The organism is Caloramator australicus RC3 (assembly GCF_000297115.1).
Classification (GTDB): Bacteria; Bacillota; Clostridia; order Clostridiales; family Caloramatoraceae; genus Caloramator; species Caloramator australicus.
In genome coordinates, this window is sequence record NZ_CAKP01000065.1 from 1 (window position 1) to 57671 (window position 57671).

Here is a 57671-nt window from a genome sequence, read left to right on the forward strand (position 1 = left end):
ATTTAAGGCAATGAAGGCATGACCTTTAAGGGTATAACGAATGAAATCATGATTTTGCTTTGAATCATAACCTTTATCAGCAATGATGTAACTGCCTTCAAGAGGAAACCATTCATTAGTAGAAGCAAGGATTTCAGTAAGATTAGAAACCTCATTAACATCAGCGGTGGTAGTAAACTCAGCAATAGGAAGACCAGAAATAGCATCGCAAATGACATGATTTTTGTAACCCCAATAGAACTCATAGTTTTTCTTAGAGTTTACGGTTTTATCTTCAGAAAGATGAAGATTCATGGAGTTATTAGCGGTATGAACACCTAATTTACAATCTTTATCAGAAGAAGGGGGATTATTTTTAGAAAATTTGTTATTTGAAAAGGATTTAGGGTTGTTAAATTTAGTATTAGCTTTAACAGGGGTAGCATCGACGGAAATAAATTTATTATCGATAAAGCCTAAATCTTTAAGGATATTAACTTGATTTTTCATGATTTCTTTAAGAAAAGAGTTAGAAAGATTTTTAATAAATCTTCGAAAAACAGAGTAAGAAGGTAAAGGTTTAAGAATATCAAAGCCACAAAGTTTAGCAATGATTAAATTGTTTTCTAGAAAATCTTTGAGATCAGTAATTTGAGCAAATTTCTCACATTTCATAACGATGAAGGCTCTAAAGAGAGCATGGCGAGAATAACCGGTAGGACCGTATTTAGAGGGGAGCCTATCAGGTAAAGGAGATAAATCAAGATTTTCAAATAGTTTTGTATAGAAATTAATAAGTTTTTGAGAAGTAAAGAGTTCAATAATGTTAAAAATTTCTTGACGTTGATACATAGAGATTTCCTCCTTTTTGTTGCTAAGTTTATGTTGATATATAAATATAATTCGGCAAAAATGGAGGAAATCCTATGAAATATATTTGAGTGATAAAAAAAATTTAGTCCTAACGGGCTAGTAGTTTCAAGGTCTTTAAATTATGCTCAAGGCTATACCTTATCTATTTCATCATCCTTTAAGAAATAGGAACCTCTCTCCATGAATTCCTTTTTAACTTCATCGTAAACTTCATCTAAAACTATAACAGCCTGTTCTGATGCACATATAACTCCGTTGTCAAAGCTTTTTGAAAGAATAATTGAGTTTACTGCCATCTTTATATGAGCTGTTTCATCTATAATGGCTGGTGTATTTCCTGAACCAACACCTATAGCTGGTTTTCCAGATGAGTAGGCTGCCTTTACCATTCCAGGACCGCCGGTAGCAAGGATAAAGTCGCATTGGCTCATAAGAAGCTGTGAAAGTTCAACAGAAGGCTCGTCTATCCAAGCGATGATGTTTTCAGGAGCTCCTGCCTTAACAGCGGCCTTTAAAATTATTCTTGCGGCCTCTATTGTTGAATTTTTAGCCCTTGGGTGTGGGGAGAATATTATACCGTTTCTTGTTTTTAGCGCAAGGAGGGCTTTAAATATAGCTGTTGATGTTGGGTTTGTTGTAGGAACAATTGCTGCTATAACGCCAATTGGTTCTGCGATTTTAACAATACCTGAAGATTCATCCTTTTCAATAACTCCACAGGTCTTATCATCCTTGTATTTGTTGTATATATATTCTGAAGCAAAGTGGTTTTTAATAACCTTATCTTCGACGATCCCCATTCCTGTCTCTTCAACGGCCATTTTTGCAAGATAAATTCTTGCCTCATTTGCAGCCATTGCAGCTGCTCTGAAAATCTCGTCAACCTTTTCCTGTGGGAAAGTTGCATATATTTCTTGAGCTTTTCTCACCTCGCTGATTTTTTGCATTAATTCGTCGTTGTTCGTAATTAACATACAAAACACCTCTCTTTGATATAAAATTAACAAACAACATTATAAAAAATAGTATTTTCTTTATAGATAAAGGTTTTATTGATATAATAAATGATTAAAATGCTTGATAATATTTAGCTGTCAATGTTCTTTTTAATTGTTATTTATTTCACAATTTAATTATAATATTTTGTGAGCAAAAAATCAATAGTTTTTGATAAAATTTTAACAAGTTATATTTTTATACTGTATTTTCTTTTCACTTGTAAAAATTATCAATTAAACTATAATAAAAGTATGAATATGTTTTAGGGGTTGGTTATATGCTACCGGAGGCAAGAAAATACTCTTATCAAGAATTTTTAGAGTTAACTAAGGATAAAAGAGCCGAATTTATAGATGGACAAATTTATCTTTGGGCATCACCATCTACAGAACATCAAAGAACAGTAGGAAGGCTTTTTGCAAAGTTTTTAGAGTATTTTGAAGATAAAGGGTGTGAACCTTTTGTTGCTCCCTATGACGTTATATTTGAAAATGAAAATACAGGAGAAAAACACGTTGTTCAACCTGATATTACAGTGATTTGCGACAAGAGCAAAATAACAGCAGAAAATTATAGAGGGATTCCTAAACTTATTGTTGAAGTTTTATCACCTTCGAATGCATCCCATGATTATATAAAAAAGATGGATTTATATTCGAGGTTTGGTGTAGATGAATATTGGATTGCAAGTCCTAAAGGAAAGATTGTCCAGGTTTTTGTTCTAAAGGAAGGGATGTATATAGAATATGGCACATTTTCAAAAGATGATTTTGTAGAATCGGCTTTCTTTAATGATTTAAAGATAAATCTAACAGAAATATTTGTCTAAGCCCAAAAGGGCTTTTTAATTTAAAAGGAGGTTACTTATGGATAGCTTTACAAAACTTAATGAACTTAAAAACATATTAGAGGATATGGGAAGCGTTTTAGTTGCTTTGTCTGGGGGAATAGATAGCTCCTTTTTATTGAAGGTATCTAAGGATGTATTAGGAAATAGAGCAGTAGCAGCCACAGCTATATCCTACATATACCCTTCGTGGGAAATTAATGAGGCAAGGGAATTTGCAAAGGAATTAGGTGTTGAGCATGTGGAGATTGAGTTTGATCCCTTAACGGATGTTTTAGGTTTTAAAAATAACCCAATAGATAGATGCTACATCTGTAAAAGGACTGTTTTTTCAAAGCTAATTTCCTTTGCCAACGAAGTTGGAATAGACTATGTTGTGGATGGAACTAATGCCGATGATTTAAAGGATTATAGACCAGGGCTTAGAGCAATAGAAGAGCTTAAAGTTAAAAGCCCCTTACTTATGGCAGGTCTTACAAAGGAGGATATAAGATTTTTAGCAAAGGAAATGGGACTTAAATTTTATGATAAACCCTCCTTTGCTTGCCTTGCAACAAGGATTCCCTATGGGGATGAGATAAACAAAATAAAACTAAAGATGATTGATGATGCTGAAGTTTTTCTAATAAACAAGGGTTTTAAAAATGTAAGGGTAAGATGTCATGGGAATATTGCAAGGATAGAAGTTTCAAAGGATGATTTTAAAAAGTTTTTTAGTATGGAACTTATAGATGAAGTTGAAAAAAAGCTAAAGGAAATAGGCTTTAAATATGTATCATTAGATCTTACGGGTTATAAAACAGGAAGTTTAAATGTGGGGGTAAAGTAATGGACAGGAATACGCTAAAGGAGATACTAACTAAAGTTAAAGAAGGGGAGCTGGATGTAGAGAAGGCTCTTGATGCATTAAAGGATGTTCCCTTTAAGGATTTAGACTTTGCAAAGCTTGATTACCATAGGGGCATAAGGGTTGGTTATCCAGAGGTTATTTTTACTGAAGGTAAAGATATTAATCATTTGAGGGGAATTCTTTTAGATATGATAAACAGAGATGCCAATGTCCTTGCAACAAGGATGTCAAAGGAGGTTTATGAAAGAGTAAAGGATATTTCCAAAAACATGGTATATCATGAGATTGCAAGGATACTCATAGTAAATCCAAAGGATGTTGAAAAGGTAGGTAAGGTTGCTGTTGTCACAGGGGGAACGGCAGATATCCCTGTGGCAGAAGAGGCAGCAGTAACCCTTGAGGCCTTTGGAAATAATGTTGTAAGGATTTTTGATGTTGGGGTTGCAGGAATACATAGATTGTTTTCTAATATGGATAAAATTAAGGGATCGAGCTGCATTGTTGCAGTTGCTGGAATGGAGGGTGCCCTTCCTTCCGTCCTTGCTGGACTTGTGGATGTTCCTGTTATTGCTGTCCCAACAAGCGTAGGATATGGGGCAAATTTTAAGGGGCTTTCTGCTCTTTTAACTATGCTAAACTCTTGTGCTGCTGGTATTTCCGTTGTTAATATCGACAACGGATTTGGTGCAGGATATATCGCTTCTATGATAAACAAAGGATTTTTTAGAAACGGAGTGGTAAAATGATACTTTATTTTGACTGCTTTTCAGGAATTAGCGGTGATATGGCTGTAGGTGCTCTTTTAGATCTTGGCGTTCCTAAGGATTATTTAATTGAGAATTTAAAAAGTTTAAATATAGATGAAGAATATGAAATAGAAATCAGAAAGAGCAATAAAAACGGCATAGAAGGAACGGACTTTTATGTTTTTTTAAAAGAGGAAAATATCCATCATCATGAAAGAAATTTAAAGGATATAATAAGCATTATAGATAAAAGCAGGATTACAGATGGTGCCAAAGAGATTGCAAAAAGGATTTTCAATATAATAGCAGAGGCGGAGGCAAAGGTCCACGGAAAAAGCATAGATGAGGTTCATTTCCATGAGGTTGGAGCGGTGGATTCGATAATTGACATTGTTGGAGTTGCTGTTTGTATAGATTATTTAAAACCTGATAAAATAATTTCCTCATATGTAAATACAGGAAGCGGATTCGTAAAATGCCAGCACGGGATTTTGCCTGTTCCGGCACCGGCAACCATGAATATATTAAAAGATGTTCCTATTTATTTTGATGAAAGAAAATTTGAGCTTACAACTCCAACGGGAGCAGCTATTTTAAAGGGGCTTTGTACAGAGTTTGTTGAGGGAATTAACATGAAGATAAGGGCAGTGGGATATGGTTGTGGTAAAAAGAATACAGAAAAGCCTAATGTTTTAAGGATTGTCCTTGGTGATGAAGATAAGGAGGAAGTTGTTTTACTTGAAACTACAATAGATGATATGAATCCTCAGTTTTACGGATATGTTATGGATAAACTATTTGAAAAGGGTGCCCTCGATGTTTATCTTACTCCGGTTTATATGAAAAAAAATAGGCCTGGAATTGTAATATCAGTTCTTGTTCATGAAAACAAGGAAAAATCCATAATTGAGGTTCTATTTAAAGAAACGACGACAATAGGAATAAGAAAATTTAAAATAAAAAGATATGAACTTCAAAGGGAAATCAAAAGGGTGGAGACGGAATTTGGTAAAGTCGATTTTAAAATTTCAAAATACGAAGGTGAAATTGTAAACATATCCCCTGAATTCGAGGATTTAAAAAGGATTTCAATGGATATGGGACTTCCTTTGAAGGATGTTTATAATTTTGTAAGGAGAACTAAGCTTTAGGGGTTGATTTAATGATATCTATAGAGGATAAAATTCCTGCTTTAGTTAATTATTTTAATGAAGATAAGAGAGTAATTGCCGTTTATATAATAGGTTCATATGGAACGGAATATCAAAGGGAAGATAGCGATATAGACTTTGCGGTTTTATTTGAAGATGATATTGATTTTATTGAAGAAACAAAGATAGCTTGTAAAATTACAGAAATATTAAAATTTGATAATGTAGATATTGTAAACCTAAATAAGGCTCCCTTGACACTTCAAGTTAAAGCAATTAATGAGGGAAGAGAAATTTATGTTGCTGATTCTATAAAGCTTAGCGATTTTATTGAATTAGTTTATAAAAAATACAGAGATGCAAAATATTTTATTGATTCCTTTAACAGAGATTTCTTTTCAAATTTTAAAAATAGAGGTGTTAACGGATGATTTTAAATATAGATTACGACAAAGTTAGGAATAAGCTTTTGTTTATCCAGGAAAACCTTAAAAAACTTGAAGAGCTAAGGAATTTTACAAAGGAAGAATTTTTAAATGATTTTAGGAATGTTGATAGTGCAAAGTATCTTTTACAAACATCTATTGAGGCAATGCTTGATATTGCAAACCATATTATTGCAAGAAATAGATGGGGGAAGGTTGAAAGTAATAGAGATTCTTTTGAAATATTGCATCAAAATAGAATTATTGACAAAAACGACATTGAAACTTATTTCTTAATGGCAAAGTTTAGAAATAGGATAGTTCATATGTATATAGAAGTGGATAACGAAACAATTTATAATGTTCTGCAAAACAATCTTAAGGATATAAAAAGATTTGTAGATACAATATCAATGAATATATAATTTTTGTATATGATCCTTGACGCAACGTTTTTTTAATAATATAATACTAAAAAACGATATATTTTGACATTACCTGCTCATATAATCCAAGGAATATGGCCTTGGAGTCTCTACCGGGTGGCCGTAAACTACCCGACTATGAGTAAGGCTTAATATGCTTTTTTTGGCATACTACGCTTTACTCGTAGTATGCCTTTTTGTTTTATGTAAATAATAATTAAAAACCATTTGAAAAGGGGGATAATATGGCAAGAATAATAAAAGAAGCCTATACATTTGATGATGTTTTATTAGTTCCACAAAAGTCAGAGGTTCTACCAAAGGATGTTGATACATCAACTTATCTTACTAAAAAAATTAAATTAAATATTCCAATAATGAGTGCAGGTATGGATACGGTTACTGAAGCTAAAATGGCCATTGCTATGGCAAGGGAAGGCGGTATTGGAATTATTCATAAAAATATGTCCGTTGAAGAACAAGCTCTTGAGGTGGACAAAGTAAAAAGATCAGAACACGGCGTAATAACAGATCCCTTCTTCTTATCTCCTGAGGATACGATTCAAGATGCTGATAATCTAATGGCAAGATATAGAATATCAGGTGTTCCGATAGTTGTTGGCAGAAGGCTTGTTGGAATAATTACAAACAGGGATATTAGGTTTGAAAAGGATTATTCAAAAAAGATAAAGGAAGTTATGACAAAGGATAACCTTATAACTGCTCCTGTTGGAACAAGCCTTAAGGAGGCAGAGGAAATTTTGAGAAAACACAAGATAGAAAAGCTTCCTTTGGTAGATGAAGAGTTTAATCTTAAAGGCCTAATTACAATAAAGGATATCGAAAAGGCAGAGAAGTTTCCCAATGCTGCAAAGGATGAAAAAAGAAGGCTACTTTCCGGGGCAGCCGTTGGAGTTTCAAAGGATATGATGGATAGAGTAAAGGCCCTATATGAGGCTGGGGTTGATGTAATTGTGATAGACACAGCCCATGGACATTCAAAGGGGGTCTTGGATGCAGTTTACAATATTAAAAATCAATACCCAGAGCTACAAATAATAGCAGGAAATGTTGCTACAGCCGAGGCAACAAGGGACCTTATCCTGGCAGGGGCTGATTGCGTAAAGGTTGGAATAGGTCCCGGTTCAATATGCACAACAAGGGTTGTAGCAGGAGTTGGAGTTCCGCAGCTTACTGCTGTTATGGACTGTGCAGAAGAAGCGAAAAAATATGAGGTTCCAATAATAGCAGATGGAGGAATCAAATACTCTGGAGACATAGTAAAGGCCCTTGCTGCAGGTGCTGATGTTGTAATGCTAGGGTCTTTGCTTGCAGGATGTGCTGAAAGCCCGGGTGAAGAGGAAATATATCAAGGAAGAAGATACAAGGTTTATCGTGGAATGGGATCTTTAGGTGCAATGCAAAAAGGAAGCAAAGATAGATATTTCCAAGAGGATAGCAAGAAATTAGTTCCTGAAGGAGTTGAAGGAAGGGTTGCCTATAAAGGGCCTGTAGGTGATACAATATATCAGCTTGTTGGAGGCCTTAGGGCAGGAATGGGCTACTGCGGTGCAAAAAATATAAGGGAACTTCATGAAAAGGCAGTATTTGTTGTTCAAACATCAGCGGGACTTAGGGAGAGCCATCCCCATGATGTTCAAATAACAAAGGAGTCACCTAATTATACAACACTTTAGTGCCTGCCACTTGACATTTTGACTTTTTGACATTTCTATAAATTACCAAATTATTAGGAGGAGATTATGGAAAAGGAACTTGTAATTATAGTTGATTTTGGAGGGCAATATGCCCAGCTTATAGCAAGAAGAGTTAGGGAAAGCAGGGTTTACTGCGAAATAGTTCCCTATGATGAAGCTCTTGAAAGGATAAAAAAGGCAAATCCAAAGGGGATAATTTTTTCAGGAGGGCCAAATAGCGTTTATGATGAAAGGGCACCTAAAATAGATAAAGAAATATTTGAATTAAATATCCCCATTTTAGGTATATGTTATGGGGATCAGCTTATAGCAGAGAGCCTTGGAGGTAAGGTTGATAGGGCAGAGGTTAGGGAATATGGGAATACATTAATAAACTTTGATTTATCTTCTATGCTGTTTAAAGGCTTACAGGAAAAGGCTATATGCTGGATGAGCCATACAGATCAAATAGTAAAACTTCCTGAAGGTTTTAGAGTAACAGCATCAAGTGAAAACTGTCCTATCGCTGCGATGGAGGATGAAAAGAGAAAAATATTTGGCCTTCAATTCCACCCTGAGGTTCATCATACCCAATTTGGAAGGGAAATAATTAATAATTTCCTTTTTAATATCTGTAACTTAAGTGGAAGCTGGACAATATCCTCCTTTGTAGATGACAAGATAAAGGAGATTAAAGAAAGAATAGGTGACAAAAGGGCAATTTGTGCTCTATCGGGAGGAGTAGACTCATCAGTTGCAGCTGTTTTGGTCCACAGGGCAATAGGAGATAACTTAACCTGTATTTTTGTAGATCACGGTCTTTTAAGGCTCAATGAAGCCGAGGAGGTCTATAGAACATTTAAGGAAAAGTTTAACATGAACCTTATAATGGTAAATGCAAAGGATAGATTTTTAGAAAGATTGAAGGGAGTTTCAGATCCGGAAAGAAAAAGAAAGATTATAGGCGAAGAATTTATAAGGGTATTTGAGGAGGAGGCAAATAAAATAAAGGGAGCTGAATTTTTAGTTCAAGGGACGATATATCCCGATGTTGTTGAAAGCGGAACAAAAACTTCAGCTACAATAAAGAGCCACCACAACGTTGGAGGCCTTCCGGAGGATCTTAAGTTTGAGCTTGTTGAACCCCTAAGGGAGCTTTTTAAGGATGAAGTTAGGGAAGTTGGAAGGCAGCTTGGAATTCCAGAGGATTTAATATCAAGGCAGCCCTTCCCAGGTCCAGGCCTTGCAATTAGAGTTTTAGGTGAAGTTACTGAGGATAAATTAAACATTTTAAGGCAGGCGGATTTTATATTTAGAGAAGAAATAAAAAAGGCAGGACTTCATAGAGATATATGGCAGTATTTTGCCGTTTTACCAGATATAAAAAGCGTTGGAGTTATGGGGGATGAAAGAACTTATGCCTATACGATAGCCCTAAGGGCTGTTGAGAGCGTAGACGGCATGACCTCCGACTGGTTTAGAATCCCCTATGAGGTGCTTGCAAGGGTCTCCTCAAGGATAGTAAACGAAGTTAAGGGAGTAAATAGAGTTGTATATGACATAACTTCAAAGCCACCTGCAACAATTGAATGGGAATAAAGTGCAGCGCTGCTGCACTTTATTTTATTATTGCTTTATCTTTTTCTAATATATGATTTACAAGCCAATCGGCGATGAAGTTGAAAATATCAAGAAGGTATTTATCTTGCTCCCCATCTATATTTTCAAGGTCTATACTTTGAATTTTTTCAATGAATTTTTGATGTTCTATTTTGTGCATAAAATATCCTTCATATCCTATTTCCTTCATAAATTTTTCTTCTTTTCCAAAATGATAGATAGTATAATCCTCAAGTTCCTTTAAAATTTCTACTATTTTGTCATACTTGTCCATATAAAATTGATTTTTAAGAGTATCATAGACTCTGCCGGCGATTTCAATCAAATGCTTATGCTGCTGGTCAATACTTTCTACTCCTATTGAATAATCTTCCCTCCATTTAATCATACGAGGCACCCCCATGAAATTAATAAACTAATTTAATGATAATTGATAAAATTACTTAAGTAAAGTTAATTTAGAAGTTTATTTTCATGAAGCATATATTCATTATAGATGTAATTTAAAGCTAGATTTTTAGCTCTATCGTATTCATTGAAAATCTTCTTTGCCCTTTCAACATCACCGAAAACCTTCCAATAACCACAAAGCTTAAAATCCTTTTCATCATTTATAAAGGCCATTACATCTTCCAGTGGAATACCTAAAAAAATTCCTATTTCATGGGGGCAGGAGAGGGTATATTTTTCTTTTAAAAGGTTTAAAATTTGGCTCAAAGTCATATCGTGCTTATATCCAAAGGTTGAAAGGAAAGAAATGTTTTCCCTAAAAACATTCAAAAAAAGGTCCTTTTTATAAAAAAGAACTACACATCTATTACTATTTTTAAAAAGTTCAAAGGTGTAGAGTCGAAACTTTTTCTGCAACTCTGCCTTTATCGAAGGCAATATCATGCAAAAGGATGGGTCTATATTGTCAAAATTAATTATAGTAGATGGTTTAGATGAAAAGATAGTAGGTGCAGCGTGATAAAGTATTCTACTTATTATGTAGGATCTATAATCGTATTTCTTTGTCTGATTAAACAAATTAAATATGGTCATTTTTACCCTCCATGTAATCTGCTAATTTTCCTGAGATTATTGGCCATGAGCGTCTGCAGTATATTACGTTGCAATGACAAAGATTGTTCTTTAGATTTGATACCAAGCAATGATTAATATAATCGGTTAAAACTATTACTATGTCATATTTACTGTTATTCAAGATACATCCCTTTATTTTGTCTTTAGCTTTTCTGCCACTGATATGTTCAATTATATTAAATCCCTTATCCTTCAATCCTTTTATTATAGTTTGCACTTTATCTCCACCTATTATAAGTGCGGACATAGAGAAACCTCCCTATATGATATTGATAATTATTGTCAATTACATTCTATAATTTTCTATTTCTTTTGTCAACTGGCACTATAATTGATTTTTCATATTTGGTATAATATAACAAAAATGCCTAATCTAAAGTTTATGAGGTGGGGTTATGGTGATAAAAAAAGTTAAATTAAGTTTATTTATTCTCGGAGCTTTATTTTTGGTATTATTAATTGGGATTTCATTTCACCATCACATACAAGATGTTTTATTAAAGGCACATAATAAGGATTTATCTGAACTTAGTATTGATGAAAAATTAGAGGATTTCGATTATTTATATAATGTTTTAAAGGATAACTATCCTTATTTAGAAGTTTCAAAAAGGAAAACTGGTTTTGACTGGCTTGAAAAAAGGGAGGAGTTTAAAGGGACAATTGCTAAAACAAAAAACAATGTTGAATTTTATTTTGCCATCGATGAGATTTTACATCTTTTACAAAATGCCCATACAAATATAATAGGCCCTGATAGATATGATATGTATAGGGAGTTTTATAAGGGATCAGGAAATTATTCCTGGAATAGGGTAATAAACAATAAAAATGTTGAAGCTAAATATAAAAAATGGACTATGATATTGCCTAAAAGTAAAAGGATTATTCCTATTGATTTTAAGTATGTGGAAGGTAAATATATAATATATTCAAACTTAGGCGATAAAGATTTTTTAAAACAATATGATATTCCAAGGTTTTCAACTTTGATTAGTATAGATGGTATTAAAGTAGATGAATATATAAAAAATAACATGAATAAAATGTATCTAACCTATGATTTTAAAAGAAACAAACTTAAAACAAATAACCTATTTATAACTTGTAATGATAATGAAAGGAAAGAATTACGATTTAAAACTTTAGATGGGAAGATAATTAAAAAGAAGTTAACTGGGATACAAGTTGAAAATACCAATAAATATAACATAAATACTGATAAAGTTTATGAAACAAAAATAATTCAAAAGGACAAAATTGCCTATTTAAAGGTTTGGTCCTTTTCATATGAATATGTTGAAAAGGATAAGGAAGGTATATATTCATTTTTAAAGAGCATAAAGGATTACCCATACCTCATAATAGACATAAGGGGCAATGGTGGTGGAAGCGAAGGCTATTATATGGAAAATATTGTTCCAGCACTAATAGAGAAACCTTTATCCATTCAATTTTATTGCCTTTATAGGGGAGGAAATTATATAAAACCCTTTTTAAAGTCAAGAAAAATAAGGACAAAACCAATAGAAAAACTTCCGGATGAATTAAATTATCCAGAAGAAACCAAAAGATTATTTAAAAGCTTTTTAGACTCAAAGGATGAAATAAGACCTAAGAATCCAGTTGGATTTAAAGGGAAAATATTTTTGCTGGTTGATGATTATGTTTATTCATCAGCCGAGGCCTTTGCGGCTTTTTGCAAAGCAACAAAATTTGCAACCCTAGTAGGGACAACAACAGGTGGCGATGGAATAGGAATGGACCCTGCGATTGTTTCTTTGCCTAACTCCGGACTTTTAATTAGGTTCCCCCTTGAAATGGGATTAAATCCCGATGGAACCCCAAATGAGGAATATCATACACAGCCAGATATTTATGTGGAACAAAGGTTTGATGACTTTATTGAATATGTTAAATACAAAGAAAATCATTTTGATGTGATAAATCCCTACGATACAGTATTAAATTATGTGATTAAAATGATAAATGACCAATGATTTTGCTTGAATATAAAGTTAATTTTTTTTGGGGGTGCAAACATGAAAAAGGTTTTGACGATTGCAGGTTCGGATAGCTCAGGAGGAGCAGGAATTCAAGCGGACATAAAAACATTTTCAGCCCATCTTGTTTACGGCATGAGTGTTATAACGTCAGTTACTGCACAAAACACAAAAGGTGTTTTGGCAGCCTTTGATTTACCAAAGGAATTTATAGAAATGCAAATTAGAGCAATATATGAAGATATAGATGTGGATGCAGTTAAAATAGGCATGCTATCCTCAAGTGAAATCATAAAAACAGTAGCGAAGGCTTTAACCTATTACAATGCAAAAAATATAGTTTTAGACCCTGTAATGGTTTCTAAAAGTGGATTTAAGCTTTTAAAGGATGAAGCCATAAGCACACTAGTAGAGGATTTAATTCCTATATGCACCATAATTACTCCTAATATAGATGAAGCAAGTTTGATGGCTGGAATTAAGATAAAAAACATCGAAGATGTGGAAAGGGCTTGTCAAAGAATATATGAATTTGGGGCAGAAAACGTCCTTATAAAGGGCGGACATCTTGATGGTGAACCCATTGATGTTTTATATGATGGAAAGGATTTTACATATTTCAAAGGTAAAAGGATCATAAGTAAAAATACCCATGGAACAGGCTGCACTTTATCATCTGCCATAGCTTGTAATTTAGCATTAAGTTATTCAATAGTCGATGCAGTTAAAAGGAGTAAAGAATATATTCAAGGGGCAATTGAAAATTCCTTCAGCATTGGATACGGTGTTGGACCTATTGACCATTTTTTTAGATTTAGATTAAATAAAAATGATGAATGAATAATTATATAAAAAGGTTGCATACTAACCTTGAGGTGAGATGATGGATAAAAATAGAGTAAAGGAAATTCTAAATTCAACAAAAAGCATTGAAGTTCAATATGAAAATAAGCCTGTATGGATTGAAGAACTTGACGATACAAGAAACGTAGCAAAAGTAAGAAGGCTTGATAATGGAATGCACCTTACAGTATCGGTAAATGATTTGCATGAAACGGGGACGGTTCATTAACTTTAACCGTCCCCTATTTTTAAACTATCCTCAAACTCAAATCCAGCGATTTATATGAATGGGTTATTGCGCCTGTTGAAATAAAATCGACTCCTGTTTTGGCGATGTCGCCTATTGTGTTAAGATTGACGTTCCCAGAAACCTCTATTAAGGCTCTGCCGTTTATAAGTTTTACTGCTTCCTTTATAAGTTTAAGATTCATATTGTCAAGCATTATTATATCAACATTGCAGCTTAGGGCTTCCTTTACCATATCTAAACTTTCCGTTTCAACTTCAATCTTTTTTAAATTAGAGTATCTTTTTCTTACAAGTTCTACAGCCCTTGTTATACTTCCTGCAGCTTTGATGTGATTGTCCTTAATCAGAATCCCATCGGAAAGGTTGAATCTGTGGTTTACTGCACCGCCCATCCTGGTTGCGTATTTTTCTAATATCCTTAGATTTGGCGTTGTTTTCCTGGTATCAAGCAAAACTGCCTTTGTTCCCTCAAGCTTTTTTACAAATTCCCTTGTAAGGGTTGCAATACCAGACATCCTTTGGATAAAATTTAGGGAAGTCCTTTCACCTATTAAAATGTTTTTAGTTTTTCCTTTAAGTGTGCAAATTATGTCTCCATTTTTAACTTCTTCTCCGTCCCTTATAAAACTTTCAATTTCAACTTCGCCTAAAATCTCAAACACCCTTTTAAAAACGAATAGCCCTGCTAATACTCCATCCTCCTTTGCAATAAGGTTTGCTGTAGATAAAAGGTCGTCAGGGATTATCGCCTCAGTTGTTATATCCTCATAGGTAACATCTTCATTTAAGGCATCCTGTATTAGTTTATCAATCATCGATAAATTCATTCTTAAGATCCCACCTTTTCTTTTTTAGTTCTTTTATAACAAGCCTTTTATTTTCCCTTTCTATTTCATCGATGTTAATTAGGCTATTTTTACAAGTCTTTAACTGCCTAATACCATCTATATTTTTGTTTATATCCTGCGCAGCCCTTCTTGAAAAAACAAGCCCCTCAAGCAGGGAATTGCTGGCAAGCCTATTTTCACCGTGGACTCCTGTGCAGGATACCTCACCTACGGCATAAAGGTTATCCATTGATGTTTTTGAAAAAAGGTCGACTTCAATTCCTCCCATAAAATAATGCTGAGCTGGTGCGACAGGGACTAAATCCTTAGTTATATCTATTCCCCTTTTTAAACATTCGCTATATATATTAGGGAATCTGTCCCTTAAGTATGAGCTGTTAAGATGCCTTGCACTTAAAAGGACATAAGGCTTCTTTGACCTTTTTATTTCCTCTAATATCCTTAAAGAAACCTCGTCCCTTGGTAAAAGCTCGTCAACGAATCTTTCACCCTTATGGTTTAAAAGGACTGCACCTTCCCCCCTTAGGCTTTCCGAAATTAAAAATCTTCTTTCATCCTTTTCCTCGTAAAGGGCGGTAGGGTGGAATTGGATAAACTCGATATCTTTTATTTTAACACCATGCCTTATAGCAACGGAAAGGCCATCTCCCGTTAAAATCCTTTGATTGGTCGAATTTTTAAAAAGGCCTCCAATACCTCCGGTTGCAAGGATTGTAACCTTTGAATGGACATCTATTCTTTTTCCGTCTCTAATAAATATCCCGCCAAGGCATTTGTTGTCTTCAGCTATAAGGTCTATTAGTTTTGTATTCTCATAAACTTTGATATTTTTTCTTTTTAATATATTTTTGATAAGGGTTTTTGCAACGGCTTTGCCGGTCCAATCCTTAACATGAACTATCCTATTGGTGCTGTGGGCACCTTCCTTTGTAAATAAAAGCCTTCCGTCTATATTATCGAATTCCACGCCAAAATCAATAAGCCTTTTTATATTTTCCATCGACTCTTTTGCCAAAACTTTTACAGCCTCTAAATTGTTTTTGTAATTTCCAGCCCTTAGGGTGTCTTCGATGAAAGATTCAATATCCTCCTCATCCTTTGCCGTTGAAATACCACCCTGGGCAAGGTAGGTGTTGCTTTCCTTTAGAGTTGTTTTGGAAACCAATATTACATTAAGATCCCTTCTTAAATTTAATGCAGCATAAAGTCCGGCAACACCGCTTCCGACTATTAAAACATCACAATTTATCATCATATCACCTTGCAAGCATTAGCATATTTTCAAGGGCTCTTTTAGCTCCCTTGGCAATTTCTTCGTCAACATGGATTTCATATCTTGAATATAAAAGACTCTCATATACATCTATTAATCTTGTTTTTTTCATGTTAGGGCAGGTTGCTGTAAGTCCTGGGATGTAAAAATTTTTGTTAGGATTTAGCTTTTTCAATGTATGGATAACCCCTTCTTCGGTTGCAATTAGGTAGTTTTTGTAATTAGTTTTTGTAGCATAATCTATTATTTCCTTAGTGCTGCCTATAAAGTCAGATATTTCCCTAACATCCCTTTCGCATTCAGGATGGGTTAGAACGACTAAATCTTTAATTTCTTCCTTAAGCGATAGTATATACTCTTTAGAAATCTTTCGATGAGTTGGGCAAAAACCAGTCCAAAGTATTATATTCTTTTCTGGGACCCTTTCTTTTACAAATTCACCGAGGTTTTTATCGGGAAGGAAGACTATCTTTTTATTTTCTATCCTTTTTATAATCTTTACTGCATTTGATGATGTTACAACAACATCGCAAAGGGCCTTGACCTCTGCACTTGTATTGATATAGCATACAAAGGTTGCATCTGAATGTTTTTCTTTAAATTTTTTCAACTCATCGATATCCACCATTTCAGCCAAAGGACATCCTGCATCCTTTACAGGAAGTAAAATCTTCTTTTCAGGAGATAAAATTTTTGCGCTTTCAGCCATAAAGTCAACGCCGCAAAATACTATTGTGCTTTTATCTGAACCCTTTGCCACCTGGCTAAGGTAAAAGGAATCGCCAACAAAATCGGCAATATCTATAACTTCAGGTCTTTGATAGTTATGGGCAAGGATTAGAGCATCCTTTTCCTCTTTAAGTTTCTTGATTTCCTCTATCATCATTACACCATCCTTTACATCTGTATATACAATATTATATATAAGCAATACAGCAATAGCAACTTAGCTTAAGATATTTTGCCATAAAAGTTTGGTTATTTATAATATTTACAAAATATTGTTATCTATGAGATAATTTGAATAAAGTTTATAAAGGGGATGATTTAAATGTTTTTAAATCCAGTAGTATCTTTAATAATTTTTCTTATTAATATTGCAATACTATATTTTGTAATTTACCAGGCAGTTAAACGTGCTATTGAAGAAAACTTAATAAACATGGAGGATAGCATAAAAAGGGCTGTAAGAGATGTTTTGAGGGAACAAGGGAATAAAAATAACGACAATTAAAGGAGGACTAATATGAAAAGAAAATGGTGGAAGGAAGGCGTTGTTTATCAAATTTATCCAAGGAGTTTTTATGATTCAAATGGGGATGGAATTGGAGATTTAAAGGGGATATTTGAAAAGCTTGATTATCTTAAGGAGCTTGGAGTTGATATTATATGGCTTAATCCAATATACAAATCTCCTAATGCTGATAATGGTTACGATATAAGCGATTATTATGATATTATGGATGAGTTTGGAACTATGGAGGATTTTGATAAGCTCCTTGATGAGGCCCATAAAAGGGGTATCAAAATTATCATGGACCTTGTTGTAAATCATACCTCCGATGAACATATATGGTTCATAGAATCAAGAAAATCAAAGGATAATCCCTATAGGGATTTTTACATATGGAGAAAAGGAAAGGGTAATAATCCTCCCAACAACTGGACATCTGCCTTTTCAGGTTCTGCATGGCAGTATGATGAAACAACTGATGAATACTACCTTCATCTATTTGCAGTAAAGCAGCCGGACCTTAATTGGGATAATGAAAATGTAAGAAAAGAAGTATACAAAATGATGAAGTGGTGGCTTGATAAGGGAATAGATGGATTTAGAATGGATGTTATAAACTTTATCTCAAAGGTTGAGGGACTACCTTATGATTACGAAGCGGAAGAAAAAGGAGGACAACCAGGATTTAAATATTACGCCAACGGACCTAAGGTTCATGAATACCTACAGGAAATGAATAGGGAAGTTTTATCAAAATACGATATAATGACGGTTGGTGAAACTCCAGGAGTAACACCAGAGGTTGGAAGGCTTTATGTGGATTATGACAGAAATGAGCTAAATATGATATTCCAGTTTGAGCTTATGGATATAGACTCAGGGAAAAACAAATGGGATGTTAAGCCATGGAAGCTTACTGATTTTAAAAGGATCATGTATAAATGGTATCAAGGACTTAAGGAAAAGGGATGGAATTCTGTTTATTTAAACAACCACGATCAGCCGAGGATGGTTTCAAGGTTTGGGGATGATAAAGAGTTTAGGGTAGAGTCTGCAAAACTTCTTGCAACATTTGTCCATACTTGGCAGGGGACGCCCTATATTTATCAAGGTGAGGAAATAGGAATGACAAATGTAAGATTTGATTCAATAGATGATTACAGAGATATTGAAACATTAAACTGGTATAATGAAATGATTCAAAAGGGGCATGATCCTAAAGAACTATTAGAGGCAATCTATAAAAAGGGAAGGGATAATGCGAGAACCCCAATGCAGTGGGATGATAGCGAAAACGCTGGATTTACAACTGGGAAGCCCTGGATTAAGGTTAACCAAAATTACAAGGAGATAAACGTCAAAAAAGCTCTTGAGGATAAAAATTCCGTTTTTTATTACTATAAAAAATTAATTGAACTTAGAAGACAATATCCTGTAATAGTATACGGCGATATAAACCTTTTATTTGAAGATGACGAAAAAATCTTTGCCTATACAAGGCATTTTGAAGGCCAAAATCTTTTAGTTTTAATGAATTTCTCAAAAGATCAAGTTGAAATAAGTCTTTCAAGGGAACTTTTAGAAAAGGACATGAAACTTTTAATCAGCAATTATGATGTTGGAGAGTTGAGGGAAAAGATTTTCTTTAAACCCTATGAAGCAAGGGTGTATCTATTTTAGAGGTTGAAGTTTCAACCTCTATTTTTATATTGACTTAATATTGATTAAATTTATTTTGAAATGATTAAAACATTGAAATTTAACTAGAGCAAATGTTTATCAATATTAAATTATTGTGAAAATGCTTTATGGATAGCATTTTCTAATTATTAACATAAAAATGCAACATTTATTTATGAAATAATGTAAGTGGTTGTGAAAAAAACAAATTACTATAATTAAAACGAGGGGGAAGAGATGTGATGGAGTATGTGCCCGAAAGATGTAAATTATTGATACGGCAGTTATTAGAAAATGAAATTGTTACTATTAAGGAACTTAAGAGTTTGCTTAATGTTTCAGAAAGGACTATTTCTTCAGATCTTGATTCTGTTGAAGAATTAGTAAAAATTTTTGGCGCCACTTTAAAGAGAAAACCAAATGTAGGTATTTGGATAGAAGCAAATAAGGAATCTAGAGAAAAACTATATAATATTTCAAAGGGAAGTTATTACTACACTCCAATCTCATCGGAAGAGAGAAAAAATTATATTATTTTAAAACTATTAGAATCTGATACTTACATAACAATACAGGATATATCTGATGAATTATATGTAAGTAGAAGTACTACAGAGAAAGATTTAAAAACAGTTGAAAAATGGTTGGAATTTAAAAACTTAAAAATTATTAAAAGACCCAATAAAGGAATAAAAATTGATGGCTCAGAAATTGAAATAAGGTTGGCATTTTTTGAAATTCTTTCTGAAATAATTAATGTTGAAAATTTTATTGCATTATTAGAAAAATTCAGTAACGAGAGAAATTTAGAGAATATTCTAAGAATTATAGAAAGCAGCTATCCGAAATTATTTAAAGATATTAATATTTTTGCAATAGCTAAATTTATTGAACAACTTGAAGAAAAACTAGGTTATAGATTTACAGATAATTCTTCGATTGAATTAATGATATATATTTCAATTTCTTTAAAAAGATTAAAAATAAACAAGCAGATAGTTTTAAATGAAAATATCAAAAAAAGTATCATAAAAAATAAAACATATGAAGCAGTCAAAACTGTTTATTCGATTTTTGAAAACGAATTAAAAGTAAAATTAACTGATGACGAATTATGCTATATAGCAGTTCATGTATTAGGTTCTAAAATTCAAAAAAATTTTAATTTAGAAACAAATATTTTTACTAGCGATGAAACCATGGAGGAACATTACAACTTATGTACAGAGATGGTTAAAAGAGTTGACAAAGTTCTTAATACAAGAATACACAATGACAAACAGCTTTTGAAGGGATTATATTTACATATAAAAGTAGCTGTTAATAGAATATTTCATAAATTACCAATAAAAAATCCATTTTTAATTGAAATAAAAAAATTTTATCCCCTTGCATTTGAAGCAGCCGTTATAGCATGTGATGTTATTAAAGAAAAATGGGGGATTGAGGTTGATGAGGACGAAATTGCCTTTGTTGCATTACACTTTGGTGCCGCATTTGAAAGAAATAAATATGAAAAAGAAAATAATTTTAAAGCTTTAATCGTTTGCAATGTTGGTATTGGCAGTTCTCAATTTTTAGCTGCAAAACTTAAAAGAATTTTTAAAGAGATTGAGATTGTTGAAATTATATCAGTTGCTGAAATTAAAAAGTTTATTAATGATCCTGAATTAGATTTAATAATTACTACTATTCCATTACCAGAATATGAAATAAAAATGATAAAAGTTGATCCATTTTTACCACCAAGAGATATCGAAAAAATAGCTAAATTTATTGAAAAAAAGAAATACAACAAAAGTGCAATGAAAAGAAAAAATATTCTCTCATCATTAATAAAAAAGGAATTAATTTTTTGGATTAAAGGAGTAAGCAGAAAAAACGAAATTATAAAAATATTATCTGACGAATTAACAAAAAAAGAATATGTAAAAAATACTTTTTATCAATCTGTTTTAGAAAGGGAAAAAATAGCTTCTACAGCGATTGAACAATTTGCGATACCACATGCTTTACCTGGACATGTTGTAAAATCGGCGATCTCGATTGGGGTTCTAGAAAAACCTATAGATTGGGACGGGAAAAAAGTAAATGTAGTTTTTCTGCTAGCATTTGGCGAAGATTTAAAGGGTCAATTGCAATTTGTATTTGACGAATTAAACAAAGTAATTGAAAAAGATATGATAGAAAAAATGAGAGATACACATAGCATTGATGATATTTATGAACTCTTTATTGGAAAGGAGAAAGACGAATGGAGTTATTAGATTTAATAAACGAGAATTTGATAGTTACAGGACTTGAAGCATCCAATAAAGAAGAAACCATTAAAAAATTAATAGACATGTTAGAGAAGGAGGAAAGGTTAATTTCTAGAGAAAAATTTTTTGAAGATGTTTTATTTAGGGAGCAATTATGCTCCACATATGTTGGACAAGGGGTAGCTATTCCTCATGGGAAAACTGATGCGGTAAAAAAAACAAGCGTAGCCATTGGAAAATTAGCAAAGCCAATTGAATGGGATGAAAAAGAAAATAATTACGTTAATATAGTTTTTCTACTTGCCGTTCAAGATAAAGATGCAGATAACCAACACCTTAGAATATTGGCTAATATTGCTACTAAATTGATGGAGAAGGATTTTATTGATAATTTAACTTCTATTAATGATAAGGATGGAATATTGGCATTATTTCGAGAGGATACAAAAGAATTATAAATTGCAATGTAATATTAATTTAAAAAATTAATACAAATTAATTCTTTTTATTATGGATAGGGGGGATAAAATGAAAATTTTAGCGATAACTGCTTGTCCATCAGGAGTAGCTCATACTTATATGGCTGCCAATGCTTTAAAAAAAGCTGCCCAGGAACTAGGACATGAAATAAAAGTAGAAACACAGGGTGCCTTTGGAATTGAAAACGAACTTAAGGCTAATGAAATTAAAGAAGCAGCAGTAATTATATTTGCTGTCGATACAAAAGTTACTAAGGAAGAAAGATTTGCTGGAAAGATAATTCATAGAGTTACTGTATCAGAACCTATAACTAATGCTAAAAAAGTAATTTCTGACGCCATATCTAAAGTTGTATGAGAAAACAGGAATATTTAAAACCTAATATAGAAATACAATAAACTTAGAAAATTTGTAGTAAAGTTAATTTGAGTTATTATACCAATTTTAACCAACTAAGGACTTTATATTTAATGATGATAACTTGCCTTCTCTGAGTTTCTGATTTAATAAGGCGAGTTATAATATAAAGTTTTAAATCCAAAGGGTTAGAGTCAAAAGCACCAAAAACTTTTGACAGCACCTAATAATTAAGGGGGGTAAAGGATGAAGGAAACATTTGAAAAGGCTAGAGTGCATCTTATGACAGGAGTATCCTATATGATTCCATTTGTTGTAGCAGGAGGTATTTTGCTTACAATTGGCCTATTGATAGGAGGCGGAAAGGTTAATCCGGGTTTATCACAGACGCTGGTCAACATTGGTGTATATTCATTTAAGATGATGGTACCTATAATGGCTGGATATATGGCTTTTTCAATTGCTGATAGGCCTGGGATTGCACCTGGAGTTGTAGGTGGGGTTGTTGCAAATGAAATTGGAGCTGGTTTCTTAGGTGGTATTGTAGCAGGCTTTATAGCAGGTTGGGTGGTTAACCAATTAAAGAAGATACCTATGCATCCTTATGTTGCAGCCTTAAAACCGATTATAATTATTCCTATATTCGGAGTAGGCATTGTAGCGGGATTAATGTTAATCATTGGACAACCGATAAGCGCGTTTTCAAAGGAGCTAGAAACTTGGCTAAAATCGATGAGTGGAGCTAACTTAGCTTTATTAGGATTTATTATTGGAGCAATGATGGCTGTTGATATGGGTGGACCAATAAATAAAATTGCTTTTGCATTTTCAGTTGGGATGTTAAATCAGGGAGTTTATGCACCAATGGCCGCATGCTGGATTGGTATAATGACACCACCAATTGGTTTAGCATTAGCAACAAAATTGGCACCAAACAAATTTACTGAAGAGGAAAAGAAGAGTGCAATACCAGCATTGATAATGGGAGCTATAGGAATTACAGAAGGCGCTATTCCATATGCTGTAGCTGATCCATTAAGAGTAATACCTTCAATAATTGTAGGCTCAGCAGTCGGTGGAGCTCTTGCGTTAATTTTAGGGGCACAAGCACCTGTTCCAAGTGGTGGAGTTTTAGTAATTCCATTCTTTATAAAACCATTTATGTTTGTAATAGCTTTCTTAGTTGCAATTGCAGTCACAGGGTTTATGGCAGCTTATCTGAAAAAACAAATCAATGAAAACGTAACAGCAGAAAAGGGATTAAACTATTAATTTGCTATGAATAACAGTGGTAAAGGTCAACTTTACCACTGTTATTTATAAGGATATATCTGCAATCTAAGGAGTGATTATTTTGATCTTGCATGTAGTTGCACATACACACTGGGATAGGGAATGGCATAAAACATTTCAGGAGTATAGAGTTAAATTAATTAGATTTTTTGATGATTTGATAGAATTATTATATAATGATGAAAATTTTACTTCATTTATGCTAGATGGTCAAACAATAATATTGGAAGATTATTTAGAAATAAAGCCATATATGAAGGAAAAAATAAAAGATTTGATTAAAAAAGGGAAATTGGTTATTGGACCGTGGTATGTTCAACCTGATGAATTTATTCCTAGTGGAGAATCTCTAATAAGAAACCTTATTCTTGGAGAAAAAATAGGGAGTGAATTTGGAAAAGTAATGAATGTTGGCTATTTGCCGGATTCTTTTGGACAAGCAGCACAAATACCACAAATTCTCAAAGGATTTGAAATTGATTATGCTGTGTTTTGGAGAGGATTAACGGAATATGACATATATAAAACTGAATTTTTGTGGCAAGCACCTGATAAAAGTAAAATTTTTGCAGTTCATCTACCTTTAGGTTATGGAAATGCAAGAAATTTATCTAACAATTTAATTGAAAGCATCAAAATTATAGACGAAAATATTGATAAATTAAAGGATAGAGCCACAACATCTAATTTGTTATTAATGTCTGGATTTGATCAAAGCATGGCCAATCACGATCTAACTTTAATAATTGAAGAGTTAAACAAATATTATAAAGGTATTACAATTAAACTTAGCAGCTTAATTGAGTATATAGAATGTGTTAGAAAAGAAATTTCAAAAATAGAAACCCTTGAAGGAGAATTTAGAAAAGGCAAAAATATGAGGGTTCATGTGAGTATAGATGCGACAAGAATGGATATTAAAAAAGATAATTTTACGTCTCAAATATTGTATGAAAAGTATTTGGAAAGAATTTGTTCTTTAACTTACACTTTAAATAATGAATATGAAAAAGATCTTATACAAAAAGGATGGAAATATATAATACAAAATCATGCCCATGATTCAATATGTTGTGTATGTACAGATGATACGCACGAAGAAATGAAACTTCGTTATAAATATGCACAACAGATTGGTAATTGCATTATTAATGAAAATATAAATTTTATTGTAAAAAATATAAGATTTAAAACAGAACTTGGTAAACCATTGTTGGTTTTAAATTCAACAACGAATAGTAGAAAAGATATTGTGAATGCAGTAATATATGTAGAAAACGAAAATTTTGTATTGCTTGATCAATATGGTAAATTTGTGCCATATCAAATAGAAGAAATAAAAGAAATAAATATGGCGGATAAAATTATAGAAATCGGATACAAAAATCCTGATAAATATTATAAAGAAGTAAAAATAGCATTTATAGCTGAATTAGATGGATTTGGCTTTAAGACTTACTATATAAAGGAATATAGAAGTCATTTTGAAAGCAAAAATTTGATTGGTAGTAAAAATGTTTTAGAAAACGAATTTTTGAAAATTACAGTTAAAGCAAATGGTTCTTTAGAAGTTAAAGATAAAAGAACAAACAAAATTTATGATAATTTAAATGTTTTTGAAGAAAGCGGCAATGCAGGCGATGAATACGATTATTCGCCTCCAAAAGAAGATTTAGTTATTACAACTTATAATTCTAATCCTAAAATTGATTTAATTGAAAATGGACCTATAAAAGCCACTATTAGAATAAAACACATATTGAATTTGCCAATAGATACAGATGCTAAATGTAGGTCTAAAGAAGAGGCGGATAGTATAATAGAAAACCATGTTACTTTATATAGGGATTTGGATAGGATTGAATTTAAAACTATTATTGATAATAAAGTAAAAAATCACAGAATAAGGGCACTGTTTGAAAGCAATGTTAATGCTGAAAAACATATTGCACAACAACACTTTGGAGTTATTGAAAGAAAAAATTATTTAAAAGAAGTAGAAATATGGGATAAGGAAAAATGGGAAGAAAAATATTATCCTATATATCCCCAACAATATTTTATAGATGTTTCCGATGATTTTTGTGGTTTAGCAATTTTAAATAAAGGATTACCTCAATATGAAATATTAAATAATAATAAACCAGTAATTGCACTTACATTATTATACGGAACTGACTATATGGGCAAATCAGATTTAATTTACAGGCCAGGCAGAAGATCAGGATTGCATATAAAAACAAATGATTCGTTGCTTTTGGGTACTTTTGAAACCGAATATGCAATTATACCTCATGGTGGAGATTATATTACAGGAGTAGTTGCCCTAAAAGCAGAAAACTACGTTACTCCATTTAAAGCTTTTTGCTTTGAAAACATTAATAATAATGGGTTTATAGAAGATGAATTTTATCTTTTTAAGACGAAAGATAATTTTGTAATTACAAGTGCTATTAAAGTAAGCGAAGATGGAGAAGGAGTAATATGGAGATTATATAATTCTACGAATAAAAGAATAGAAAACGTTAATTTGCATTTTAACAATTTGTTTTACAATATAGTCCAAGTCGTCAATTTAAGGGAACATGAAATTTTTGATAACAGGGTTAAGATAGAAGGCAGTAAAATTAACATAGATTATCTGAACAGCAACGAAATTGTGACGTTAAAATTTATTATAAACAAGAATAACAAACAAATTTTGGAGGAGAAAACAAATGTGTGATAGTTTTGTTGTATTACCTGAATTTACTGAATACGATAGTATGATTTTGGCTAAAAATAGCGATAGACCAGAGTTTGATTGTCAACCATTAGTTTATAATTCACGACGAAAAAACAGTAAAGGAGAGACACTTAAGCTTGCTTACGTTGAAATACCTGAAGCGGATATAACTTATGCAACAATAGGCTCATCGCCTTATTGGTGCTGGGGTTATGAAAAAGGCTTTAATGAATTTGGCGTTGCCATAGCAAATGAAGCTATATTTACTAAAGATTTAAAGATAAATATTAAAAAAGCAAAAAAAGGAATGCACATAGAAAAAGGCATCATTGGAATGGAATTAATAAGATTAGGATTAGAAAGGGGACAGACTGCTAAAGAAGCATTAGAAATAATGACCTATTTAGTAGAAAAATATGGGCAATGGGGATCAGGAATACCAACGGTAGATCATATTGAAAACCCATATAATAATTCATATATTGTTTGTGATGGAAATGAGGCATGGATACTTGAAACCATAGGCAAAAATTGGGCAGCAAAAAAAGTTACGGATAGATTTTATGCAATATCTAATGAAATGAGTATTAGAACTAACTGGGATATTTCAAGTGAAAACATTATAAATGATGCAATTAATAATGGTTGGTGGGAAGAAGAAAATGGTGCATTTGACCTTGCCTTTGTATATACAGATTTTGAAAAACCATTGCAAGTATCCCATCTTAGAGTGCAAAGAATGAACTATTTGTTAAAAGAAGGAGTTAAAGAATTTGGAAAAATAAATTTAAAATGGATTAAAAAAATATTAAGAGACCATTATGAGGACACATTTCTTGAGGGACCCAAATTTAACGCGGCTCTCCCAGATTTTCTTAGTATTTGTATGCATTCTTCTCCTGCTAATTTTACTTGGGGAAATACTGCCTCATCTGCGATTTTTATTATTCCAAAAAACGAAAAACATTTACCCATCCTATGGTGGACACCACTAACTCCATGTACTGGATTATATATACCTATCTTTATAGATGGAGATGCAATTCCTGAAATTTTATCTAAGGCTGGGACATTTGGTAAAGCTAACATTGATCCTTCAAAGGTTCAAAAAGATGAGTATTTACATAATTCGTATTGGTGGATTTTTAAGGAATTGCTTGATATTATTAAAGGCGATGAATTCGGAAGTAGGTTTAATATAAGGCAAAAAATAGTGAGAGAAGTATTTGACAATCTAGAAAACCGATGGGAAATTGAATTAAGAAAAATTGAAAAAGAAGCAATTGAACTAAAGTTTAATGGCCAAAAAGAAAAAGCATCTAAAATTCTTGCTGATTTTACTAAAACATGTGTTGAAGAAGCAATTCAAACAGTTAATAAAGTGAAAAAATTAATACTGGAAGTTTAACGCTAATAAGAAAATTGAATTATTGTAGAGGTGGTAAAAAATGAAGAAAATAACTGTAAAAGTTAATAATCCTACAGGATTACATGCAAGGCCTGCAAGTTTATTAGTAAAAGAAGCAAGTAAATTCAAATCAAGCATTTTTTTGACAAAAAATAATAAAGATTTTAATGCTAAAAGCATTATAAATGTCATGGCGATGGGAGCAGTAAATGGTGATGAAATAATTTTAAAGGTAGAAGGAGAAGATGAAGATATAGCCTTGATCTCTATTAAAAATTTTATTGAGGGTTTCGAGGAATGAGGTGATTTAATGTTCAAAGGGATTGCTGCATCAAACGGTATAGCTATAGGTAGAGCACACATTTATAAAAAGGATACTAATATTATTAGATATGAAGTTAAAGATTCTGAAAAGGAAATAAAAAGGTTAGAAGAAGCTATCGGAAAAGCAAAGGAAGAAATAATGCTACTGATTGAACATTCTGTAAAAAAAATAGGCAAACAAAGTGCTGATATTTTTGAAGCTCACCTAATGTTCCTTGAAGATGAGGAGTTTATAAATTCAATCAAAAATAAAATAAAAAACTATAATATTAATTCTGAATATGCAGTAAAATCAGTCGCGGATGATTTTTCAAATATATTTTTAAATATTGACAATCAATATTTTAAAGAAAGAGCAATGGATATTAAAGATGTTGCTGATAGAATAATAAATTTATTAAATGGGAGTAAAAAAAGTTCACTTTCTAATATAAAAGAAAGATGCATTTTAATTGCAGAAGACTTAACTCCTTCGGAAACAGTGCAGTTGGATAAAAATTATATTCTAGGAATAGCGGTTAATCATGGAGGGAAGACATCCCACGCTGCGATAATTGCAAGGTCAATGGAAATTCCTGCAGTTGTTGGATTAGGGAATATAACAGAGCATGTAAAAGAAGGAGATTTAATTATTATTGATGGAAGAGAAGGCACATTAATAATAAACCCGAACGATGAAGAAGTAAAAAAATATAAAGAAATTCAAAAGAACTTATTTGAAGAATACGATGAACTATTAAAATTTAAAGAAGTTAATATACTTGATAAAAACGGAAAAAGAATTGAAGTTGCATCTAATATAAGTAGAAAAGATGAAGTAGATTTAGCACTTAAATATGGAGCAGATGGAATCGGATTATTTAGGAGTGAATTTTTGTATATGGGAAGAGAAAGTCTTCCCTTAGAAAATGAACAATTTGAAGCCTATAAATATGTTCTTGAAAAGATGCAAGGTAAACCAGTAATAATAAGAACCCTAGACATTGGAGGCGATAAAAATATTTCTTATTTAGACATGGAGTATGAGCAAAATCCTTTCCTCGGATTAAGAGCTATTAGACTGTGTTTGGCAAGAAAGGACATTTTTAAAACACAATTAAGGGCGCTATTAAGGGCATCCAAATATGGGAGGCTAAGAATTATGTTTCCTATGATTTCGGGATTAGAAGAGCTATTAGAGGTTAAAAATATATTAAATGAAACTGAAGAAGAATTAAAAACTGAGGGTATCGATGTAGGAAAGTATGAGATTGGAATAATGATAGAAACTCCTTCGGCGGCCATTATATCTGACATATTAGCAAAGGAAGTTGATTTTTTCAGCATTGGAACCAACGATTTAATACAATATACATTAGCAGTAGATAGAATGAATAAAAATGTTTCATATTTGTATAATCCTTCCCATGAGGCCATTTTAAGACTTATAAAAAAGATAATTGACAATGCCCATAATGAAGGAATATGGGTAGGTATGTGTGGGGAAATGGCATCGGATTTATCAATGGCAAAAAGATTAATTGAGATGGGATTGGACGAATTTAGTGTTTCTCCTTCTTTGATACTCAAGTTAAAAAAGGAATTAGATAAAATAGTAAATTTTTAAATAAGAGTGTATCTATTTTAGAGGTTGAAGTTTCAACCTCTTTATTTTATTATGTTTAATATGAAAAACTTTAATAGGAGGAAAAAGAATTGTTTAAGGCAGTTTTATTTGATCTTGATGGAACTTTAATCGATACAAACAATCTGATTTTAGAGTCATATAAGTATACATTTAAAAAGCATTTAGATTATATTCCTGATGATAAAGAAATAGTAAAATATTTTGGAGAGCCTTTAAAGATTACCTTATCTAGATTTGATAGTAAAAGATTTGAAGAAATGTATAGGACATATATAGAATACAATGAATTAAACCATGACAGCATGGTTAAAGAGATGGACTATGCAAGGGAAACTTTAGAGGAGCTAAAAAGAAGAGGAATACTCCTTGGTGTTGTAACATCTAAAAGAAGGGTTATGGCAGAAAGGGGCCTTAGACTATTTAATCTTTTGAATTATTTAGATATTGTAATTACCCCGGAGGATACGGAAAAGCACAAACCAGATCCAGAACCTATTTTAAAGGCATGTGAAAAGCTGAGGCTTGAGCCAAAGGATGTGTTGTTCGTTGGTGATTCCCATTTTGATATCCTTTGTGGGAAAAATGCCAGCACAAAAACATGCCTTGTAAAATATACGATGCTAGACTTAGAAGAGCTTCTAAAATTCGAGCCGGATTTTGTAATAGAAGATTTGAGGGACATTTTGGAATTTTTTAAGGCACCCTAAGGGTGCCTTAAAAATATACGAACTATATTAAGAATAGTGATAATATGAAAACTGTAATTATTGTAACGATACCCATCAAAAGCGTTGCAATAGTTTGTGTTTTATATGCCGTCTTTACATCCATACCTCCAAATTGTGAAACTACCCAGAAGTAGCTGTCATTTGCATGGCTAACGGTCATAGCACCTGCACCTATTGCCATAACTACTAAGGCTTTAGCTATATCAGAAGTAAAACCTAAGGATGGCAATAGAGGAAGCATAAGAGCCGAGGTAGTTAATAATGAAACAGTTGAAGAACCCTGCGCTGTTTTAATAGCTGCTGCGATGATGAAAGGCAGGAAGATACCAAGATTTAGACTTGATAGTGCTTGGCCTAAGTAATCTCCAACCTTTATCTCCTTTATTACATTCCCTAATGATCCGCCTGCTGCAGTTATTATAAGTATTATAGCTGAATCTTTCATCGCCTCTCCTATCCAGGAATTTAGTGTTTCGGAATTTAAATTTGGTAAAAGTAAAAATGCAAATAACATACCTATCAAGAGTGCATTTACAGGTGTTCCTAAAAATATAAAAAGTTTAAAGATAAAACCCTGTCCAAATGGTTCACCAGGGAATTTTGCAATCGAACCAAGAGCCATTAAAACTATTGGGACAACAATTGGGGCAAATGATTTCCAAGCACTTGGTAATGTTCCGTATTTTTTAAGAACCTCTTCATAACTTACATTTTCGTTAAAATTAGATTCATACTTAGCTGCAACTTTATTAGCGAATATATTTCCAGCTATCATTGCAGGGATTGCAACAAGCATACCAATAAGTATTACAAGCAATAGATTATCAAGCTTTAAATTTGAAGCAGCGGCGATAGGACCTGGAGTTGGTGGGACCAAAACATGGGTTGCGTAAAGGCCTGTTGAAAGTGCTATAGACATTGCAACAAGGGATGTTTTGGTTTTCTTAGCTAAAGCTTTATTCAACGACGAAAGAATTACAAATCCGCTATCGCAGAAGACGGGGATAGATACTATATAGCCAATTATGCTCATCGCTAATGTAGGTCGCTTTTCACCAACAAGTTTTATAATCGTCTCGGCCATTTTAATTGCTGCCCCTGATTTTTCAAGAATGGTCCCAATAATAACGCCGGCAATGATTACTATTCCTATGTTGGTTAGTGTGTTGCCAAATCCTTGGGTTATAATTCCTGCGATTTTGTCCGAAGGCATAAATGCGGCAAATGCCAATAGGTATGAAGCAAGGATTAAAGCAAGAAACGGATTTAGCTTAAATTTTGCTGTTGCTATTACTATAAATAGGATGGCAAGGAATAAAATAAGAATTAAATACGGACCTGACATAAAACCCCCCCTTATTTTATAAAGCCTTAATGGCTTTAATTAACCTAAAAATTCTTTCAGAAGAGTTTTCTAATAGTACTGATGAGTTTACAATTGCGTCATTTAAAGACATTGGTTTATCTAATACAGAAAACACGCTACTAACTCCAATTTCATATAGATTTTCAACATCTTCAACCGTTCCTGCAATTATGATTAATGGCTTATTGTATTTTTTACAAAGTTTTGCGATACCGCATATTGTTTTTCCAAAGGCGGTTTGATTGTCTATTTTCCCTTCACCGGAGATTACAATATCAGCATCTATAATTTTATCCTCGAGCTTTAAAGTATCTATAACGATGTCTATTCCACTTCTCAGGCTTGCGTTTAAGAAGGCTAAAAGCCCTGCACCAAGTCCACCTGCGGCACCGGAACCTGGGATATCGATTATTTTTTTGTTAAAATGATTTTCCAATAAAGTCCCGTAATGTTTAAGATTTTTATCTAAAATTTCAACCATTTCTTTAGTCGCACCCTTTTGTGGACCGTAAACTTTAGAAGCACCATTTTCACCTATTAAAGGATTAGTAACATCACAGGCTACAATGAAGGTGGATTCATATATTCTTTTATCTAAATTATATGTATCAATGTAATTAATCTTTCCAAGTTCTCCACCGCCATGTCCAATTTCTTTTCCATTACTATCAAAAAATTTAACACCAAGGGCCATAGCCATTCCTGCACCGCCATCATTCGTTGCACTGCCGCCAATTCCTATAATAAATTTTCTACATCCCCTATCAAGTGCATCCCTAATTAGCTGCCCTGTTCCGTAGGTGGTTGTTATCATAGGATTTTTTTCATCCTCTTTAAGGAGGTAAAGCCCTGAAGCTGACGCCATCTCAATGACGGCAGTCTCACCATCTCCTAAAATGCCATAAAAACTTTCTATATTTCTAAAAAGGGGATCCTTAACAATAGTTTTAATAATTTTCCCACAAGTTGCATCGACTAAAGACTGGCAGGTTCCTTCACCGCCGTCAGCCATCGGAATTTTATAAATTTCAGCTTTAGGAAAGACCTTTAATATTCCTCTTTCAATACATCCTGCAACTTCAAGGGCCGAAAGGCTTCCTTTAAATTTATCTGGAGCTATAAGTATTTTCATACCAATCACCTACTCAAAATATACTGGTTTATTAGTTTTTGAAGATTCATAAATCGCGTCGATTATTCTTGAAACCACAAGAACCTCCTCAGGCTTAACGTATGGTTCTTTGTTGTTTATAATTGCATCAATCCAAAGTCTTGTTTCCATTTCAGCTGCAGTTTCATTCCTTCCTTTATAAAACGCAACAGTTCCTTCATCAAGGGCAGGTTTTAGAGTATAAAGCTGTCCATTTTTCTCACCGTTAATTCTTAATCCGTCCATCATATCAGCACCAGCCCTAGTGCCGCAGAGGGTAACCTTCGCTTCACCTTCCTGCAATGTATTTAATGCCCAGCTGCATTCAAGATTAATTGTTGCCCCATTTTTCATGGTAATCATAGCAAAGGCTGACTCTTCAACTTCAAAATTTTTCCCCTTCCAGCTTCCCCATACGTTGAAGGACTCTTCATTTTCGCTAATTTTGTTATATACATTTCCTACTACGTATTTTACTTCGTAATTCCCCATAAACCAAAGGACAAGGTCAAGGGCATGGACACCAATATCTATTAAGGCTCCTCCGCCTTGGGATTCTTTGTTTAAAAATTCCCCCCAAACAGGGACAGCTCGTCTCCTTACTGCATGGGCCTTCGCATAATATATTTCTCCAAGCTCCCCATTTTTGCATAATTGATATAGGTATTGGGAATCCGGTCTAAATCTATTTTGAAGGGCTATTGTAAGTTTCTTCCCTGATTTCTTTGAAGCTTCAATCATTTTAGCTGCCTCAATTGAATTTATTGCCATCGGCTTTTCAACTAAAACGTGTTTTCCTGATAATAGAGCATCGATTGTAATAGTGGAGTGGGACTTATTTGAAGTTAAGACGTATACAACATCAATTGATTTATCCTCTAAAAGTTCTCTGTAATCGGAACACACTTTGGATTTTTCTGAACCAAATTCCTTTGCAGCAATGTAAGCTTTATCGATATTTCTATTGCAAAAGCCGACTATTTCAACATTATCGAGCTTTCTAAGTGCGGGAAGGTGCTTATTAAACGCGATTCCTCCACAGCCTATTATTCCAACCCTAACTTTTTCACCCACTAAAATACCCCCTTTAAATTAAGCTTTTGCATGATTTTCTCTTAATAAATTTAGTATCTAATATAGTTCTTTTTTCTGTTGGAATTCCCTCAATCAAATCAAATAATTTTCTTGTTCCAATAATTCCAAGGTCTTTAATTGGAACATCGATTGTTGTCAATTGAGGCGATAATATCTGCGAAATTTCATAGTTATTGTGGCCTATTACAGAAATATCATCAGGAATTTTTAAGTTAAGTTCCTGGCAAGCACGATAAACTCCAACAGCCTTTGAATCATCGCTGACAAAAACTGCCGTTGGCGGATTAGGATTTTTTAATATTTCCTTGGCAGCTAAATATGCCTCCTTTATTGAAGAACCTCCATCCTTAATTATTGAATAATCAACAGGAATTGCAGCTTCCTTATGGGCTTCAATATATCCGCTTAATCTATCCTGACTTACAACATATTTTAAAGGGCCGTGTATGAAGGCAATTCTATTGTGACCCAATTTAAACAAATATTCAACAGCTTCCTTTGAATCTGCAAAATTATCGGTATCGACTGAGTAAATTTCATTGGCAATTCTTTCATTTGTATATCTCCCCAGTAATACAAAAGGAAATTTCATTTCATATAATTTTTCAATTAAAGGATCATTAACTTTAGAGCTTAAAATTATAATTCCCTGTATCACTTTACTTTCGATCATAGATATACATTTTTTAATCTCTTGATTCTCATCCTTTGAAGTATTTAAAACGATTTCATAATCCTTTTTATCAGCAACTTCTCCGATGGATTGCAAAATTAATGGTAAAAACGCCTCGTTTGAAAACCTCGTTAAAGAAACAATGCCAATTGCAGGAAAGGCGGTAGCAGTAAGACTTTGAGCGATTTTATTGGGTTTAAAATTTAGTTTGTTTATTGCATCCAAAACTCTTTTTCTGGTATTTGGATTAACATTTGGAGCATTATTAATAACCCTTGACACTGTCGATATAGAAACGTTTGCAAGTTTTGCAACATCCTTAATAGTAGCTGGCATTTTACTACCCCCATCATATAATTATTAGTATATTTTAACTTTTATGTTATTAGCTTAAATTAATTATATCACTTTAATAATACAAGTAACAATACATATGAAAACATTTTCATAAGTTTTTTAAAAAAATAAGAAATATTAAGAAAATTATAGATAATTAATGAAAAGAATATAAATTTTAAGCTAATTCAGATTTGTAAATTAAATACTTTATGAATAATATTGAATTAAGAAATGAATTTAAAAACGTTTTCACAAAAACTTAAGGAGGATGGGAATGTCTGAGAAGGTTAAAGAAAAAATAGAGTTTTTATATAAAGGACAAGATACAGAAAAAATATTTTCTGAGATAATGAGTATAATAAAAAATTTCAAGAACCAAAGAAAAAGAAAGGAGTTCTTCGATCAGGAAGATGTTATTTTAATTACCTATGGTGATCAGTTTAAGGGTAATGATAAAAATCCTTTATTCTATCTAAAACAGTTTTGTGATGAGTATATTAAAGATATCATAAATACCATTCATATCCTTCCCTTTTTCCCTTATTCATCTGATGATGGATTTTCGGTTATAGACTATAAAAAAGTTGATCCAGATTTAGGCGATTGGGAAGATATAAAAGAGCTATCAAAGGAATATAGGTTGATGTTTGATTTTGTATGCAACCACATATCTTCAAAAAGCGATTGGTTTTTAGGGTATTTAAATGGAAAAGAGGAATATAAGGATTATTTTATAGAGGCAGATCCCAATGAGGACCTTTCTAAAGTTGTAAGACCTAGGGCATTACCTCTTTTAACTGCCTTTGATACAAAAAATGGGAAAAAATATGTTTGGACAACGTTTAGTGAAGATCAGATAGATTTAAACTACAAAAATCCAAAGGTTTTAATAGAAATGATAAAAATATTGCTTTATTACATAGAACAAGGTGCAGATATAATAAGGCTGGATGCTATAGGTTTTTTATGGAAGGAGATTGGGACAAGCTGTATTCACCTTGAACAAACACATAAAGTTGTTCAGCTTTTTAGAGATATAATACAGCTCACAGCAAAAGAAGTTAAAATTATTACAGAAACTAATGTGCCCCATAAGGATAATATATCATATTTTGGCGATGGATATAACGAAGCACATATGGTTTACCAATTTCCACTGCCACCATTAGTATTATATACATTTATGTGCGGAGATTCTAGAGTATTTACAAATTGGGCAAAGAATATTAAACCTATTTCAGAAGAAACGGCCTTCTTCAACTTTTTAGCATCCCACGATGGAGTAGGCTTAAACCCTTTGAGAGGTATTGTTTCAGAAGATGAAATAAATAAACTTGTTGAATTGACAATCAAAAGAGGCGGACTTGTATCATATAAATACAATCCAGATGGAAGCAAAAGCCCATATGAATTGAATATATCCTATTTTAATGCCTTAAGCGATGAAGATGAGAGAGAGGAAATTAAAATTAGGAAGTTTTTAAATGCCTATTCTATCGCTTTAGCAATGCAAGGTGTTCCAGGAATTTATATACATAGTATATTAGGCTCACAAAATTACCATGAAGGAGTAAAGATTACAGGACAAAATAGGACTATTAATAGAGAAAAGTTTGAGTATTCTAAGATAAAAGAAGAACTTGATATCAAAAACAATTTAAGATATAGAGTTTATAATGGAATAAAAGAATTGTTAAAAATAAGAAAGCAATATAGTGCCTTTCATCCAAATTCAAAGCAAGATATCTTAGAAATTTCGAGGGATGTAATAGCAACACTGCGCTCATCAGATAAGGGAAAAATATTGGCTTTAAATAATATTACAAACAAAAAATTGGTATTAAAAATTGATAAAGAAAAAATTAAATGCACTAAAGGAGAAATTATTTCTCTTATTGATAAAAAAATTATTATAACTAATGATGATAGCATTGAGATTTCTTTAGATCCTTATGAATTTTTGTGGTTACATTATGCTTAATTTTATAAATTTTAATTTTCTAAGGGGGGTGAAGTTTTAATTTTTATAAATATTTTTATGTATATCAAAAATAAAGTGAAATAAATTAGGGGGGAAATACTGTGTTAAAAAAATTATTAAGCCTTTTTATGAGTTTAACAGTTTTATTGGGGCTTCTTAGTGGATGCAGCAAACAGACATCAAGTGATGATACAGAAAAATTTAAGGGCAAAGAAGTTACAATTTACATCAGAATGATGGAGGCGCAAGATAAATGGTTTAGGGAAAACATTATTGCTGCTTTTGAACAAAAATACGGGGTAAAGATTAATGTTAGAACATTTGAAAAGGATACAGACCTTCATAACATTTTGGAACTAGATAAGGATAAAAATACAATAGCATTGGTTAAGGTTCCTTTTATGCAGATATATCCACTTGCAAAAAAGGGATTAATTATGAGCTTGGATGAAGCTGTAGGTGAAAAGTATAAAGAGGATATCAAGGAATATGTTGACAAAGCAATTGAGATGGCAACAATTGATGGAAAAGTTTACTATATTCCAAGAAAACTCGAAACTAATACCCTTTTATATTTAAAATCCAAAGTTGAAGATGCGGTAAACAATTGGGAAAAGATGAAACCTCAAATAAATAAAATGTTTAAAAAGGAAAATGGTTATGGATTGCCTGATGGTTATACTTTAGAAGCAGATCCAAATCAATGGGATTGGTATGATTTAGCTGTTGTAGGTTATTACTGGGCAAATACACCTTACAATGGGACTAAAGAACCAAGAATAGCTCACAGAGCAAAGAAATATGAAGGTACTGTTATTGAAATTATGACAAAGGTATATCAAATGGGCGGAAATCAGGATGATATGCTTGCCATGAATACTCAACCTGTAAAAGACACATTCCAATGGGAAGCCTTCTTTAAAAAGAATGGATTATATAACCCAGCAATGTGGCAGGAAGGATGGTCAGGCGGTGGTATTTGGAATGCTATGGCACAGGGTAAAGTTTTCTTAGCATTTATGCACCAAATAGATGCCTTCTTTATACATGGAGGTAGCGATCCATCAATGCAAGGATTCTTAGCAAACCCAGATGATATGGGACTTGCAATTATGCCAATGGGGGCATCATTAGAGATAAAAGATGGACAACCAGCAAGAGTTGGAGGTCACCATTCACAGGCTGCAGGCTGGTGGTGGGGGATTCCAAAATCAACACCAGACAAGGAACTTTCATATACTCTTGCAAGATTTATTACAAACAAAGAAAATCATGCTAAAGAATGTGCAACCTTTGGTATGATGCCAATTAGAAAGGATATATATGAAAATCTAAATGAAAACTTTAAGGAAGTGTGGATGCAAGATGTATTTAAAACTGCTATGGAACAAGAAAGTCAAGGAATATTACCTGCACCAATGGTTTCTCAATGGCCGGCAATTCAAAATCTTTACCTTGAAGCATGGTATGATATAGTTGTTGGTGATAAGGATTATTCAAAGACACTTGATGAAGTTTACGCACCTAAAGCAAAGCAGGAATTAAGCAAATAGATTAGAACTGTGGATTTATTCCACAGTTCTAAATTTTAATAAATGAGGTGATACATTGCGTAAAATATTGATAGCTTTTAGAAAGAATTCATTCTTAATATATTCTCTTATACCAGCATTTTTATATATAGGTTTTTTTGCTCTAATAATCGGTTTTTATCTTTTAAAGCTTTCACTAACTAAATACGCTGGAGGAGATGTAGTTTTGTCGTCTACTCTTTATAATTACATTAAAATTTTTGATGATCCTATGTTTAATAAGGAATTTTCTGATGCATTTAGGAGGACTTTAATATTTGTAATTGTAGTTACGCCCCTACAACTTGTTACTGGTCTTATAACTGCTATGCTTATAAATAAAAGTTTTGCTGGAAGGGGTATTGTAAGGAGTATTTTGCTTCTTCCGCTTGCAATTCCTACAATAGTTACAACTTCGGTTCTATTGATATTGTTTAGTAAAGGCGGACATATGACTAGCCTTTTGATGGGCAGATATAGTTTTTTCCCTAAAATTTTTGATTATGAGATTTCTTTTATAAGCAATCCATACACATCCATAGGCTTATCCATATTTGGTAAAGTATGGAGAGATACACCTATTTCAATGCTTATATTACTATCGGGATTACAACAGATAAACGAGGAACAATACGAAGCTGCAAGGACTATGGGAGCAACTGCAGTGCAAAACTTTTTTTATATTACAATTCCATTGCTTATGCCATCAATTAGTTCGGTATTAATTTTAAGATCAATTGAGGCATGGAAGGAATTTATATTTCCTTATATATTGGCACCTTCATATCCAATTTTAGGAGTTTTAATAGAAAAATATTATGTACAGCTTATGGACCCTGGAACAGCAGCTATGGTTGGAATTGTTTTGATTGTTTGTATATTAGTAACATCATATGTTCTAACTTATATTCTGAATAAAATTAATAGATACCTCATTAGAGCATAAATAGGTGGTGATTAGATGAAGAAAATAAATGCAGATAAAATAGTATGGTTGATTTTATTGATTTTATCCATTTTTCTTGTATTATTTCCTATTTATATTATGTTTAAATATTCTATAAGCGACAGAAGAAGCTGGATAACTGGAGGAGAGTATCCTGTTCCTTGGTGGCCCTTTAAACCAACACTTGAAATGTATAAGTATTATTTAGGGGATAAAAGATTCTGGAGCAATGGATGGCTAAGCCTTAAAATAGCATTATTAACGGTTTCTTTTTCATTAATCTTGGGAACGCCAGCCGCGTATTCCCTTGCAAGATTTAAGTTTAATGGTAAAGCATTTTTACTTTTTCTAATACTTGCCATAAGATTTTATCCGGATATATCATCTGTTATTCCAGTGTCCTATATTTTTAATAAATCATTTTTATATAATCTTCCAAATGAAATTAAAATATCATTGGCCCATTGTTTGCTTAGCTTACCATATATAATTTTCATAGCACAGGGCGTTTTTGAAACTATACCTGTTGACTTAGAAGAACAGGCTTTGATTTTAGGGACCTCAAGATTTTATGCCTTTTTAAGAATAGTTTTACCTATAGCAGCACCGGGGCTTGCAGCAGGAGCTATATATTCCTTTTTGCTTTCTTGGAATGAATTTGTTTTTTCATATTTTATAACAGCTACTTCGGTTTCCAGTGAGGTTCCGCTACCTGTATATTTAAAGACTCTCCTTGGTTCCTTTTCACCTAATCTAGTATCTATATCAACATTGTCGCTGCTTGTTTCGATACCAGTTATCATATTTACATTCATTGTTCAAAAGTATATGATTGCTGGGATGATTAAGGGAGCTGTTAAGTAAAGGATGGAGGTAAGAAAATGGCAGAGTTAAAGTTAATGAATATAAACAAAAGATATCCCAATGGATTTCATGCAGTAAAGGACTTAAACATATATGTAAGTGATGGTGAATTTTTAAGTCTTGTTGGGCCCTCAGGCTGTGGAAAGTCAACAACCCTCAGGATGATAGCTGGACTGGAAGATATAAGTGAAGGGGAACTTTATATTGGAAATAGACTTTCTAACGACATCCCTGCAAAGGATAGAGGTATTGCAATGGTTTTTCAAAGTTATGCACTTTTCCCACATATGACGGTTGAAGCAAATATAACCTTTGGACTTAAGATTAAAAAGGTTCCTGAGAAAATTAGAAAGGAAAAACTTAATTGGGTCCTAGAACTTTTGGACTTAAAGGGGCTTGAGAATAGGAAGCCTGCTGAACTTTCAGGGGGGCAAAGACAAAGAGTAGCCCTTGGAAGAGCATTAGTTTTAGATCCAGATGTTTTACTTTTAGATGAACCTTTGTCTAATTTGGATGCTAAATTAAGGGTGAAAATGAGAACAGAACTTAAAAGGATACATAAAAAATTAAAATCCACTATAATTTACGTAACGCATGATCAGGCTGAGGCAATGACCTTGAGCGATAGAATAGCTGTTATGAAGGATGGGAAATTAATGCAGATAGGTACTCCGTCTGAAATTTATAATAACCCTGCCAATAAGTTTGTGGCTGGTTTTGTAGGAAGCCCTGCTATGAATTTCATAAGTGGTGAGCTGAAATTAATAGATAATAAAAATTATTTTGTATTTGAAATGGGGAAAATAGAACTTCCTGAATTATTGAAGGAGAAAATAAAAGAAAGCATAAAGGGTAAAGATGTAGTTTTAGGAATAAGACCAGAGGATATTGAAATTAGCTTTGAAAAAGATAATAACTCTTTAACTGGGGTTACATCTATAAGAGAAACATTAGGTTCTGACGATTATGTAACTGTTGAAATGGGGAATATTTTATTGACTGTAAGGGTGGAACCTGAAAAGTTTATCCCTATGGATGAAAAATGTTATTTAAAATTGAAAGGCAATAAGATGCATTTATTCAATAAAGATGAAGACTAATAGGAGGAGAGCAATGAAAAAAGGGACAGTATCAATAATTTCACACACACATTGGGATAGAGAGTGGTATCTTAATAGCCCCTATACAAATGAGTGGCTTTTAAAGTTTTTTGATTCATTATTTGAGGTATTTGAAAAAAGATCGGATTTTAAGTTTGTGCTGGATGGCCAAACACTAATCTTAGAAGACTATTTGGATGAACTTAATAAAAAGGGATTAAATGTAGAGGATTATAAGAATAAATTAAAACATTACATTGAAAAGGGAAATTTGGTTATCGGACCATATTATATGCAAACGGATTGGAAGATAGTCGATGAAGAGTGTTTAGTTAGAAATATATTATATGGCCTTAAAATATCAAAAGAATTTGGCAGGCCTATGATGATAGGGTGGCTTTTAGATAATTTTGGGCAAGTAAGTCAGTGCCCTCAGATACACAAAAAATTTGGAATTGACTCTCTAGTTGTATGGAGAGGAGCTAAATTTGAAAATGATAATATAAAATCAGAATTTATATGGCAGTCACCGGATAAAAGTGAAGTTTTAGCTTCATATTTAATAGCAAGTTATAGAAATGGAATGAGATTAGGTGAATTTAAGGATATATTTAAAAAGAGGATTGAAAGTGAGTATGAAAAACTAAAGGATTTTACAATTTCAAATAATGTGCTCATTATGAACGGATATGATCAGGAAATATATCCTGATGATGTTTTAGAGCTTTTAGAAGATGTTCAATTCGAAAATATAGATGTTAAGCAAGTATTGCCTCAGGAATATTTTGAAAACATAAGACGATTTAAAGAAAAGATGATTAAAATAGATGAAATACTAGATTGTGGAAAACTAATTTCAGTATTTCCAGGTGTTGTATCAACTAGAAACTATCTAAAAATAAAGAATTATAATTGTGAAACAAAGCTTATAAGGCAGCTAGAGCCTTTAATTGGAATGGGATATATTTTAGGACAAAATATATACATAGATAGAGATAATATATGGAGGACTTTATTAAAGAATCATCCCCATGATAGCATTTGCGGAGTAAGTATAGATGATGTTCATAGGGATATGGAAGAAAGATATCAAGTGATTGAAAAAGTAACCTTAGATGGGATAGAAAGTTCTTTATCGAGGATAATTCCACTTATAGAAACTGACGGAGACAGTAAAAATCAAGTTGTGGTATTTAACCTTTATCCGGTAGAAAGAAAAGAAACGGTTATATTAGAGGATAACTATGAGGGGTTAATACCTGTCGATGAAGATGGTAAGGAGATAGTGTTTGAAAGGGTTAATGGGAAAATAATTTTATTTTTACAGGGTATAAAGCCTTTTGGATTTAAAAGGATATATTTTAATGAGAAGGAAATAGAAAGGAATAAGGAAGATGGAATAAAGATTTACGATGATGTAATCGAAAACAAGTTCCTCTTGATAAAAATAAACGAAAACGGAACATTTGATTTATACGACAAGGAAACAGGGAAAGAATATAAAAATCTTTGCTATTTTGAGGATGAAGCCGATGCAGGAGATGAGTATAACTTTAGCTATATAGTCAAAGATGAGAAAATCAATACATTAAATTTAAAAGCAAAGATAAAAATTGTTGAAAAAAGTTCTTTAAGAGCAGTTATAAGGATTGAATATGTCATTAGACTTCCAGAAAAATTAGAAGGCAATTTAAGATCCAATAATAAAATTGATTTACCAATAGTAAATTACATAACGGTGGAGGCTGATTCTAAAGTAATAAAATTTAAAACCTTCATAAAAAATACTGCAAAGGATCATAGGTTAAGGGTATTGTTCCCTTTAAATATTAAAACCAATTTTATTAATTCCTATACTCAGTATGACATATATAATGAAACAACTAATGTAGATGATGAATATTATAAAATCCCAGATAAAGTTAAAAGGATAGTAAAGGGTGCAAGGGAACCCTTTGAATCAAGGACAAAGCTAACAAAGGGATTAATAGACTTCAATGATAAAAGTAACGGTTTTGCAATATTAACTAAAGGGCTTTATGAATATGAAGTTATTAAGGGTAATATTATCGCTTTGACCTTATTTAGAGCAGTAGATAGAATAGCAAAGGAAAATTTATTAACAAGAGAAGGCGATGCGGGTCCTAATATTTTTACTCCTGAAGCAGAGTGCTTAAGGGATATGATTTTTGAATATGCTGTTATTCCTCATAATTGCAAAATTGATCTTATCAATTACTATGCTTTATATAATTCACCTTTAATTATTGTTGAAACGGATAAGCATAGAGGAACTGTAAAAGAGGATTTAGGATTGCTGGAAGTCATAGGTGAAAATATTAAAGTAACATCAATAAAACCATCAGAAGATGGACAGGGATTGATAATAAGGCTTGTAAATTTAGATGAATTTGATAAAGAAATCAACATAAAAACATTATTAAGTGCCAAAAAAGTCTTTAAGGTCACATTAAATGAAGATGAAATAGAAGATTTACAAATAAATGATGGAAGAATAACGATAAATATTAAATCTAAGGAGATTACAACAATAAAAATTATTTACGAATCCGCTGAAATGGATTTAGAAAAAGTAAACTTTAAAATATTGAATGAAGGTAATTTTTACGAGGATTTTTCAAATTACATTTCATCTCCTTTAGTCACCATAGATGATGTAGAAAAAGAAAAGGAAAGAGCTAAAAAGCTGTTTGATCTAATGATTTCTTCAAAAACAGATTTAGAAAGGGAGAGCTATAATAGGGCATATTTAGAAGCAGAAATATCTTATTTACTTGCAAAAAGAACGCTATTAGAGCTGGAAAAAGAAAAAAATAAAGATGAATATGAAAGTTTTTTAAAAGAACTTGAAGAAAAGCTAAGGGAAATTGGATATAAACTAAATTTGAGCAGAGTAAGGAAAAGAGCGCTTGAAATGGTAGAAGAATATTTATAAGGAAGTGGCAATATGGATAAGGTTCATGTTGTTTCTACAACCCATTGGGACAGGGAATGGTATAGGACTTTTAATGATTTTAGAATTAGATTGTGCGATATGATGGATGAATTGTTGGAGATTTTAAAAAAGGATAACTTTAAATCATTTTATTTTGATGGTCAAACGATCCCCCTTGAAGATTATATAGATATAAATCCAGAAAGGTATGACGAATTAAAGGATCTTGTTAAAAACAACAAATTAATTATTGGACCATTTTATGTTATCCCGGATGAGTTTTTACCATCCGGGGAATCTTTAATTAGAAATCTCCTTTTAGGACATGATTTAGCAATTAAATTTGGCAGAAAGTCATTTTCAGGGTATCTTCCAGATAATTTTGGCCATATCTCTCAGCTGCCACAAATATTAAGGGGATTTAATATAGATAATATTCTATTCTTTAGAGGACTTGATAATAAAAGATGCCCATATAGTGAATTTATATTTGAGTCTGAAGATGGATCAGCCATTTTAGGAATCCACTTGAAACTTGGGTACTGGAACTTAAAGAGCTTTGGGCTTTTGGGTAAATCCCCAAAGGAACATTTTTTGGAGGTATTAAATAAGCTAAAGCCTTCAAATAAAAGTGGAGTTTATTTATTTTTAAACGGATCAGATCATTTGTATCCTCAGGGGAACCTACCTGAATTATTAGAAAAGGTTAAAGAGGAAGTTAAAGATATAGAAATCCTTCAATCATCCGTTGATGATTATATCGAAGATGTAAAGAAAAATATTAAATTCGAAGCGCTTTTAAAAATTAAAGGAGAATTAAGGGATGCAAATTCATCCCAAGTAAATCCTTCCGTTTATTCAACAAGATATTTAATAAAGCAAATGAATAAAAATTGCGAAATACAATTAGAAAAATATTGTGAACCATTGAATGCTTTAGGATACATATTCGATATTAAATATCCTAAAAATCTAATAAAAAAGGCATGGAAGGAGCTTATTAAAAACAATGCCCATGACAGCATATGCGGTTGTTCCTCAGATGAAACTATGAAGGATGTTGAACATAGATATAAACACTCCTTTGAAATAAGTAGAAGATTAACGGAAATGGCGATGGGGAATATAGCTGATTTGATTGATATGAAAAACTTTGAAGATGAAGACATGGCATTAGTAGTGTTTAATCCTCTTAATTGGGGAAGAAGGGACGTAGTTGAAGCTTGTATTGAGTTCCCTATAGGAAAAGATGTAAAGGACATAACTATTTATGATGGTGAAGATGAAGTTGACTATGAAATAATAGATATTTTTGAAAGAGTAAAATTAAATGAATTTAAAAATAAATCAAAGGAAAAACAAAGAGTTATTTGCTTTAAAGTAAGATTTATAGCTGAAAATATTCCACCATTAGGGTATAAAACTTATAAAATAAAACCAAAAGTTTTGAGGGAAAAAAGAAGATATGTTCAAAAATCTATGCAATATATCTTCCAAAGATTCATAGAAAATGAATTTTATAAAATAGAAGTAAATTCAGATGGAACACTTAATATCTTTGATAAGAAAAATTGCAATTATTATGAAAGAATGCATCTATTTCAGGATAGGTCAGATGCAGGAAATGAATACGAATATTCGCCTGCCTACAGGGATGAAGTTGTTTTTCCAACATTAAAGAATTTTACTATAACAAAAAATAGCGAAATTTCTTCAACTATAAAGCTTGAATTTGAAATGGAAGTCCCAAACGGTGTTGATGGATTTGTAAAAAGAAATGATGAGAGGGTTACAAATAAAATAGTTTCCTATGTAACCCTCTATAAGGGGATTGACAGGATTGATTTTAAAACAAAAATTCAAAACAATGCAAAGGATCATATATTGACAGTTAATTTTAATTCAGATATAAATACAGAAAAGGAAAAAACCTATATTCCATTTGATATAATAGAAAGAAGCATAAAAATAAAAGAATGTGACTTAAATGAAAATGAAATAGAAACTCCCTTTAAGCCTACCCAGTTATTTGTAAGTGTTTCAGATGGTAGAAAGGCCTTTACATTGGCAACAAGGGGTATTTATGAATATCAAACTAAAAAAGAAGAAAAATTGGATGTAAGTTTAACCCTTTTAAGATCAGTAAGCTATATGTTTAGGGATGTTCTTCCGAATTCAAAAGATGGACAGCCTTGCACAACACCAGTAGTTTTTACAAAGGATGCACAATGCATAGGAGAAGGAATATTTGAATATTCAATTGTTCTACATAGTAATGATTGTATTAAGGATGATATATACAAAAGGGCCTTTGAATATGAAACACCCCTAATGGCTTATTATTCAAATAAAGTAACAAAAAGTGTTTTGCCTAATAAATTTTCCTTAGTTGAAGTTGAAGGAGAAGGTATTGTTTTATCAGCTTTTAAAAAGGCTGAATTTGATGAGGCTATAATTATTAGATTGTTTAATCTAACAAGTGTTGACCAATCTGCCAAAATAAAGTTGAACTTTAATTTTAATAGGATTTTGCGTTCTAATATGCTGGAGGAAGATAAAGATGAGCTAAGTTACATAAAAAATGATGTTACTATAAGCTTTAAGCCAAAGGAAATAGTGACAATGAAAATATATATTAATGGGTGATATTATGGATAAATTTCTATGTGGTATTGATCTTGGGGGAACGAAAATAAACACCGTAATTATTACTAATAAAGGTGAAATGGTTTCTTCATATACCCTGCCTACATTAGCCCATGAGGGACCTGAAAAAGTTATTCAAAGGATGAAGGAGACGGTTTATAAAGTATTAGAAGATGCAAAATTAGATGTTTCTGACTTGGAAGGCATAGGGGTGGCATCTCCGGGGCCATTGGATGCAAAAAAGGGAATCGTTTTAAATCCTCCAAACCTTCCGGGGTGGATTGATATAACTTTGGCAAAGATATTAGAGGATGAGTTTAAAATTCCTGTGAAGCTTCAAAACGATGCCAATTGTGCTGCTTTAGCTGAATATTACTTTGGTGCTGGTAATAGAACGAAAAATTTTGTTTATATCACTATTAGCACAGGAATAGGCGGGGGAGCAATAATAGATGGTAAATTATATGATGGTGCAAATTCTAACGCGGCAGAATTTGGGCATGCTAGTATAAACTTTGACGGCGAAAAGTGCCAATGTGGAAGTTATGGATGCTTTGAAATGTATGCATCGGGAACAGCCCTTGCAAATTTTGCAGCAAAGGAAATAGAAAAAGGAAGGGAAAGCGTTATAAAAGATATAGCAAAGGATGGGAAAATAACTGCAAAGGATGTATTTGAAGCATATAAAATGGGTGATAATTTAGCAAAGGAACTTATTGAAAGGGAAGCATTTTATCTGGGAGTTGGGATTGCAAATATAATTATGAACTACAATCCTGAGGTTATAGCATTAGGCGGAGGAGTAGCCAATGGTTTTGATATATTGTATCCTATTATGATCAAAACAGTAGAGGAAAGATGCTATAAAGCAAGTTTTGAAGGCTGTAAAATCGTAAAGGCGAAGCTTGGGCAAAATTCCGGTGCAATTGGTGCAGCAGTACTAAATATTGTTTTTTCAAAAAATTAAAAAAATTTTAGTTGACATAAGTAGAAAATGTTATTATTATTAAATTTAATAAATAAAAATAAAAGCCAAAATCGATGCGTGAAAGAAGTAGGCATAATAGGTAGTTACAGCGAGTCGGGGACGGTGGAAGCCCGATACGATCCATTATGTTGAATGGGTTCACAAGATGCAGGGTGAATTTAAGTAGCCCGGGCCGGATTTCCCACGTTACAGGGATAGGATGTGTTGGCATCCGAAAAAGATGAGCATTTTGCTCAATTTAGGTGGCACCGCGAAGGCACTTCGCCCTAAAAAGGGTTAAGTGCCTTTAATTTTTTTAAAGGGGGCTGTATTATGAAAAGGGAAAAATTTTCATCAAGTTTAGCAGTTTTTTTGGCTACATTAGGTTCTGCTATAGGCTTAGGAAACATCTGGAGATTTCCCTATGTTACTGGAATGAATGGAGGAGGCGCGTTTTTATTCGTTTACTTGTTTTGCGTTTTGCTTGTTGGAATACCTGTTATGATAAGCGAATTTTTTATAGGAAGAAAAACGCGATCAAACCCTGTTATAGCCTTTGAAAAACTTGGGGGTAGAAAATGGAGTATAGTAGGTTATATGGGCATTATAGCCTCCCTATTAATCATGTTTTTTTATAGCGCTGTGGCGGGATGGGTTTATTCATATACCTTTAAAAGTTTGATGGGGAAATTTAATGGGGCTACATTGGAATCCTCAAAGGATATTTTTATAAATACAATAACAAACCCTAAGGGTGTTATTTTATGGCAATTAACTGCCCTTTTAGTAGTTGCAATAATACTTACTATGGGCGTTAAAGGAGGAATAGAAAGGGCTACAAAAATATTGATGCCAGTCTTATTTGTCCTAATTTTAATTTGTGATATAAGGGCTCTAACGTTAGAAAATTCTCTTGAAGGGATAAAATTTTTGTTTGCTGTGGATTTTTCAAAACTCAAGTCAAGCAGCATCTTAACTGCCTTAGGGCTTTCCTTTTTTAAACTATCATTGGGTGTTGGGGCCATGATTACCTATGCAAGCTACTTTACTGATGATGATAATTTAATGTCGACATCCTTAAAAGTTGCTCTGTCAGACACATTAATATCCCTTCTTGCTGGCATTGCAATATTTCCAACGGTTTTTGCCTTCAAGATGGAACCTTCCTATGGTCCGGGACTTTTGTTTATAACAATACCACTGATATTTTCAAAATTACCTTTTGGAAACGTACTTTTATTTATGTTTTTCCTATTAACCTCAATAGCAGCAACTACGGCGATGCTATCTTTAGTTGAAGTTCCAGTTGCCTATCTTATGGAGGTTAAGAAAATAGGTAGAATAAAAAGCGTGTTGATGGTTACATGCATCATTGCATTATTTGGAAGCTTAGCAGCCCTTTCAGTTGAAGGAAATGTTTTATCCAATGTAAAGCTTTTAGGAAAGTCTGTTTTTGACATATTTGACTATCTATCATCTAATATCCTCTTGCCACTAGGAGGAATATTGATTTCTGCTTTTGTAGGGTATTTTGTTAGGAGAGAAGAGGTTATTATTGAAATTACAAATAAAATGAGGATTAAAAATGTAAATCCATTAAAGATCTATTTATTAGTTTTAAAATATGCTACTCCAATTTTGATTGGGATAATCTTTATAAATAGCATTTTCTAAAAACAGGCTTTGCCTGTTTTTTTAAATTCAAGTTAAATATCAAAAAATTCAAGTTAAATTAAATTGAAAAACAATTTACAGAGTAATATAATTATTTTGAAAATTTTAGCAATAAATATATATTGAGATTAATTATAGGAGGTGCGTGAATAGAAAAATATTTGATCAACTTTAAAAAAATTAAATTAATATTTTATTTTAAGGGGGGAAAATTCATGAAAAAAACATTAATTAAAATTTTTGTGCTTTTCATGTCACTTACATTGATTTTTTCAAGCTTTAACTTCTCCTTTGCAGCTACAAAAAAGACTAGCGATCTTAAACTTGCATCAGACTGGCCATATCCATTCCACGGAAATCCATTTGGGCCAGGGGCTGTTGGCGGTGCTTGGTGGTTTGTATACGAACCATTTGCTTATTATATTCCGCAAACAGGTCAGTATATTCCAAGGCTTGCTGAAAAGTGGACAATTAATGGAAGCAAATTAACGGTATATCTTAGGAAAAATGCAAAATGGTCGGATGGGAGAGCATTTACAGCCCAGGATGTTGTTAATACAGTAGCCTTTATTCAAGCTATGTGGCAGTGGCCATATGAAATTCAAACTGTAAGAGCTATAAATCCAAATACAGTAGAGTTTACTTTGTGGAAGGATGCACCAACTTCATTTATGCATACAATACTTACTGACGGTGCTATGGGTTCATTAGTTCCATATCACGTATATTCAAAATGGTATGGACAAGCAAGGCAAGTTGCTGAACTTGGTAAGAAAATATTCTATGATACACAGTCAGGAAAAACAGTTTCTGACGAAACAAAGAAGCAATATGAAAAGTTAAGCTCAGCATTAAGAGATCAAGTAAATAAATTCTCACCATACAAAACATTAAAGAGAATGCCCGTTGTTGGTGCATATGAACCAACTAAAATAATCCAATCTGAAATGGTTTTAAGCAAAAATAAGTATCATTGGCTTGCTAATAAAAATACTACAGAAAGGGTAGTATTTAGAAGATGGTCTTCTAACGAATTTGTATGGGCGTCATTAGTATCAGGAGAGCTTGATGCAGCACATCCTAATATGCCAAAGGATGTTGTAGAGCAGTTGAAGTTTATAAATCCTAATCTAAATGTTAAAACAGTTTCAGACCTTTCAGAAATTGCATTAATTTTTAACTTTAATAATAAGTTGTTCAAAGATTTAAATTTAAGAAAGGCAATAGCATATGTTATAGACAAGAATAAAGTTAAAGACGTTTCTGTATGGCAAGCTAATCCAGCAGGACAGTATTATACTGGAGTTTTAAGCAGCATGCAAAGCAAATGGGTAAATAGCGCTACACTAAGTAAAATGACTAAATATACAACAAGTGCTGCTTCTGCTGAAAATATATTAAAGAAGGCTGGATATACGAAGAAGGATAATCAGTGGTATACACCTTCAAATGAGCCTGTTGAGTTTGTTCTTTCAGTATATGGACCTCATAACGACTGGGTTTTAGCAGCGAGGGAAGTTGTTCAACAGCTTAATAAGTTTGGATTTAAGGTTGAAATGAAGCTAATACCTGATGGAATGAGAGATCAGGTAATGAGAAGTGGAGAGTATGAGTGTGCTATAGAATTTGGTTCTGCATGGTGGGGTTATCCACATCCAATGACCGGATATGCAAGACTTTATCAGTGGGATATTGCAAATATTACAGCATTCCCATCAAAGGAAAAATTCAATACTCCGTGGGGAGAATATTCACCATTTGATCTCGTGGAAGAATTAAGGGTAAATATAAACAACAGCAAGAAAGCAACAGAAATAATTCAAAAATTAGCTTATATTACAAATGAATACTTACCAGTTGTTCCACTATTTGAAAAGGTTCTTCCAATATATTATTCAAGTGCAAGATTAACAGGATGGCCATCAGCACAAGATGGAAGATGGTCATTAGCTCCTGGAGGAATAGAAAGATTATATAATCTTCTAATTACTGAGGGAGTATTAAAAGCAAAATAATTGAACTTGGAGGAGGTAGACTTGAAGTTTATATTAAATAGATTAATTTATTTGTTATTTGTATTGTTTATAGCCATAAGCGGGATATTTTTCCTTATCAATAAGATGCCAGGCGATCCCGCTTATGGCCTGGCTGTTTCTATATCACAACAAAGGAATATGGATATAAATAAGGCGCTGGAGATTGCTCATCAAATGATGGGAATAGATACCGGCGAGCCTTTATTTATTAGATATGTAAAGTTTTTGAATCAATTTATAAGAGGAAACATTGGTTATTCAACATATTATCAAACAACCGTTAATGAAATAGTTGCAAAATCCCTTCCTTGGACTCTACTTGTTGTTTTTATATCTATATTGATAAGTTTTATAATAGGTGTTTATCTAGGTGCTTTTTCAGCACAAAAAAGAGGACGAGCAGTTGATATTTCAATTTCATTTGTATCCAGCATAATTCAAGCTATTCCACCTTTTGTTTTAGCTGTTTTGATTTTATTTGTAGGTGCTATTAAACTAAGGATTATACCTTTAGGTGGAGCATATCCAGTAGATATGGAACCTTCTCTTTCAATGGATTTTATAATTAGCGTTATAAAACATGCTATAGGCCCAATAGTAGCTATATCAATACCTCAAATTGCTGTTTGGACCCTTGCCATGAGGGGAAACACACCACAAATAATGGAGGAAGATTATATTAGATTTGCGATGATAAGGGGAGTTAAAGATTCAACTATTGCAAGAAAATATATAAGAAATAATGCAATTTTACCTTTAGTGGCGAGCCTTGCAATTGCCTTTGGCTATATGCTGGGTGGAAACACTTTAGTTGAATCGATATTTAATTATCCTGGAATAGGTTTTTATTTTGGAAAGGCTATAGCTCTTAGGGATTATGGGCTATTAACAGGCTTGTTCTCTTTAATTGTAGTAGGGGTTATTATAGCAACCTTTTTAGCTGAGATAATATATTCATTAATTGATCCAAGGGTGAAGGTAAAATGAGTGAATTGAGGATTAATTTAACAAAGGGTATAAGCTTATTTAAATATAATAAAAAAGCTTTTATAGGATTTATAATAATTTTATTTTACGTCCTTATGGCCATTTTTGGCCGATATATAGTTCCATTATCATTAGAATCAAACTTTTCAGAAAGGTATTTAGCACCATCTTTAAAACATCCCTTTGGGACGGATTATTTTGGGATAGATATTTTTGCCCAGATTGTAAATGGTGCTAGAACTGTTATAGGTTTAAGTATGACATCAAGTTTTTTTGCAGTATTAATTGGAACCATTTTAGGGATATTAAGGGGGTATTTGACTGGCAAGATAGGACAACTTGTCGATGCTATAATTTCAATATTTTTAGTAATACCATCCTTTCCAGCATTATTGATAATGGCAGCGATATTTGCCGATTCAAACCTTAATATGGTGCAGATTTCATTAATTGTAGCCCTTTGGCTTTGGGCACCCCTTGCGAAACAGGTTTCTGCCCAGGTTATGTCGATAAAAAGTAAAGAATTTATCGAAGCTTCCAAAATGCTCAATATGCCTCTTTATTATATAGTATTTAAAGATATTTTCCCCCTTGTTGCGCCATATATCCTTGTAAATTTTGCGATGCAACTAAAAGGGGCTATGGAATTTACAATTGGCCTTATGTTTTTAGGGCTTGCAAAATTTGATTCTACCCATTGGGGGATAATGCTAAATTATGCCCTTTATCAAGCGGGGGCCTTATATACTCCTAGGGCATTTCACTATCCGTTTTTCATAATATTGAATATAATTCTTCTTATCTATGGAGGAATTATATTTGCACAAGGCTTAGAAGAAACATTTAATCCTAAACTTCGGGGGCATGAATGATGAAGGCATTGTTAAAGGTTGAAAATTTAAGCGCACATTACATTGTTAAGGAAGGGACGATTAAGGCAGCTAATAATATAAACCTAGAAATTGCTGAAAACAGCGTTACTGCTGTAGTTGGAGAAAGCGCATCAGGTAAAAGCACGCTTATAGAGGCAATTACCATGAGTCTACCTCCAAATGGGAGGATAAGCAGTGGCAAAGTGTTCTATAAGGATAATGATATATTAAAAAGCGATTATGAACATTTAAGAAAAATAAGGTGGACAGAAATTGCTTATGTACCACAGGCGGCACAGCAATCCTTAAATCCAACAATGAAGGTAATAGATCATTTTGTTGATACAGTAAAGTCTCATAATATTAAATGGTCAAATCATGAGATAAGGGAAAGGGCATCTGAACTTTTAAAGCTTGTAAGATTAGAACCGGGAACAGTCCTTGATAGCTTTCCGAATCAGCTCTCTGGTGGAATGAAACAAAGGGTTTTAATAGCCTTAGCTCTTTTATTCGATCCTAAAATATTGATTTTGGATGAGCCAACTTCAGCACTAGATGTAATTACCCAGGCACATATTGTTAAACTTTTAAAGGAGATAAAGAAAAATAGAGATATAACTATAATTTTTATTACACATGATATTGCAATAGCTGCAGAACTTGCAGATTACATAGTAGTTATTTATGGTGGACATGTTATTGAAAAGGCCGATACAATTAAAATTTTCAAGGAGCCTAAACATCCATATACAAAGGGATTAATCAATTCAATAATGTCCATCCTATCAAAGGATGATGAACCAAAGGGGATAAAAGGAGATCCTCCAAGCCTATTAAATCCTCCTCCTGGATGTAAATTTCATCCAAGATGCCAATTTGCAAGTGAAATATGCAAAAAAGAAGTTCCTGATTTAATAAAATTAGATGATAGTTCTAAGGTTGCATGTTTTCTATATAAAAGTGCAGGAGGAGATGTAGATGAATAGTTCTGTATTAGAATTAAAAAATGTATCAAAGATTTATTCAATTGGATTATTTAATAAAGTAAAAAAATTAGCATTAGATGATGTAAGCTTAAATATAAAAAAAGGTGAAAAGATAGCCATAATTGGGGAAAGCGGTATGGGTAAAAGCACCCTAGCTAAAATAATGTGCGATTTAGAAACACCTTCAAAAGGTGAAGTTTATTGGTTTGGAGAAAATTTAAGCAAGTTGAATTCTAAGGAATACAAAAAAATGAGGATCAAGGTTCAATATGTTCACCAAGATCCTTATGCTTCTTTACATCCCAGTAAAGATATTTTTAGCATATTAAAGGACCCAATCCTGTTTAATAGGATATGTGAAAGACACGAAGTAAAGGAAAAGGTAGAAGAGCTACTTGAATTGGTTGGGTTGACGCCAACAAATTATTTTTTGAATAAATACCCCCATCATTTATCAGGTGGAGGAAGACAGAGACTCGCAATTGCAAGGGCTCTTTCAGTTAATCCTGAAATATTAGTAGCAGATGAGCCCATAAGCATGATAGATATGTCCCTTAGGGCATCTATAATTAAGCTACTAAAGGATATCAATTCAAAATTAAATATATCCATTATATTAATCCTTCATGATATAGGAGCTGCAAAATATTTTGCTGAAGGCGATGGAAAATTGATAGTAATATATGGTGGTAAAATAGTTGAATTTGGAAGCTGTGATGAAATAATAAATAATCCAAAGCATCCTTATACCAGAGTATTGATTTCATCAACAGCAGTTCCAGATCCGGAGCTATCAAAACGAAAAATAGTTGAGGAATTGAAATCCTACGAACCACCAAAAAGGACGCCCGAATCCCAAGAATGTCCTTTCATTCATGCATGTAATTATTCAAAGGATATTTGTTTAAAAGGGCCGGGTTTAGAAAAAGTAAATGATTTACATTTTGTAAGTTGCCATAGATATAAAGAACTGCCTAACTGGAAATTATTCAACTAAAAAGCGTTGGGAGGATAATTGATGTTCAAGCTAGAGAGATTGACTTTAGAACCTGTATTAACACCTGATTTTACTAATGAATGGGAAAAGGCTGCGGTATTTAATGCTGCTGTTATTTATGAAGATGGAAAGTTTCACATGTTTTATAGGGCATCAAATAATAAATTCGTTCTAAATACAGATAGACCATATGAAGAAAATAAATTTGTATCCTCTATAGGATATGCAGTAAGCGATGATGGAATAAACTTTAAAAGATTTAATGAACCAATTTTTGTTGGGACAACAGAGCAGGAGGCGTGGGGAGTAGAGGATCCAAGGATAACTAAAATAGATGATACATATTATATGCTATATACCGGATTTGGCGGAGTGACATGGGACAATTTTCGAATTTGCATGGCATGGTCAAAGGATATGAAAAATTGGGAGGGGCATAGGGTAGTCTTAGATGAACCTAACAAGGATGCAGCACTACTTCCGGATAAAATTGAGGATAAATATGTTCTTTTTCATAGAAGACATCCAAATATTTGGATTGCATATTCAGATGATTTAATAAATTGGGAAGGGCATAAGGTAGTTATGGAATCTATAAAAGGAACATGGGAATCAAAAAAGATAGGTATTGCAGGGCCCCCAATAAAGAGGGAGGATGGGTATCTTTTATTTTATCATGCAGTTGATGATTACAATGTATATAGGCTTGGTGCAGCTTTACTTGATTTAAAGGATCCATCTAAAGTTATAAAAAGATTACCTTATCCTATATTAGAACCTGAGCTTGATTGGGAGAAAAAGGGACTTGTTCCCAATGTTGTATTTAGCTGTGGAGCAGTAGAAGCAAATGGCAAATACTATGTTTATTATGGTGCTGCAGATACTGTAATTGGAGTTGCTGCAATAGAAAAGGATAAAGTTTGTTTTTGACGGGAGGAATATTTATGCTAAAAGTGCATTTCAATGATAAAAGGTGTAAAGAACTTTTAGAAGAATATTTGAATAATAGTCAGGAAAAAGTTAGTAAAAAAATAGTTTTTGAGGGAGTAGAGGGCTTTGATGTTTATAACATAACAGCACCATTTAATATGCTTGGGAAAAAAGTAATAGCAGGAAGAGTGGAAAAAAGAGATAGTGAACATTCAAAGGTTATGTTTTTTGAGGAAAAAAATGATAAATATGTGCTGATGAAGGATGCTCCAGTATTAGAACTTCAAGATCCTTTTTTTACATTTATAAAGGATGAAATAATATTAGGTGGAGTTGAGATATATCCTCATAAAGAAATAAAAGGTGCATTGGGATATAGAACAGTATTTTTTAGAGGAAAGGATATATATTCGTTAAAAAGATTTACTAAAGGTCCTGAAATGATGAAGGATATAAGAATATTAGATTTAAGAAATGGGAAAATTGCTGTCTTTACAAGACCTCAAGGTCAAATTGGAGGTAGAGGCAAAATAGGTTTTACATTAATTAATTCATTAGATGAGTTAAATGAAGATGTTATTGTTAGTGCACCTTTAATTGAAGGACAGTTCGATGAGGAAGAATGGGGAGGTGCAAATGAATTACATTTTTTGAAAAATGGACTTATAGGAGTTTTAGGCCACGTTGCATGCTTTGACGGTGAAATGAATAGGCATTACTATTCTATGGTATTTGCCTTTAACCCAACAAATTTTGAAAGAACACCAATAAAAATAATTGCTGTTAGGGATGATTTTCAGGAGGGTGAGAGCAAACGTGCTGATCTTAAGGATGTAATATTCAGCGGAGGATTAATAAGAATTGGAAACGGAAGGGCAATTCTTTATGCAGGAGTTAGTGATGCAGAAGCCCACCAAATAGAAATACAGGATCCATTTTTAGAATATGAGAATTTAAAAGTTTAAAAGAGGTGGCGGCTATTGAATAAACTCAAAAAGAAAAAAGTAACGATGAAGGATATAGCTGAAAAGCTTAATATTTCAATAAATGCTGTATCACTTGCCCTGAATGACAAGGATGGGGTCAGCGAAAAAACTAAAGCAGAAGTGATTAGAATTGCTAATGAATTAGGATATTTAAAGGTCAGCAGTTCTAATAATAAAGATAAAAGCAAAAATATCTGTATATTAATAGAAAGCAGATATTTTAGGGATGTGTATTTTTATTCAAAGGTTATAATCGGAATAGAAAATGAGGCAAGAAAAAATGATTATGTTATTATAGTTAGCCTATTAGACAAGTATACTTTTGAGGTTCCTACTTGTATAACTAATAAAAAGGTGGATGGAATTTTAATTGTTGGGGCGATTAATGATAATTATCTGGAAAAAATATTGAAATATAATATTCCAGTTGTTTTAGTGGATCATGCATCCTTTAAATTGCCAACTGATGCAATTTTAACTCAGAATTTCTTTGGCTCCTATAAAGCGACTAATTATCT

The 57671-nt window shown here is 32.6% G+C and carries 50 protein-coding genes, 1 pseudogene, 1 riboswitch and 1 other annotated feature (1 of these 53 running past the window's edge); of the genes and pseudogenes, 39 read left to right on the forward strand and 12 right to left on the reverse strand.

Translation table 11 applies throughout. The features are described 5' to 3' along the window. On the reverse strand, positions 1-831 hold an 831-nt coding region (locus tag CAAU_RS05535), incomplete at its 3' end, for a transposase (RefSeq protein ID WP_040306071.1). 155 nt (positions 832-986) lie between these two features. Continuing rightward, a pseudogene (locus CAAU_RS05540) lies at positions 987-1826 on the reverse strand (aldehyde dehydrogenase family protein); the annotation flags it as partial. A 302-nt stretch (positions 1827-2128) separates the two neighbouring features. Between CAAU_RS05540 and CAAU_RS05545 the strand changes: the two are divergent. The 8 genes from CAAU_RS05545 (at position 2129) to guaA (ending at position 9591) form a co-directional block, all read left to right on the forward strand. Continuing rightward, the gene (locus CAAU_RS05545) at positions 2129-2680 is read left to right on the forward strand and encodes a Uma2 family endonuclease (protein ID WP_008908440.1); all 552 of its coding nucleotides are present in this window, start codon (positions 2129-2131) and stop codon (positions 2678-2680) included. 37 nt (positions 2681-2717) lie between these two features. Beyond that, the gene (gene larE, locus CAAU_RS05550; RefSeq protein WP_008908441.1) at positions 2718-3527 is read left to right on the forward strand and encodes an ATP-dependent sacrificial sulfur transferase LarE; all 810 of its coding nucleotides are present in this window, start codon (positions 2718-2720) and stop codon (positions 3525-3527) included. Then, positions 3527-4294, forward strand: a complete 768-nt coding sequence (gene larB / locus CAAU_RS05555) for a nickel pincer cofactor biosynthesis protein LarB (protein ID WP_008908442.1) — start codon at positions 3527-3529, stop codon at positions 4292-4294. Before larE ends, larB begins: the two co-directional genes overlap by 1 nt. After that, the gene (larC, locus tag CAAU_RS05560; RefSeq protein ID WP_008908443.1) at positions 4291-5445 is read left to right on the forward strand and encodes a nickel pincer cofactor biosynthesis protein LarC; all 1155 of its coding nucleotides are present in this window, start codon (positions 4291-4293) and stop codon (positions 5443-5445) included. Before larB ends, larC begins: the two co-directional genes overlap by 4 nt. A gap of 11 nt (positions 5446-5456) precedes the next feature. Further along, positions 5457-5876, forward strand: a complete 420-nt coding sequence (mntA, locus tag CAAU_RS05565) for a type VII toxin-antitoxin system MntA family adenylyltransferase antitoxin (RefSeq protein WP_008908444.1) — start codon at positions 5457-5459, stop codon at positions 5874-5876. Continuing rightward, positions 5873-6295 (forward strand): type VII toxin-antitoxin system HepT family RNase toxin, encoded by a 423-nt coding sequence (gene hepT / locus CAAU_RS05570; protein WP_008908445.1) that lies wholly within the window; start codon positions 5873-5875, stop codon positions 6293-6295. The genes mntA and hepT overlap by 4 nt, the downstream gene beginning before the upstream one ends. Positions 6296-6352: 57 nt before the next feature. After that, a riboswitch (purine riboswitch) is annotated at positions 6353-6454 on the forward strand. Positions 6455-6540: 86 nt separating this feature from the next. Next, positions 6541-7992, forward strand: a complete 1452-nt coding sequence (gene guaB / locus CAAU_RS05575; RefSeq protein WP_008908446.1) for an IMP dehydrogenase — start codon at positions 6541-6543, stop codon at positions 7990-7992. Positions 7993-8058: 66 nt separating this feature from the next. Then, positions 8059-9591 (forward strand): glutamine-hydrolyzing GMP synthase, encoded by a 1533-nt coding sequence (gene guaA / locus CAAU_RS05580; RefSeq protein ID WP_008908447.1) that lies wholly within the window; start codon positions 8059-8061, stop codon positions 9589-9591. 19 nt (positions 9592-9610) lie between these two features. Here guaA and CAAU_RS05585 read toward each other — a convergent pair whose 3' ends face one another. The 3 genes from CAAU_RS05585 to CAAU_RS05595 all read right to left on the reverse strand — a co-directional run bounded on the left by CAAU_RS05585 (position 9611) and on the right by CAAU_RS05595 (position 10945). After that, the gene (locus CAAU_RS05585; protein ID WP_008908448.1) at positions 9611-10000 is read right to left on the reverse strand and encodes a bacteriohemerythrin; all 390 of its coding nucleotides are present in this window, start codon (positions 9998-10000) and stop codon (positions 9611-9613) included. Positions 10001-10065: 65 nt separating this feature from the next. Beyond that, positions 10066-10656 (reverse strand): DUF3793 family protein, encoded by a 591-nt coding sequence (locus CAAU_RS05590; RefSeq protein ID WP_051004387.1) that lies wholly within the window; start codon positions 10654-10656, stop codon positions 10066-10068. Then, positions 10643-10945, reverse strand: coding sequence for a DUF2325 domain-containing protein (locus tag CAAU_RS05595; protein ID WP_040306073.1), 303 nt, complete (start codon positions 10943-10945; stop codon positions 10643-10645). The genes CAAU_RS05590 and CAAU_RS05595 overlap by 14 nt, the downstream gene beginning before the upstream one ends. A 148-nt stretch (positions 10946-11093) precedes the next feature. On the opposite strand from CAAU_RS05595, the gene CAAU_RS13905 reads away from it, so the two are divergent. From CAAU_RS13905 to CAAU_RS05610, 3 genes are read left to right on the forward strand one after another with little or no spacing between them, the layout of a single operon-like run. Next, positions 11094-12698, forward strand: coding sequence for a S41 family peptidase (locus CAAU_RS13905; RefSeq protein ID WP_008908450.1), 1605 nt, complete (start codon positions 11094-11096; stop codon positions 12696-12698). Between the two features lie 42 nt (positions 12699-12740). After that, the gene (gene thiD, locus CAAU_RS05605) at positions 12741-13541 is read left to right on the forward strand and encodes a bifunctional hydroxymethylpyrimidine kinase/phosphomethylpyrimidine kinase (protein WP_008908451.1); all 801 of its coding nucleotides are present in this window, start codon (positions 12741-12743) and stop codon (positions 13539-13541) included. Positions 13542-13584: 43 nt separating this feature from the next. Beyond that, positions 13585-13773, forward strand: a complete 189-nt coding sequence (locus CAAU_RS05610; RefSeq protein WP_008908452.1) for an H-type small acid-soluble spore protein — start codon at positions 13585-13587, stop codon at positions 13771-13773. A gap of 19 nt (positions 13774-13792) precedes the next feature. Here CAAU_RS05610 and nadC read toward each other — a convergent pair whose 3' ends face one another. From nadC to nadA, 3 genes are read right to left on the reverse strand one after another with little or no spacing between them, the layout of a single operon-like run. Further along, positions 13793-14620 carry a carboxylating nicotinate-nucleotide diphosphorylase gene (nadC, locus tag CAAU_RS05615; protein ID WP_008908453.1) on the reverse strand — a complete coding sequence of 276 codons (828 nt, stop codon included), beginning with the start codon at positions 14618-14620 and terminating at the stop codon, positions 13793-13795. After that, a complete protein-coding gene (locus CAAU_RS05620; RefSeq protein ID WP_040306074.1) occupies positions 14601-15896 on the reverse strand; it encodes an L-aspartate oxidase in 1296 nt (431 codons plus the stop codon). The genes nadC and CAAU_RS05620 overlap by 20 nt, the downstream gene beginning before the upstream one ends. 1 nt (position 15897) lies before the next feature. Next, positions 15898-16800 (reverse strand): quinolinate synthase NadA, encoded by a 903-nt coding sequence (nadA, locus tag CAAU_RS05625; protein ID WP_008908455.1) that lies wholly within the window; start codon positions 16798-16800, stop codon positions 15898-15900. 165 nt (positions 16801-16965) lie between these two features. Between nadA and CAAU_RS05630 the strand changes: the two genes are divergently transcribed. The 11 genes from CAAU_RS05630 to ppaX all read left to right on the forward strand — a co-directional run bounded on the left by CAAU_RS05630 (position 16966) and on the right by ppaX (position 30010). Beyond that, complete coding sequence (locus tag CAAU_RS05630; RefSeq protein ID WP_008908456.1) at positions 16966-17148, forward strand: hypothetical protein; 183 nt, start codon at positions 16966-16968, stop codon at positions 17146-17148. A 12-nt stretch (positions 17149-17160) separates the two neighbouring features. Beyond that, complete coding sequence (locus CAAU_RS05635) at positions 17161-18828, forward strand: glycoside hydrolase family 13 protein (protein WP_008908457.1); 1668 nt, start codon at positions 17161-17163, stop codon at positions 18826-18828. Between the two features lie 242 nt (positions 18829-19070). After that, the gene (locus CAAU_RS05640; RefSeq protein WP_008908458.1) at positions 19071-21095 is read left to right on the forward strand and encodes a BglG family transcription antiterminator; all 2025 of its coding nucleotides are present in this window, start codon (positions 19071-19073) and stop codon (positions 21093-21095) included. Further along, the gene (locus CAAU_RS05645) at positions 21083-21547 is read left to right on the forward strand and encodes a PTS sugar transporter subunit IIA (protein ID WP_008908459.1); all 465 of its coding nucleotides are present in this window, start codon (positions 21083-21085) and stop codon (positions 21545-21547) included. Before CAAU_RS05640 ends, CAAU_RS05645 begins: the two co-directional genes overlap by 13 nt. Positions 21548-21617: 70 nt before the next feature. Next, positions 21618-21926: a PTS fructose transporter subunit IIB gene (locus CAAU_RS05650; protein ID WP_008908460.1), complete on the forward strand. Its 309-nt coding sequence runs from the start codon at positions 21618-21620 to the stop codon at positions 21924-21926. A 246-nt stretch (positions 21927-22172) separates the two neighbouring features. Then, entirely contained in the window at positions 22173-23198 is a 1026-nt protein-coding gene (locus tag CAAU_RS05655; protein ID WP_008908461.1) for a PTS fructose transporter subunit IIC, read from the forward strand. 73 nt (positions 23199-23271) lie between these two features. Then, complete coding sequence (locus CAAU_RS05660; RefSeq protein WP_423219149.1) at positions 23272-25944, forward strand: glycoside hydrolase family 38 N-terminal domain-containing protein; 2673 nt, start codon at positions 23272-23274, stop codon at positions 25942-25944. After that, positions 25937-27352, forward strand: coding sequence for a C69 family dipeptidase (locus CAAU_RS05665; RefSeq protein WP_008908463.1), 1416 nt, complete (start codon positions 25937-25939; stop codon positions 27350-27352). The genes CAAU_RS05660 and CAAU_RS05665 overlap by 8 nt, the downstream gene beginning before the upstream one ends. 40 nt (positions 27353-27392) lie before the next feature. Next, positions 27393-27653 (forward strand): HPr family phosphocarrier protein, encoded by a 261-nt coding sequence (locus CAAU_RS05670; RefSeq protein WP_008908464.1) that lies wholly within the window; start codon positions 27393-27395, stop codon positions 27651-27653. 9 nt (positions 27654-27662) lie between these two features. Further along, positions 27663-29282: a phosphoenolpyruvate--protein phosphotransferase gene (gene ptsP, locus CAAU_RS05675; protein WP_008908465.1), complete on the forward strand. Its 1620-nt coding sequence runs from the start codon at positions 27663-27665 to the stop codon at positions 29280-29282. Positions 29283-29371: 89 nt separating this feature from the next. Then, positions 29372-30010 carry a pyrophosphatase PpaX gene (gene ppaX / locus CAAU_RS05680; protein WP_008908466.1) on the forward strand — a complete coding sequence of 213 codons (639 nt, stop codon included), beginning with the start codon at positions 29372-29374 and terminating at the stop codon, positions 30008-30010. A gap of 22 nt (positions 30011-30032) precedes the next feature. Here ppaX and CAAU_RS05685 read toward each other — a convergent pair whose 3' ends face one another. The 4 genes from CAAU_RS05685 to CAAU_RS05700 are packed head-to-tail and all read right to left on the reverse strand — an operon-like array spanning position 30033 to position 34651. Beyond that, entirely contained in the window at positions 30033-31376 is a 1344-nt protein-coding gene (locus CAAU_RS05685) for a GntP family permease (RefSeq protein ID WP_040306077.1), read from the reverse strand. Between the two features lie 16 nt (positions 31377-31392). Next, positions 31393-32529, reverse strand: a complete 1137-nt coding sequence (locus tag CAAU_RS05690; protein WP_008908469.1) for a glycerate kinase — start codon at positions 32527-32529, stop codon at positions 31393-31395. Positions 32530-32538: 9 nt separating this feature from the next. Further along, complete coding sequence (locus CAAU_RS05695; RefSeq protein WP_008908470.1) at positions 32539-33621, reverse strand: Gfo/Idh/MocA family protein; 1083 nt, start codon at positions 33619-33621, stop codon at positions 32539-32541. 13 nt (positions 33622-33634) lie between these two features. Next, positions 33635-34651 carry a LacI family DNA-binding transcriptional regulator gene (locus CAAU_RS05700; protein WP_008908471.1) on the reverse strand — a complete coding sequence of 339 codons (1017 nt, stop codon included), beginning with the start codon at positions 34649-34651 and terminating at the stop codon, positions 33635-33637. A gap of 277 nt (positions 34652-34928) precedes the next feature. On the opposite strand from CAAU_RS05700, the gene CAAU_RS05705 reads away from it, so the two are divergent. From CAAU_RS05705 to CAAU_RS05785, 17 genes are all read left to right on the forward strand, one after another. Further along, positions 34929-36635, forward strand: a complete 1707-nt coding sequence (locus CAAU_RS05705; protein ID WP_008908472.1) for a sugar phosphorylase — start codon at positions 34929-34931, stop codon at positions 36633-36635. A gap of 101 nt (positions 36636-36736) precedes the next feature. After that, on the forward strand, positions 36737-38188 hold the full coding sequence (locus CAAU_RS05710; protein WP_008908473.1) for a sugar ABC transporter substrate-binding protein: 1452 nt from the start codon (positions 36737-36739) through the stop codon (positions 38186-38188). Positions 38189-38243: 55 nt separating this feature from the next. Next, entirely contained in the window at positions 38244-39152 is a 909-nt protein-coding gene (locus CAAU_RS05715; RefSeq protein WP_008908474.1) for a carbohydrate ABC transporter permease, read from the forward strand. A gap of 15 nt (positions 39153-39167) precedes the next feature. Further along, positions 39168-40016, forward strand: a complete 849-nt coding sequence (locus CAAU_RS05720; protein WP_008908475.1) for a carbohydrate ABC transporter permease — start codon at positions 39168-39170, stop codon at positions 40014-40016. A 17-nt stretch (positions 40017-40033) separates the two neighbouring features. Then, the gene (locus tag CAAU_RS05725) at positions 40034-41116 is read left to right on the forward strand and encodes an ABC transporter ATP-binding protein (RefSeq protein WP_008908476.1); all 1083 of its coding nucleotides are present in this window, start codon (positions 40034-40036) and stop codon (positions 41114-41116) included. 13 nt (positions 41117-41129) lie between these two features. Beyond that, positions 41130-44072 carry an alpha-mannosidase gene (locus tag CAAU_RS05730; protein ID WP_008908477.1) on the forward strand — a complete coding sequence of 981 codons (2943 nt, stop codon included), beginning with the start codon at positions 41130-41132 and terminating at the stop codon, positions 44070-44072. A gap of 12 nt (positions 44073-44084) precedes the next feature. Next, entirely contained in the window at positions 44085-46718 is a 2634-nt protein-coding gene (locus tag CAAU_RS05735; protein ID WP_008908478.1) for an alpha-mannosidase, read from the forward strand. 4 nt (positions 46719-46722) lie between these two features. Continuing rightward, complete coding sequence (locus CAAU_RS05740; protein WP_008908479.1) at positions 46723-47685, forward strand: ROK family protein; 963 nt, start codon at positions 46723-46725, stop codon at positions 47683-47685. A 65-nt stretch (positions 47686-47750) separates the two neighbouring features. After that, positions 47751-47978: a binding site (T-box leader), on the forward strand. Positions 47979-48018: 40 nt separating this feature from the next. After that, positions 48019-49359, forward strand: coding sequence for a sodium-dependent transporter (locus tag CAAU_RS05745; protein WP_008908480.1), 1341 nt, complete (start codon positions 48019-48021; stop codon positions 49357-49359). A 215-nt stretch (positions 49360-49574) separates the two neighbouring features. Continuing rightward, positions 49575-51374 (forward strand): ABC transporter substrate-binding protein, encoded by a 1800-nt coding sequence (locus CAAU_RS05750; protein ID WP_008908481.1) that lies wholly within the window; start codon positions 49575-49577, stop codon positions 51372-51374. 21 nt (positions 51375-51395) lie between these two features. Then, complete coding sequence (locus CAAU_RS05755; protein ID WP_008908482.1) at positions 51396-52382, forward strand: ABC transporter permease; 987 nt, start codon at positions 51396-51398, stop codon at positions 52380-52382. Then, entirely contained in the window at positions 52379-53254 is an 876-nt protein-coding gene (locus CAAU_RS05760; RefSeq protein WP_008908483.1) for an ABC transporter permease, read from the forward strand. The genes CAAU_RS05755 and CAAU_RS05760 overlap by 4 nt, the downstream gene beginning before the upstream one ends. Next, positions 53254-54240 carry an ABC transporter ATP-binding protein gene (locus CAAU_RS05765; RefSeq protein WP_040306091.1) on the forward strand — a complete coding sequence of 329 codons (987 nt, stop codon included), beginning with the start codon at positions 53254-53256 and terminating at the stop codon, positions 54238-54240. Before CAAU_RS05760 ends, CAAU_RS05765 begins: the two co-directional genes overlap by 1 nt. Next, positions 54233-55237: an ABC transporter ATP-binding protein gene (locus CAAU_RS05770; RefSeq protein ID WP_008908485.1), complete on the forward strand. Its 1005-nt coding sequence runs from the start codon at positions 54233-54235 to the stop codon at positions 55235-55237. Before CAAU_RS05765 ends, CAAU_RS05770 begins: the two co-directional genes overlap by 8 nt. A 21-nt stretch (positions 55238-55258) precedes the next feature. Further along, positions 55259-56167, forward strand: a complete 909-nt coding sequence (locus CAAU_RS05775; RefSeq protein WP_008908486.1) for a beta-1,2-mannobiose phosphorylase — start codon at positions 55259-55261, stop codon at positions 56165-56167. 14 nt (positions 56168-56181) lie between these two features. Further along, the gene (locus CAAU_RS05780) at positions 56182-57132 is read left to right on the forward strand and encodes a DUF1861 family protein (protein WP_008908487.1); all 951 of its coding nucleotides are present in this window, start codon (positions 56182-56184) and stop codon (positions 57130-57132) included. 15 nt (positions 57133-57147) lie between these two features. Further along, positions 57148-57671 carry the 5' portion of a LacI family DNA-binding transcriptional regulator gene (locus CAAU_RS05785; RefSeq protein WP_008908488.1) on the forward strand. The gene runs 529 nt beyond the window's last position, so 524 of the gene's 1053 nt are visible here — the first part of the coding sequence; the start codon lies at positions 57148-57150; its stop codon lies beyond the right edge, outside the window.

Bases quoted from the DNA above. Each gene is read 5' to 3' on its own strand.
- mntA (WP_008908444.1), top strand. From the start codon at position 5,457: ATGATATCTATAGAGGATAAAATTCCTGCTTTAGTTAATTATTTTAAT.
- CAAU_RS05670 (WP_008908464.1), top strand. From the start codon at position 27,393: ATGAAGAAAATAACTGTAAAAGTTAATAATCCTACAGGATTACATGCA.
- guaB (WP_008908446.1), top strand. From the start codon at position 6,541: ATGGCAAGAATAATAAAAGAAGCCTATACATTTGATGATGTTTTATTA.
- CAAU_RS13905 (WP_008908450.1), top strand. From the start codon at position 11,094: ATGGTGATAAAAAAAGTTAAATTAAGTTTATTTATTCTCGGAGCTTTA.
- CAAU_RS05655 (WP_008908461.1), top strand. From the start codon at position 22,173: ATGAAGGAAACATTTGAAAAGGCTAGAGTGCATCTTATGACAGGAGTA.
- CAAU_RS05760 (WP_008908483.1), top strand. From the start codon at position 52,379: ATGAGTGAATTGAGGATTAATTTAACAAAGGGTATAAGCTTATTTAAA.
- CAAU_RS05630 (WP_008908456.1), top strand. From the start codon at position 16,966: ATGTTTTTAAATCCAGTAGTATCTTTAATAATTTTTCTTATTAATATT.
- nadC (WP_008908453.1), bottom strand. From the start codon at position 14,620: ATGAATTTATCGATGATTGATAAACTAATACAGGATGCCTTAAATGAA.
- CAAU_RS05650 (WP_008908460.1), top strand. From the start codon at position 21,618: ATGAAAATTTTAGCGATAACTGCTTGTCCATCAGGAGTAGCTCATACT.
- CAAU_RS05730 (WP_008908477.1), top strand. From the start codon at position 41,130: ATGAAAAAAGGGACAGTATCAATAATTTCACACACACATTGGGATAGA.
- CAAU_RS05645 (WP_008908459.1), top strand. From the start codon at position 21,083: ATGGAGTTATTAGATTTAATAAACGAGAATTTGATAGTTACAGGACTT.
- CAAU_RS05610 (WP_008908452.1), top strand. From the start codon at position 13,585: ATGGATAAAAATAGAGTAAAGGAAATTCTAAATTCAACAAAAAGCATT.
- CAAU_RS05770 (WP_008908485.1), top strand. From the start codon at position 54,233: ATGAATAGTTCTGTATTAGAATTAAAAAATGTATCAAAGATTTATTCA.
- CAAU_RS05665 (WP_008908463.1), top strand. From the start codon at position 25,937: ATGTGTGATAGTTTTGTTGTATTACCTGAATTTACTGAATACGATAGT.
- CAAU_RS05765 (WP_040306091.1), top strand. From the start codon at position 53,254: ATGAAGGCATTGTTAAAGGTTGAAAATTTAAGCGCACATTACATTGTT.
- larC (WP_008908443.1), top strand. From the start codon at position 4,291: ATGATACTTTATTTTGACTGCTTTTCAGGAATTAGCGGTGATATGGCT.
- CAAU_RS05700 (WP_008908471.1), bottom strand. From the start codon at position 34,651: ATGCCAGCTACTATTAAGGATGTTGCAAAACTTGCAAACGTTTCTATA.
- thiD (WP_008908451.1), top strand. From the start codon at position 12,741: ATGAAAAAGGTTTTGACGATTGCAGGTTCGGATAGCTCAGGAGGAGCA.
- CAAU_RS05720 (WP_008908475.1), top strand. From the start codon at position 39,168: ATGAAGAAAATAAATGCAGATAAAATAGTATGGTTGATTTTATTGATT.
- CAAU_RS05585 (WP_008908448.1), bottom strand. From the start codon at position 10,000: ATGATTAAATGGAGGGAAGATTATTCAATAGGAGTAGAAAGTATTGAC.
- CAAU_RS05705 (WP_008908472.1), top strand. From the start codon at position 34,929: ATGTCTGAGAAGGTTAAAGAAAAAATAGAGTTTTTATATAAAGGACAA.
- CAAU_RS05740 (WP_008908479.1), top strand. From the start codon at position 46,723: ATGGATAAATTTCTATGTGGTATTGATCTTGGGGGAACGAAAATAAAC.
- CAAU_RS05685 (WP_040306077.1), bottom strand. From the start codon at position 31,376: ATGTCAGGTCCGTATTTAATTCTTATTTTATTCCTTGCCATCCTATTT.
- CAAU_RS05735 (WP_008908478.1), top strand. From the start codon at position 44,085: ATGGATAAGGTTCATGTTGTTTCTACAACCCATTGGGACAGGGAATGG.
- ptsP (WP_008908465.1), top strand. From the start codon at position 27,663: ATGTTCAAAGGGATTGCTGCATCAAACGGTATAGCTATAGGTAGAGCA.
- CAAU_RS05750 (WP_008908481.1), top strand. From the start codon at position 49,575: ATGAAAAAAACATTAATTAAAATTTTTGTGCTTTTCATGTCACTTACA.
- CAAU_RS05620 (WP_040306074.1), bottom strand. From the start codon at position 15,896: ATGATGATAAATTGTGATGTTTTAATAGTCGGAAGCGGTGTTGCCGGA.
- CAAU_RS05545 (WP_008908440.1), top strand. From the start codon at position 2,129: ATGCTACCGGAGGCAAGAAAATACTCTTATCAAGAATTTTTAGAGTTA.
- CAAU_RS05635 (WP_008908457.1), top strand. From the start codon at position 17,161: ATGAAAAGAAAATGGTGGAAGGAAGGCGTTGTTTATCAAATTTATCCA.
- larE (WP_008908441.1), top strand. From the start codon at position 2,718: ATGGATAGCTTTACAAAACTTAATGAACTTAAAAACATATTAGAGGAT.
- CAAU_RS05640 (WP_008908458.1), top strand. From the start codon at position 19,071: ATGGAGTATGTGCCCGAAAGATGTAAATTATTGATACGGCAGTTATTA.
- hepT (WP_008908445.1), top strand. From the start codon at position 5,873: ATGATTTTAAATATAGATTACGACAAAGTTAGGAATAAGCTTTTGTTT.
- CAAU_RS05590 (WP_051004387.1), bottom strand. From the start codon at position 10,656: ATGACCATATTTAATTTGTTTAATCAGACAAAGAAATACGATTATAGA.
- nadA (WP_008908455.1), bottom strand. From the start codon at position 16,800: ATGATGATAGAGGAAATCAAGAAACTTAAAGAGGAAAAGGATGCTCTA.
- CAAU_RS05690 (WP_008908469.1), bottom strand. From the start codon at position 32,529: ATGAAAATACTTATAGCTCCAGATAAATTTAAAGGAAGCCTTTCGGCC.
- guaA (WP_008908447.1), top strand. From the start codon at position 8,059: ATGGAAAAGGAACTTGTAATTATAGTTGATTTTGGAGGGCAATATGCC.
- CAAU_RS05780 (WP_008908487.1), top strand. From the start codon at position 56,182: ATGCTAAAAGTGCATTTCAATGATAAAAGGTGTAAAGAACTTTTAGAA.
- larB (WP_008908442.1), top strand. From the start codon at position 3,527: ATGGACAGGAATACGCTAAAGGAGATACTAACTAAAGTTAAAGAAGGG.
- CAAU_RS05725 (WP_008908476.1), top strand. From the start codon at position 40,034: ATGGCAGAGTTAAAGTTAATGAATATAAACAAAAGATATCCCAATGGA.
- CAAU_RS05595 (WP_040306073.1), bottom strand. From the start codon at position 10,945: ATGTCCGCACTTATAATAGGTGGAGATAAAGTGCAAACTATAATAAAA.
- CAAU_RS05775 (WP_008908486.1), top strand. From the start codon at position 55,259: ATGTTCAAGCTAGAGAGATTGACTTTAGAACCTGTATTAACACCTGAT.
- CAAU_RS05745 (WP_008908480.1), top strand. From the start codon at position 48,019: ATGAAAAGGGAAAAATTTTCATCAAGTTTAGCAGTTTTTTTGGCTACA.